The following is a 56,520-nucleotide window of genomic DNA, read 5'->3' on the forward strand; positions in this document are numbered from 1 at the left end:
AGAGAAGGCCACAAACAAGGCGTGGTCACGCAGACGCTCGCGCAGGGCTTCGGAGTCGTACTCGGCATCCTGGGCAATACCCACCACCTGTGCGGTACCGGTTTTACCCGCAATCGGGTGTTCCAGTTTGCGCAGCAGCGCACGGGCGGTGCCGTGGGTGCCTTCGACAACGTTTTGCATGGCGTTGAACATACGATCCCAGTTTTTCTCGTTGTTCAGCACCACATCTGGCGGGGTTGTGCTTTCGTCGATGGTAGTATCGCCACTGTGGCTTAGCATCAGGCGCGGGGCGACCCACTTGCCACGGTTTGCCATCACGGCAGTGGCGGTGGCCAGCTGTAGTGGTGTGGCCTGCATATAGCCCTGACCGATGCCGAGGTTGACGGTGTCTCCGGCGTACCAGTGCGAACGACGAGTTGCCTGTTTCCACTCTCGTCCCGGCAGCAGGCCTGAATAGGTGTTGTCGACATCGAGCGCGGTACGTTGGCCAAAGCCGAAACCTTGCAGGAACGGATGAATCCGGTCGATGCCCATCTTCACGGCCATGTCGTAGAAATAGACGTCGCAGGATTCAACGATGGCGCGCTTCAGATCTACCTTGCCATGGCCTTGACGCTTCCAGTCCCGGTACACTCGTTCGCTATTAGGCAGCTGGAAGGAGCCGTAGTCGTTGATGGTCTGGCTCCAGCTGGCAACGCCCATGTCGACAACGCCGAGGCCGAGGAATGGCTTGAGCGTGGAGGCTGGTGGGTATCGGCCCCGAATCGAGCGGTCGAATAGCGGTAGGTCGGGGTTGTCGCGCAGGGCGTTGTAATCCTTGTGCGATATGCCGGTGACAAACAGGTTGGGATCAAAGCCGGGGTTGCTGTACATGGTCAGAATACCGCCGGTTTTCACTTCAATGGCCACCACAGCACCACGGCGCCCCTCCATCAACTGACTGGCCAGACGCTGCATGCGGGCGTCCAGGTGCAGGGTGATGTCCTCTCCCGGGGTGGGATCAACCTGCTCCAGTACGCGGGTGATGCGGCCACGGGCATTGGTTTCGACTTTCTGATAGCCGGGTTCACCGTGGAGGTCGCTTTCGTAGTGCTTCTCGACACCCAGCTTGCCAATATAACGGCTGGCGCTGTAGCGGCGTTCGGTATCCGGGTCTGCATCCAGCTGGTTTTGTTCGCGCTGGTTGATACGGCCAACATAACCCAGCACATGGGCGAAGGTTTCCCCTTGCGGGTAGTGACGCACCAGCTGTGCTTCAACGTCGACGCCTGGCAGGTAGTTGCGGTTAACCATGACCTTGGCGATTTCGTCCTCGGTCAGCTTGTGGCGCACCACCACCGGGTCGTAAGGGCGTCGGCGCAATTCACGGCGCCGCTCAAATTGCTCGCGGTCGCGCTCGCTGACACCAATCAGGTCATCAAGGAAGTTCAGCGTTTCTTCGATGTCGGGGACTTTCTCCGGCACCAGTGTGACGCTGTAGGTTGGCACATTTTCGGCCAACAGTTCGCCGTTGCGGTCGTAAATCAGGCCTCGTTTGGGTGCCAGAGGCTGAATTTTGATGCGATTGTTTTCCGACAGGTTCTGATACTTGTCGTAGAGGGTGATCTGCAGATGCGCCATTCGCCATCCCAGACCCGCCAGCATCAGGGTGATAACGATTGCGAGAATGATGGCGCGGGAGCGAAACAGCCTGATTTCAGCCGATTTGTCGCGAAAGGATTGCTCCCACATGCTTGCCTCATTTGTGGTACGGATGACCCTGTAGCAGGGTCCATGCACGATATATCTGTTCTGCTACAACCACCCGCACCAGTGGGTGCGGCAACGTCAGGCTGGATAGCGACCAACGTTTGCGTGCCATTTGCAGCAGTTCCGGGTGAATGCCGTCTGGTCCGCCGACGATCAGGGCGACGTCGTGACCGTCCATTCGCCATTGTTTCAGTTCATCGGCGAGCTGTTCGGTAGACCAGGGCTTTCCTTTAACATCAAGCGCCAGCAGAAGTTCCTGCGGTCTCAAGGCTTTACGCAGGGCGTCAGCCTCTTGCTGCATGGCTTTTTCCTTGCTGCTGCTCTTGCTGCGGTGGCCTGGTGCAATTTCCACCAGTTCCAACGCGCAGTCTGCCGGTAACCGCTTGGCGTATTCCTGATAGCCTTCGGTTACCCAGGAGGGCATCTTCTGGCCTACCGCCAGCAGGCGGATTTTCATTCCTGAGCGGTTCCCTTGCCGGCGTCGGCAGGTTCACCCCAGAGGCGTTCCAGGTCGTAGAACTGACGAGCCTGATCGGTCATGACGTGGACCACCACGTCGATCAGGTCGATCAGTACCCAATCGGAAGAGGAGCGGCCTTCGGTGCCGTTTGGACGCAGGCCGGCATCCTTGGTTTTTTCTTCAACGTTACCGGCAACGGCGCTGACGTGGCGGCTGGAAGTACCCGTGGCGATCACCATCCAGTCGGTCACGGAGGTACGACCGCGTACGTCCAGAACGGTGATATCTTTGGCCTTCATATCATCCAGCGCGTCAATAACCAGATCTTTGATTTGTTCGGTTTGCATTCGTTGTTTATCGATAAAGTTGTTGTTGAGTAAGGTACTCCAGCACGGAGTCTGGAGTGAGGAACCGAACATTGTCGCCTTTTGACAGGGCTTTTCGCAAGCCTGTGGCAGAAATGTCGAGTCCCGGCAGTGTTTGTTGGCAAATGGAGCCGTGGTCGGAGGCTAATAATTCCTCCAGAGTGGCACGGCGTTTATGCCATTGCTGGGATTGCCATGGCGCCAGCGGCTGGCTGTCGCCAGGGCGGCTGATGACCAGCAGGTTGGCCATCTTGAGAATGTCGTCGCAACGGTGCCAGCGGTCGAAGCTGAACCAGGCGTCGGTGCCCATCGCCCAGGTAAAAGAGACTCCCGGATGTTCCTGACGCAGCACTTCCAGCGTAATGGCGCTGTAGCTGCATTCGGGGCGTTGCAGTTCGATATCGCTGACGTCGATGCCATCGAGTCCGGCGGTGGCCAACTGCAACATGGCCAGCCGCTGTTCGCTGCTGGCTTGCGGGCTTGGACGGTGCGGCGGAATGCGGTTGGGCATCAGCAACACCTTGTCGAAACCGGCGTCACGCAGTTGCAGGGCAATACGCAGGTGACCAACGTGCACCGGGTCGAAAGTGCCGCCGAGAATGGCCCAATGGGCCGACGGCGCGCTTGCAGCCGTCATTATTTGCGCACTTCCCCGTTGCCGAAGACCACGTATTTTTGTGAGGTCAGGCCATCCAGACCCACCGGGCCCCGGGCGTGGATCTTGTCGGTGGAAATGCCAATTTCAGCGCCCAGACCGTATTCAAAGCCGTCGGCAAAGCGAGTCGAGGCGTTGATCATGACGGAAGCGGAATCGACTTCGGTCAGGAAACGACGGGTCAGGCTGTAGTTTTCGGTGATGATGGCGTCGGTGTGGTGGGAGCCATGACGGTTGATATGACGAATGGCTTCGTCGATATCGGCCACCACTTTTACCGCCAGAATCGGCGCCAGGTATTCGGTGTCCCAGTCTTCGTCGGTGGCAACCTTCATGCTGGAAACGATGGCGCGGGATTGTTCGCACCCGCGCAGTTCCACACCCAGGCCACTGTAGGCATCGGCCAGTTCCGGCAGGATGTCGGCCGCCACTTGCTGGTGCACCAGCAGGGTTTCCATGGTGTTGCAGGTACCGTAGCGATGGGTCTTGGCATTAATAGCGATGTTCATCGCCTTGGCCTTGTCGGCGGCGGCGTCGATAAACACGTGGCAAATGCCATCCAGATGCTTGATGACCGGCACGCGGGCATCGTTGCTGATGCGCTCAATCAGGCCTTTGCCGCCACGGGGTACGATTACGTCGACGTAGTCCGGCATGGTGATCAGCTCACCAACGGCAGCGCGGTCGGTGGTTGCAACCACCTGTACGGTGGTTTCCGGCAAACCGGCGGCTTTCAGACCGGCGCTGATGCAACCCGCCAGGAAGCGGTTGCTGGCGATGGACTCGGAGCCGCCACGCAAAATGGTGGCATTGCCGGACTTCAGACACAGGCTGGCGGCTTCGATGGTGACGTTGGGGCGGCTTTCATAAATGATGCCGATAACGCCCAGTGGCACGCGCATTTTGCCGACCTGAATGCCGCTTGGGCGGTATTTCAGGTCGGTGATTTCGCCAATCGGGTCGGGCAGGGATGCGACCTGTTCCAGACCTTCGATCATGGTGTCGATGCGCGGGTCGGTCAGTTCCAGACGGTCCAGCAAAGCGGCGTCGAGCCCTTTCTGGCGGCCGTTTTCGAGGTCTTCAACATTGGCCTGACGCAAGGCTTCGCGTTGTTCACGAATGTTGTTGGCAATGGCCAGCAGTGCCTTGTTCTTGTTGCTGGTGGAAGCACGGGCAATCTTGGTGGCGGCTTCGCGAGCCTGTTGGCCCAGCTCCAGCATGTATTGGCTTACATCCATTATTACACCTGATCGGTCAAAATCGCGTTGAGTCGCGGATACAAAAGTGGACTAGTATACATGAGGGGCGGCGACAGGTAACGCGCAGTGCACGTGCAAATCCGCGGCGGATTTCAGGCCACCCCGAAGGTGGAATTCAACATCAGATCCGGCCGTTGTCTGTTAATAGAACGGGCGATCAAACGGGTAACCAAGGACAGCGAGCGTATGCTCACAGGCAAGCATAATCCCTATTTTCTCAGGCATCAGTCGATCCGGCTGGTGGCAACCTACTGTTTATTAATGGCCGCAGCGCTGTCGGTGCTGGCGCTGGTCGACTATCTGCAAACCAGCACGCTGGACTCCATCAGTCTTGGTGGGCTGGCAGCGTTGCTGGCCGCCTATGGCGGTTTTCTTTTATGGCGCGACCGCCCGTTCGACAGCAGTTGGCCGGAATGGCTGGTGGTGATTGCGCTGGCGGGTTGGACCATATCTGGCGTTATGGAAGACCTGTTAGGGGTTCATGCTGCCTATTGGCTGCCTTTCTATTTGGTGTTTGCTGTGCGCTGGGCGCATGCGGCGATGGCCATTGCGGTGTTTTCGGCGCTGTTTTCGGTGTTGGTGCTGATGGGGGATCTGGGCGCTCGAGGTCAGATTCTGACGACTTATCTGGTCAGTGCTGCAACTGCGCTGTGTTTTGGCTGGCTCAACGACCGGGGCGAAGCACACATGCTGGCGCAACTGGGTCAGGACCCGCAAACCGGGGCTTACACCGAGCGTCAGTTGATTGAGGATCTGGCCAAGGAAATTCCTCGTGCCGACCGTCAAACCAGCCGTCTGCTGCTGGCGGTGGTGGTGATTCCGCAGCCGTGGAAAACCCAGGGGCGGGAAGTATTGGAGCAGCACCTTTGTGATATTGCTGATGCCCTGCGTCAGTACGCGCTGCCGTTTCACAAGGTCTACAAGCTGGATTCCGAAGATTTTGTGGTGCTGATGCCTCATGGCAAAAGCCTCGATATGCAAATGATCGAAACCCGCATGGCGCCGGTACTGGGCAATCCGGACGAGCTGCCGATGGTGGCCTTGCATTACCAGCCGGATGACGATCAGGAATCACTGTTGGCTCGGATTGAGGAGGCGGTGAATGATTTCAGTCGCTGAACGACACCGCCAGCAGCCGTTGCTGCGTTGCAGTGTGTTGGTATTCATGGTGCTGGTGTACAGCTGGAACACCTTCGAGGACTTTATGCTGGGTCGCTACGACAAGGTGTTGTGGCAAATGGTGTTGATACCGGTGCTGTTGCTGGCGGCGCTGCTGCTGTGGTGGCGTAAGCATAAATCCCACAACGATTCCGTGGTGCTGCCTGCGTTGGTGATCTGTGCCGCCGGTGCCTTGTGCTTGTTGCCACAGTATCCGCAGTTGGTGTGGCACCAGATTCTGATGCCGCCGTTGGTGGGGTATTTTTGCTTGCGAGAAAAAGTCGCCCATGTGTTTGCGGCCGGTTTGTGCGCTCTGGTCTTGCTGATAGGGCTGCTGTCGGTTGACCCTTTGCTGGCATTACAAGGCACCGCTCAGTACGCCATGATTACCGGTTCGGTGGCGTGTTATGCAGTGATGGTGCGAATGCGGGATGCGTCTCTCAATGCGCTGGCGTTGAAGGATTGGGAATCGCTGGCTTATACCGAGCGGCAGTTGGAACCGATGGTACAGCAGGAGCTCTTGCGCAGCGGTTACAACGGCAAGCAGCTGTCGCTGATTGGCTTTCAGGTTGACGATTACGAGCAGCTCAAGAGTCAGACCAATGTGCGGCTGTTCTCGCGGTTGTGGCCCGCGTTTGTCAGAGCTTTGCAAGATGATGTGCGTGCCGGTGACGAAGTATTTCGCCAGCGAGACGACCTGTTTGTGCTGATGTTGCCGGATTGTCCCGAAGACGGCGCGATTGTGCTGATGGAGCGGATTCGGCGTCATCTGGGCGAAACTGAATGGCCAGGCATTGGCGAGTTGTCGTTGATGACCGCGACAGTGACCAGCAATCCGGGCGAAAAGTCGGCCGATCTGGCGCGCCGACTGATCACCCGAATGGCCAAGCAAAAACGGGCGTCGTTGCAATCGGCGGCATTCTGATCAGTTGTCGTTTTGGGCGTTACCGTCCAGACGACTTTGCAGGTAGCGGTTGGTTTTGTTGGCTTCGTTCAGTTGCCAGGTGAGGTCAGCTACCTGTTGTTGCAACTCCTTGCTTTGCTGTTGCTCGGCTTTGTGTTGCTCGGCGATTTCTTTCAGGCTTTGTTCGGCCGCTGCCACTTGTTGTTTCCATTTCTGACTCAGCCAGAAGCTCACCAACGCGCCTCCCAGCAGAAAACCGGCCAACAGTGCGGCAATACTGACGATCATATCTTGCTCCAGAAAATCCTCTTGGGGCGGCCATGGTAACCCGCAGCCCGGCCGGTTGAAATGCACGGTGCAGTCAGTGGCTATCGCATCTGCTACACTGCGCCGCTTTCCATTCAGGGTTTGACGAGGCTTTCTGTGACCATTTCAGAACTGGTTCGCCAGCGTGGCGCCAACTTGTGTATTTTCGATATGGGTCGTCGTATCCAGTCATTGGATGCGGGACTGTTCGACGATATCGAGCAGCAAAAGCGCCCGTACCCGTCGCCTTATTTGAAGCACGCATGGTTGGGCTTGCTGAGCTGGCACCCGAACGAACCGGGCCAACACGCCATCTGGTTTTTGAAACTGCCTCTTGATGAGCAAGGCTTGCTGGACGCTCAGGCCCGTGATGGCTTTGTTCGCTACATTGCCCAGCGTATGGCCAGCCCGGAAGCCGACAAGGGCGAAGGTGAGGCACCGTTTAGCTTCAAACCGGATGGCAACCGGATGGCGTTTTTCCACGCTTTGGCCGGGCGCCAATTGGGTGCTGAGAGCAGCCGCTTCTACGACACCACACGGGCTTACCTGGCGGGTGATATAGGCTGGGAAAACTGGCAGCAGCTGGGCCTGCAAGGTCTGGCTGAAGTGGTTGCTAATCACGACAAGGACAACAACGAAGCATTGCTTGCCCGTGCCATTCCATACCTGCCGACCGTGCCATTAAACGTGGTGCTGGGCTTTATGGAGAACATTGCTGCGGCTCAGGATGTGACGACGGCGGTGAATGATCGTTTGGCGGCGGTGATCAAGGCCGGAGCTACGGCCAATGACCTGGCGGCCTTCGCGCGGGCGCTGTCGCACAGCCAGAATCTGGAGCAACGGCATTTGTTGCTGGCGGCAATCTTGCGCCATCCGCAAGCGGTGCAGGTGGAAGTGCTGGCGGCGATTTCCAGCCGTTGTTGGGCTGATTTGAGCGGTGATCTGTTGCTCGACTTTCTCGAAGTGCTGGCTTCCAACGCCGGTGGCGACGACGTATTCAACGCGCTGGTGGCCGACATGATGAGCCTGCCTGGCATGCGTGACCGCATGATGTCGGTGTTCACGTCAGGCAAGCAGAGTTCAAAACTGGATCAGGCGGTGACCCGATTGCTGGGTGCTGTGCGCGGGCAAATGCAATGACAGTGTTGTGTCCTTGCGGTAGCCAACAAGGCTACGCGGCTTGCTGTCAGCGGTTACACAATGGTACGCCGGCGGAATCGCCAGAGGCTTTGATGCGTTCACGCTTCAGTGCATTCGCGCTGGGGCTGGATGACTACATTCAGCAGAGCTGGCACCCGGATACCTGTCCGCAAGGCCCGTTCACCGAAGCGGGCACGCGCTGGACTCAATTGCAGGTTCAGCAGGCATCGGAGTCTGGTGATGAAGGCCAGGTGACCTTCGCGGCGACTTTTCAGGCGGAAGATGGCTGGCACCAGCTGATTGAGCAGTCTCGGTTTGTGAAGCAAGCGGACGGCTGGAAGTACCTGGATGGCCAGCCGCAGTGGCTCAGGCTGCAACCCGGGCGCAACGATGTCTGTCCGTGCGGTTCTGGCGCCAAGTTCAAAAAGTGCTGTGCCTGAGTGGCTCTGCTGGGAATAGTCTAGAGTGCAAAAGCTCAGTGAGTGTCCTGGGAACGGGTCATCCCTTTCAGAACCATTCCCCAGATCATGGCAAATGTTCCCACTGTGGCCACCAGCATCGACAGGTTAATCAACAGAGTGTGGCGGCTGTAATAGCTGGTTAGTTGTATGTCGCCAGATTCACACTGGCCGCTGGCGGGGGAATAGGTTAGCCCCATTTGCTCGCAGTCGGTGATGTGATTAAGGTCGATACTGTAAACAATCAGTAGCAGCACGACTGGCAAGGTAAACGCGATGGTGCCAATACGCAGTAACATGGGATCAATCTTTCCTCTTTTATGACGTCTTGTATCCGGATGGCTCCACTGGGGCTGGTTACTTCGTGGGCCATGTTGTTGTGGGTCATGTTTTTGTGGGGTGTGCTGCTGGCCATGATAGCACCTCTGTTGCATGCCGCGGACGAGCATGCCGGTTCGGCCGTGTCGAACGTTGTGGTTGTCTCAGAGGCGGCCTTTGCGTCGGAAACAGAGAGCGAAAGCAGTGAAGATAAAGTGCCCCGTCAAGAGCTGGCTCCCGAGCTGACCGCTGCTCTGGCGGCGATTCGCCAGCGTTTAAGTGCGCCTGAACTATCTGATACGGATCGTAGCCGACTGTTGTACGCCATGCAGGAGGTCCGCCAGCGTTGGCCTGAAGACTGGAGCATACTGCCGCTGGCGTATCAGTGGGCAGGGCGTTCCATGGCTGCTGCCGAACAGGCGTTTGATGCCGGTCAGCAACGTCAGGTGCAGCAGATTCTGGATCAGGTATGGCAAATGACACCATTGCAGCCCGGCCTTGCGGAGCTTCAACGACGGGTGGATCAGCGGACGCAGTGGGCCGACTATGCAGGCGCAGCCGAGCCTGCTGTAACGACAAGTCTGGCGCTTGGCGCAGGTTTGCCTGAACGTCGTGCGACTGAGAGTGCGATGTTGGCTGAAGACGGTTTGCCGATGCCCGCTGTTATTTCTCCTCTGATCTCCCCTCCGATCTCTTCTCAAGCGTCTGAAGCACTCGTCGACAGGCAAGAGAGTGCCGATACGTTTGCGCCTGATCTGGAACTGGTCGATCTGGCCCTGCTGGACGATGGCATTCATCGCCAGTTTCGCAACCGCAAGCAGGATAATTCACCGGCTTTTGCGCGTTTTACCTTGCCTCAGGATGCCATTGGCGAGCGTCGGGCTACTATCCAAACCGAACTACAGCCAGTGTGTGAAGCCGTGGTTGAAAACGGCGCGTCGGTCATTATTCATGCCGCTAATCAGGATGACTACCGTTGGCTGACGGTGCGGTTGACGCTTTGTATTCGGCGCGTTGATCCGGATTTTCGGTTGCGCCAAAGCTTCCGCCAGACGGCGGCTACCTCTTATATTTCCTTGCATCCGGGCCGCAGTTTCTCACTGCGACCACCCGATGTTTTGGATTGATCTGATCCTCTAATAATCTCTCTGCCATAAAAAACGCCAGCGCGGTATGACCGGGCTGGCGCGAAGTGCCAATTGGAGCCCTTTCTGTGAGGGCTTTGTTCTATCAGTTCTCTGGTGCTTCAGCGGTGATGGCGTAACGCATCAGGTGGTAAATCCAGTGTTGCTCCATGGTGCCACCTAGCAGGTGTGCGAATGGGCCAACGGCATACACGGCAACGTCTTCACCGCCATGGGTTTCAGACTCCAGCGGCACTAACGCCTGTTGCAGGTAATCTTTCGACAGGGCTTCCTGCTCGGTGATGTCCGGCCGCGGCACACTGACAGCACCTGGGCCGTTGCGGTAGTTCATCGAGGTGTAGGTCTGGCCATCTTCCAGTCGGCTCGGCTCTGACAGTGGTTGACCGTGTTCGTTGTTGGTTTTCACCACCCCGTTAATGGGGTTGCCCCGGGTCGGGTAACCCGCCAACGTGAGGGTATGGCTGTGATCCGCGGTGACCAGTAGCAGGGTGTTGCTGAGGTCCAGGTTGTTGATCAGCCAGTCGACCGTCTGGTGCAGCTCTTCGGTTTCTTTCAGGGCGCGATAACCATTGCCAGCGTGGTGGGCGTGGTCAATACGGCCTGCCTCGATCACCAGGCTGAACCCTTGCGGGTTGTTCGAAAGACGCTTTACCGCGGCCTTGGTCATGTCGGTCAGGCTCGGCACGCTATCGTCCCGTTCTTCAACGTAGGGCAGGTGCGATTCGGCAAACAGCCCGAGCCATTCGCCGTCACTCAGGTCGGCCTCCAGAAGTTGTTGGCGGGTGCTTACGTAATGATGGTCCGCCTGCTGTTGCCACTCGTTGGCAAGGTGGCGACCGTCGGCGCGAACGCCGCCATCGGCTTCCGGCACAAACATGCCAAGGCCGCCACCCAGCGCGATGTCGAGGTCGCTGCTGATCAGCTGCGCGGCAATGTCCCGACAGCCATTGGCGATGGCGTCTTCCGGTAGCAGGCTATCGGCTTCCCAGTTGCGTTCCGGGCTGTGCGCATAAGTGACCGCCGGGGTGGCATGGGTCAGGCGGGTAGTGGTGACCACGCCGGTGGCTTTGCCTGCCTGTCGGGCGTCGTTGAACAGGGTGTGCAGCTCGGTGCCGCGGCTACTGACGCAGTTGCTGCGCTCGGCGTCGGCATTGATCGCGATGACGCCGGCGCGGGTTTTGGTGCCAGTCATAATGGCGGTCATGGTGCCGGCGGAATCCGGGGTTTGCAGGTCGGTGTTGTAGGTTTTGACCAACGCCGAGTAAGGCAGGCTTTCAAAGCTCAGGTGGTATTCCTCGCCATCCAGTCCGAGCTGTTGGCCGCTGTAGATTCGACCTGACGTCAGAGATGTGATCCCCATGCCGTCGCCGATCACCAGTACAACATTTTTGGCCATGCCTGTGTTGGCGGCCTGCTGCTGGCGACGGTCGGCCTGTTGCTGGCCATTGTGATACCACTCTCCGGTGCTGGTTGGGCTGGCAACCTGGGTGAGCCCGGACATTAATGGCGTGTTGTCAGTGCGCTGCGCTGAGCCTTGATCCGGTCCTGTGGAGGCACAGCCGCTTAGCAGGGCAACGGTGCAGGCCATCAGTGCCGCCGTCAGGGTGCTGTTTCTCTGACCCTGAGGGCGACGCAATGAGTGGGGGAATAAATACGTCATGTTACAGGTTCTCCCCGGACTGGGCCGCTACCGGCATTTGAGTGGTCAGGTTCAGCGCGCGGCTGGTCAGATGAAAAATGGTGTTTTGTTCCAGCAGGCCACGGAACCATTGGCTGCCTGGCCCTTTGGCGTGCAGGGCAACATCGTCGCTGCCGTGGGTTTCGCTGCTGCGTTGACCCAGTGCTGCCTGGTAGAAGTTTGGATGGCTGCAGTTAATGTCGTTGTGCCAGGGGATTCTTCCCAGCTGGCGCGGCGTATCTGTGGTGGTTTGTTGTGGCGGCAAGGTGCTGGCCCCCATGCCGTTGGCGTAACCCAGGGTGGTGTAAGGGGCGCCGTCGTCGGCTTTGGTGCTGACGCCCTTGTACTTCGCTAACCCGAGAATGTTGTTGCCACGGTCGGGGTAGCCCGCAAACGACAAGGTATGGCTGTGGTCGGCGGTCACCACAATCAGTGTGTCAGCGTCGTTGGTCATGCGGTCGGCAAAGTCGACCGCCCTGGCCATTTCAATGGCGTCGGTCAGGGCACGATAGGCATTGCCGGCGTGGTGGGCGTGGTCAATCCGTGCGCCTTCAATAATCAGCACATAGCCCTGATCACTGCCGCGAGTCTGTTGCTGTAATACCTGCAACGCTGCAAAGGTCATTTCCTGCAGCGACGGCTGGCTGTCATCACGGTCGTTCTCATAAGCCATGTGGCTGTCGGCGAACAGGCCCAGAATCGGGGTTCGGGCGGACATATGGAACAGGTCATTTCGGCTCGCCAGATATTGGCCATCGGGATACTGCCGGGTGAATTGGCTGGTTAAATCCTGATCGGTGCGCACGCCACCAGTGGCCTCCAGCACAAAATTACGGCGACCACCACCGAGGGCGAGGTCGAGGCCGTGGGCGAAACCACGGCTGATCAGCTGGCTGGCAATGTCTTCACAACCATTGGCCAGGGCTTCTTCTGAGAGGTCGCTGTTGGCTTCCCAGTCGCGTTCTGAGGTGTGGGCATAGGTGGCCGCAGGCGTGGCGTGGGTCAGTCGGGCACTGGTAACTACCCCGGTGGCCATGCCCTGTTGGCTGGCGTATTCCAATAGGGTGGTCAGCTCGTGGGCTTGTTGGCCATCGCAGCTGGCGCGCAGTTGTTCGGGGCCTATGCTGAGCATGCCCGCGCGGGTTTTAACGCCGGTGACGATGGCGCTCATGGTGCCAGCGGAGTCGGGCGTTTGCTGGTTGGTGTTGTAGGTTTTGACCAGTGCTGAATAAGGGAAACGCTCAAACGACAGAAAGTTTTCTTCGCCGGACATGCCTTGCTGTTGGCCTTCAAGAATCCGCGCTGCCGTCAGTGTGGTGACGCTCATGCCGTCGCCAAGAAACAGAATCAGGTTGCGGGCGCGGGTAGCCGGGGCTGGCATGGCGAGTCGATTGGCCAGCCAGGCTTCACCTTGCTGATAATCCGGGGTGGCGTAGCCGCCAACGGCATGGGCAGGCAGAGTAATCAGACTACCTGCTGCCAATGAGCCTGCGATCAGCCGGCGAAGGTTACGGATGACAAATCGTTGCATGGAACTTCCGGTCCTATTTGGGTTCAGGTTCAAGGTTGTAATTGGGGCGAGTCTAGGTTGAGCAATCAGCCGTATCCCGTGACAGTTGTGTGACTGCGGGTCTTTCTGGCTCACGAGTCATCTGTCGGTGGTGCTGGCTTGCTGGCCGTTACGAGCTCTCAATTACCAATATTACGGTTGCGTGACCATTCTGTTACAGCGGCGACATGCATTTTGTCATTCGTGGCGGCTCGATCGTTATGAATTATGCCGATGGCGCAGCAGAGCGGCCGCTGCAATATTCCACAGCCGGTGCTACAATGCCCGGCTTTCATTCAACCGGTAACATGTTCAAAGCGATGCGTTTATTTGCCAGTTTGATTTTGATGTTTGGTGCTGCCTGTTCTTCGGCAGCTGTGATTGTGCCAAGTGCTCCTGATCTGGATGCCAAGGCCTATATTCTGATGGACGCTCAGAGTGGCGATATTCTGGTCGAGCATAATGCCGACGAGAAGCTGCCGCCAGCCAGTCTGACCAAGATGCTGACCAGTTACATTGCGGCTCACGAGTTGGAGCAGGGCAATGTCACAGACGACACGCTGGTGCCAATCAGTGTCAAGGCGTGGCGTAAGGGCGGTTCCAAGATGTTCGTGCGCGAGGGCACCGAAGTGCCGCTGATCGATTTGCTGCGCGGCATTATCATTCAGTCCGGCAACGATGCGTCGGTAGCCGTAGCGGAATACTTCGCTGGCTCGGAAGACGCCTTCGCCGAATGGATGAACCAGTACGCCCAGCAAATGGGCATGACCAACAGTCATTTTGTTAACGCCACTGGTTGGCCTGCGGATGATCACTACTCCACGGCCCATGATATTGCCACGCTGGCGTTGCACATCATTAACGATCACCCGGATTACTACGGCCTGTATTCCGAGAAGTACTTTGAATACAACGACATTCGTCAGCCAAACCGCAACAAGCTGCTGTGGCGTGACCCGTCGGTAGATGGTCTGAAAACCGGCCATACCGATGCTGCCGGTTTCTGTCTGGCGGCGTCCGCTGTGCGTGACGACATGCGCCTGATTGCGGTAGTGATGGGTACCCGTAGCGACGCTGCGCGAGCGCAGGAAACCCAAAAGCTGCTGGCGTACGGTTTCCGTTATTACCAGACCCACAAGCTCTACAGCGCCAGCGATGTGCTGGAGCAGCGCAAGGTTTGGTTGGGTGAGCAGGATCAGGTTCAGTTGGGCTTGCAGGAAGATTTGTTCCTGACAATCCCGCGCGGCACGGTCGGTGACCTGAGTGTCGAGCTGCAAACCAATGAATATCTGGAAGCCCCGATTGCTGCTGGCGAAACCATTGGCACTCTGGCCGTCAAGAAAGACGGCGAACTGATTGCCGAGCGTCCTCTGATTGCTGTGAATGCAGTTGAGGAAGCCGGTTTCTTTGGCCGTCTGATGGGCCAGATTCAACTATTCTTCGCGCGTTTGCTGGGGTAACAAAATGGCACTGATTGGCGCAGACGGGAAGCAAGTAGCGGAGCAGGAAGCACCAAAAATTGAATTTCCTTGTGAAAACTACCCGGTCAAGGTGGTTGGCAAGGGTGCGGACGATTTCAAGGACCTGATGCTGGAGATCTTTGAAGTGCATGCACCGGGTTTTGATTATGCCAAGGTGATGGTTCGGGACAGCTCAAAAGGCAATTTCCGCTCGATGACGGTATACATCACTGCGACCGGTGAAGCGCAGCTGAAGGCGCTGCATGAGCAGCTGAAGGGCCATCAACTGGTGCATATGGTTCTGTAAATGGCAACCGCTCGAATTCGTCGCCTTGGGCTGGTGGAATATCAGTCCACTTACGATCAGATGGTCGACTACACCGAAAACCGTGATGAGACATCCCCTGACGAACTGTGGGTATTGCAGCATCCCAAGGTGTTTACCCAGGGGCAAGCTGGCAAGGCCGAGCATGTGCTGATGCCGGGTGATATTCCGGTGGTGCAGACCAATCGCGGTGGTCAGGTGACTTATCATGGTCCCGGCCAGCTTGTGGTGTATCTGTTGCTGGACATCAAACGGCTGGGCATAGGCCCGCGTCAGCTGGTGACTGTAATGGAAGATTCCATCATTGAAGCGCTCAAGCATTTTGGCATTGAGTCTGCCGCCAAACCGGACGCGCCGGGCGTTTACGTTGACGGTCGCAAGATTGCCTCGCTGGGGCTGCGTATCCGCAATGGCAAAACCTTCCACGGACTGGCACTCAACATAGATATGGATCTGGAGCCTTTTCTGCGCATCAACCCATGCGGTTATGCCGGGCTACAGATGACTCAGGTAAAAAATGAGTCGACAGACCCAGAGGCGGCCAGTTGGCAAGCCGTTGCTGAGCAGTTGGAAAAGCAGCTGATCAAGCAATTGGGTTTCGAAACAGCGGAGGTTTGCGCATAATCCGCGCAATTCCGTCCGGAGCTACCGCTCCGTTCTCAAAGTATCCGAATTAGTGTTCGAGCCACAGTGATCCTGAGGTTCGTCAGGCAGGGGTAACCGATGACAGAAAGAAAGCAAAAAACCATTCAGGGTCAAAAGCTCCGTGGTGCCGACAAGGTAGCGCGTATTCCGATCAAGGTAATTCCAACCGAGGAAATGCCGCGTAAACCGGACTGGATTCGGGTCCGTATCCCTGCTACCCCGAAGATTGCTGAAATCAAGGAAAAGCTGCGCAAGCACAAGCTGCACACCGTGTGTGAAGAAGCCAGCTGCCCGAACCTGGGTGAGTGTTTTGGTGGCGGTACCGCAACCTTCATGATCATGGGTGACATCTGTACTCGCCGTTGTCCTTTCTGTGACGTTGGTCATGGTCGTCCGAACCCGCTGGATCTGGATGAGCCGAAGAACCTGGCAATTGCCATTGCCGACATGGGCTTGCGTTACGTGGTGATTACCTCAGTTGATCGTGATGACCTGCGTGATGGCGGTGCCCAGCACTTTGCCAACTGCATCACCGAAACCCGCGAGCGTAGCCCGAACATCCAGATTGAAGTACTGGTGCCGGACTTCCGTGGTCGTATGGAAGTGGCGCTGGATATTCTTGAACAGACTCCGCCAGACGTGTTCAACCACAACCTGGAAACTGTTCCAAGCCTGTACAAGAAGAGCCGTCCGGGCTCTGACTACCAGTGGTCTCTGACGCTGCTGAAAGAGTACAAGGCGCGTCGTCCGGATGTAGTGACCAAATCCGGTCTGATGCTGGGCCTGGGTGAAACCAACGAAGAAGTGATTGAAGTGATGAAGGACATGCGTGCCCATAACATCGATCACATCACGCTGGGTCAGTACTTGCAGCCAAGCCGTGATCATCTGGGGGTGGATCGCTTTGTTACCCCGGAAGAGTTCAAGGAGCTGGGTGATATCGCTAAGCAAATGGGCTTTAGCCGTGTGACTTCTGGCCCAATGGTTCGCTCTTCCTACCATGCGGACGCTCAGGCGGCTGGTGAGGAAGTGACGGGTGTTTGGGAAGGTCACAACAAGAAGAAAGCGGAAAACGCCAATCTGATCGCTACTTCTGGCTGATTGTCAGTTCATGCTGGATTGGACGGTTAGAAAACGGGACTGATGTCCCGTTTTTTATTGGCTGCTACTGGTGAGTGGTGCTGGTCGCTGAAGCGCTCAGGCGGTTGTGGCGGCCTTGCTGAGCATGGCGTACAGCTCATCTTTCAGGGCCACTCGATTTAGCTTCAGTTGTTCCAGTGTCGCGTTTGAGGCTGCCTCTTTTTGCTCCTCGATACGATGCACTTCCTTGTCGATCGCCGTGTATTCGTCAAACAGTTTGGCGAAGTGACGGTTACTGACTTTCAACTCGCTGATTTGCTCGTTGAATTCCGGAAAGTCGTGGTGCAGATCATGTGGTTCAATGCTCATTGAAGCCTCCTGTTCGATTTGCTTTCAGACTATCTTGGACATCTGTTCGACAGCTTGATTCAGGTCACGGCTGCTGATCTTGTCATAAAGCGTCAGGCTTTTTGTAAGGCGGTTGCAATCCACTGTTTCAGCTGAGGTGCGGGCAAGGCGCCGGCCAGCCGGTCTACTTCTTTGCCACCCTTGAACAGAATCAACGTCGGGATGCTGCGAATGGCGTAGCGCTGGCTGACCAGTTGGGCCTTCTCGGTATCGACTTTGGCAAACCTCAGTTGGTGCTGCATATCACCACAAACTTCCTTGAAGATGGGTGCCATCATCTTGCATGGACCGCACCATTCAGCCCAGAAGTCCACCAGTACCGGCAGTTCGTTTTTGTCGATAAAACGCTGGAAGTCGGCGTCGTTCAGTTCGCTCGGTTGGCTGTTGAAGAGTGCCTGTTTGCACTTGCCGCATTGGCCTTGCTGGTTTTGTTTGTCTGCAGGAATGCGATTGATGGCGGCGCAGGATGGACAGGTGTACAGCATGGGATGCTCCATAAATACGATGTATGGAGCTTAAAGTTGGGGTGGGGCGACCCGCTTTCAAGCCACAGCAGGGTTTTGTCAGAGTGGGTCTGGATGGGAATCAAAGCCGCTCAGGGTTGGCTGAGCGGGCTTATGTGTTGCAGGAATTCTGCTTTATTGGCTTCTCCTGCCAGTCGTAATGACGCAAGTTCGGCACCGTTTTCGTAGAACAGAATGGTCGGAGGTCCGAATACTGCCACGCTTTGCAGGAAGGCAATCTGTTCGTCGGTGTTGTCGGTGACATCCAGTTGCACCCAGCGCACGTGCGAAAGCCGCTGTTGCACGTCGGGCTGGGAAAAAATCTCGTCTTCCATCACTTTACAGCTGATACACCAGTCGGCGTATAGATCTAGCATCACTGGCTGCTGGCTGTTGTCGATCAGGCGCTTAACATCCTCGACTGAGTCGGTTTTGAAAAACAGTGACTGCCCGCTGTTTTGTGGGGTATTCCCATATGACTCAAAAGCGGCGTTGCTTCCGGTATAGCTTATGGTATTGCCCAGCGGCTTGAGCGGGTCATGGTTGCCTTGCAGGGCCCCCCATGTAGCCGCTATGCCATAAACCAGTAGCAATACGGCAGCGCCCTTGATGACGCGTTGTTTGCCGCTGGCAGGCTCCAGAGCGCCCAGTGCCACGCCGTAGACGACTGTCAGAACACCCCACAGCAACAGGACGATTGGCCCCGGCAAAATGCGGCTCAGTAGCCAGATGGCGACGCCGAGCAGCAGGATGCCAAAGAACACCTTGATCTGTTCCATCCAGCCGCCAGCTTTTGGCAATATCGAGCCACCCGTCGTACCAAGAACGATCAGCGGCACGCCCATGCCAAGGCCCAGAGCCAGTAAGGCAGCGCCGCCCAACAGAACATCGCCGGTGGTGCTGAGATAGACCAGTGCACCGGCCAGAGGGGCGGATACGCACGGAGAAACCACCAGCGCGGATAGCACACCAATCAGGAAAACGCTGGCGATATGGCCGCCGGATTGTTTTTGGCTGGCGTTGTTCAGGCGGTTGCGAAGGGCGCTGGGCAATTGCAGTTCATAGATGCCGAACATGGCCAGTGACAGCAGTACGAACAAGGCTGCGAACAGTATCAGTACCCACGGGGTTTGCATCCAGGCCTGAATGTTTGCCCCAGCGCCCAGCAGGCCCATAACAACGCCAGCAGCGGCATAGGTAATGGCCATGCCGAGCACATAGGTGGTCGATAACACAAAGCCTCGGCGGGCGGATATCTGCTGGTTTTGCCCCATCACGACGGAGGTCATGATGGGAATCATGGGCAGTACACATGGCGTAAACGTCAGGCCGATGCCAAGCAAAAAGAACAGTCCGATGGTGGTCCATATGGAACCTTCAAACCATGAATTTCGCGGGCTGGAATCCACGCTGTTCTGGGGGCTGCGGCTCTGATCGCTGGTGTTTGAGGTGGTTTTACTGGCTGGGTCGGCCTGGCTATTGGTTTGTGCTTTTGCTGTGCTGGCCTTGGCAGCGGCATTGGCTTTGGCGGCTGCAATGTCAGCAGACTGAAGGTCGACGACGACTTTTTGAGGTGGGTAGCACAAGCCTGCATCGGCACAGCCTTGGTAATTGAGGGTCACTGGTCCGGCTTTCAGATTGTCGAGCGGAAACAGCACTTCCAGTGGGCCGTAGTAGGCAATGATGTCGCCAAAAGCCTCATCGAACTTGGGTTTGCCCTCAAGGGAGAAGTAGCTTGGCAGGTACTTCTGGCCGTCTTGCTGCAGGAATATGCGGTGCTGGTACAGGTAATACTCGGGGGCTGTATTCCAGTTGGCGACCAGCAGGCCGCCGTCGGTTTGGACGTCCAGAGGGAAGGCCTGATCGACTGGCAGGAATTCAGGCTCCTGATCAAACAGACCGGCATGTGTCTGTGATGCAAACAGCAGGCATAGTAGCGTTGCCAGGGTGGCTAGAACACTATTGATGGTTGGGCTCGCGCTGAGCGGCCAAAAGGCATGTGCAGAAACCGTTTCAAGGGTTCTCTGACGCATGGTGTACTCCAATCTCGTTATGCGCCGACAACCCGGCGAATCAGTTGGTACGGCTGACCGCAATGCGTGCCAGGGCGCGCAAGGCTTCTTTGGCCTCAGAATCGGGCAAAAGTTCCAGTTGCTGTTCGGCCCGGTGGACGCAGTTATAGGCCTGTTGGCGGGTGTATTCCATCGAACCGGTCGCATTTACCACGGCCATGACCTCGTCCATGATGTCCAGACCACCTTTGCGAATCGCCTGACGAACCAGTTTTCGACCGGCTTCGTCAGCGTGCGCCATGGCGTGAATCAGTGGCAGGGTGGGTTTGCCTTCGGCGAGGTCGTCGCCGACGTTTTTACCCAGTTCGGCGGCATCGCCTTCGTAATCCAGAACGTCATCGATCAGCTGGAACGCCAGTCCCAGTTCTTTACCGTACTGGCGCAGGGCTTCCTGAATCTCTTCCGGTGCTTCCAGTAGTGCCGCGGCACCGTGAGTGGAAGCTTCAAACAACTGTGCGGTTTTGCCCTGAATCACAGTGTAATACTGTTCTTCGGTGATGTTGGGGTTCTTGACGTTGGTCAGTTGCATCACTTCGCCTTCGGCAATGATGCAGGTGGTGCCAGACAGAATGTGCATCACCTTGAGATTGCCCAGTTCAACCAGCATCTGGAACGAGCGGCTGTACAGGAAGTCGCCGACCAGTACCGATGGCGCATTGCCCCACTTGGCGTTGGACGTTGGCTTGCCGCGGCGCATGTCGGAGGTGTCGACCACGTCGTCGTGCAGCAGGGTAGCGGTGTGCAGGAATTCGATAATGGCAGCCAGTTTTACCGCGCCTTCGTCGCATTTGCCCAGCGCCTGGGAAGCCAGCAATACCATTAATGGACGCACGCGTTTGCCGCCGCTGTTGACGATGTAGTCGGCGATCTTTTCAACCAGCGGTACGCGGGATTCCAGTTGTTCGTTGATCAGGCTGTCGACGGCAGAAAAATCGCGTTGTACCAGTTCCAGTACGTCATTGAGTGACATAGCGGGTGTCATGTCGGCAGGCAAATCAAGTGAAGCAGGCATGGTGTTGTGGTCCCTGAAAAATTGCCGCAAATCCTATGGAGCGGGGCCGTTACTGTCAAGAAACAGCTTATTTCATTGGCTTGCAACGGTTAGCGTGCTGGGGTATAGTCTCGCGCCCCGAATTTGTGCTCCCTGCCATATGGTAACCAGAGCGTTCCCAGTAGAAGCAGGTTCGTCATGATCGTTGCCATCGGCAAGCCAGATCATACGCCAAGTAGCCGAATCGGACAGTCATCAGGGTTGAATTCGTCCCCTGGTATTTCGAAAAAGCGGAGAACATTATGTACGCTGTAGTAGCAACTGGCGGTAAGCAATACCGTGTAGAAGAAGGTCAGACCCTGAAAGTTGAGAAACTGGAAGTGGCTACTGGCGAAGCCGTTGAACTGGACAAGGTTCTGCTGATTGGTAACGGCGATGACGTTAAGATTGGCGCTCCTGTTGTTGAAGGCGCTAAAGTGACTGCTGAAGTCGTTACTCACGGTCGTCACAAGAAAGTGAAGATCATGAAGTTCAAGCGTCGTAAGCACCACATGAAGCAAGCTGGTCACCGTCAGTGGTTCACCGAGCTGAAGATCACCAGCATCGCTGGCTAATCCGAATTCTTTAAAGATTAACTACAAGGGATCTGGTTTTTGAAACGCCCCGGGGCGGCCAGAACCCTTTGCAGAGGAGCTATTCCATGGCACATAAAAAAGCGGTAGGTTCTACTCGTAACGGTCGCGATTCCGAAAGCAAACGCCTTGGCGTCAAGCTGTACGGCGGCCAGGTTGCCAAAGCAGGCGCCATCATCATTCGTCAGCGTGGTACTGCTACTCACGCTGGTGACAACGTTCGCGTTGGTCGTGACCACACTCTGTTCGCTACCGTTGAAGGTGTAGTGAAGTTCGAGGTTAAAGGTCCTAACAACCGTAAGACCGTTAGCGTTGTTCCTGCGTAAGCTGACTTTTATCAGTCAGTAGACGCCGTTATTTAAAAAAATAACGACAAAGCGCCCTGGCTGTTCGCAGTTGGGGCGTTTTTGTTTGTTTTCAGGGGTTGTAAATGAAGTTCGTTGACGAAGCGCGAATCTCTGTTGAAGCGGGAAAAGGCGGCAATGGCTGTTGTAGCTTTCGTCGCGAGAAATTTATCCCGAAGGGTGGTCCCGACGGTGGTGATGGTGGTGACGGTGGTTCCGTCTACCTCGAAGCCGACGAGAACATCAACACATTGATCGATTTCCGCTATACCCGCCGTTACCGTGCGCAAAACGGTGAGGCTGGTTCCAGCCGTAACTGTACGGGTGCCAAGGGTTCAGACGTTGTTCTGAAAGTGCCGGTTGGCACTACTGCGATTGATGAAGATACCGGTGAAACGCTGGGCGATCTGACCGAAATTGGTCAGCGCCTGATGGTGGCTCATGGCGGTTACCATGGTTTGGGTAACACTCGTTATAAGTCGAGTGTGAACCAGGCGCCACGCCAGACCAAACCTGGCCAGCCGGGCGAGTCCCGTAACCTGAAGCTGGAGCTGAAGGTGTTGGCGGATGTTGGCTTGTTGGGTTTGCCAAATGCCGGTAAGTCAACCTTTATCCGTGCGGTATCGGCGGCCAAGCCAAAAGTGGCGGATTACCCGTTCACAACGCTGGTGCCAAATCTGGGTGTGGTATCCATCGAACAGCATCGCTCGTTTGTGGTGGCTGATATTCCGGGATTGATTCCAGGCGCATCTGAAGGTGCTGGTCTTGGGGTTCGCTTCCTCAAGCACCTGGTGCGTACCCATCTGATGCTGCACATTGTTGATATGGCACCGCTGGATGATGCCGATCCGGCAGACTGTGTCACTGCGATTGCTGATGAGCTGGAGCACTTCTCTCCGGCTCTGGGTCAGCGTGACCGCTGGCTGGTGCTGAACAAGCTGGATATGTTGCCAGAAGACGAGCGCGAAGAAGCCTGTCAGAAAATCATCGACAAGCTGGGCTGGGAAGGTCCGGTGTACCGGATTTCTGCACTCAACCGTGAAGGCACCTTCCAGTTGAGCTGCGACATTCAGGAATACATCGAAGAGCGCCGTGAGCGTGCGCTGGAAGATGAAGAGTTTGCCCAGCAGTTGCTGGACGAGCGCGAGCAGGTGGAAGTTGAAGCCCGTGAGCGTATTGAAGAGCTGGAAGAAATTCGCCGTGCCGAGCGCGCTGCGCGTCGCGCCACGTCGGAAGACGATGACGACGACTACGATGTCGAAGTAGTATACGTTCGCGATTGATTTCAGCAGTTTTGTGCATCAGCCCCGCATCGCGGGGCTGATTGCTTTTGGCTAAACTGCCGGTATTTACCGGTCCGCTAATCGGCCTGACATGACAGGCTTTCCCGCAATCAGGGTTTTGGGAACTCACCATTCAATGACATCCGCAGTCGATCAGTACCGACAAAACAGACAGCGCCTTGCCAGAAAGAAGCGCTGGGTGATCAAAATTGGCAGTGCCTTGCTGACCAATGATGGCCAGGGATTGAATATCGAAGGTATGCAATCCTGGGTCGATCAGATGGCACAGTTGCAGCAGCAGGGGCATGAAATCGTCCTGGTTTCATCCGGCTCCATTGCCGCTGGTATGACCAAATTGGGATGGCCCGAACGACCGGATGAGGTGCATCAGTTACAGGCCGCTGCGGCGGTTGGTCAGATGGGTTTGGTGCAGGCCTACGAAACCGCGTTTGGCAAGCATCAGCGAGCCACTGCACAAGTGCTGCTTACTCATGATGACCTTAGCAACCGTACCCGTTACCTGAATGCCCGTGGCACGCTGCGTACCTTGATGCGTTACGGTGTGGTGCCAATCGTCAACGAAAACGACACCGTGGTGACGGACGAAATCTGCTTTGGTGACAACGACACTCTGGGTGCTCTGGTAGCCAATCTGATTGAGGCGGATGTTTTGGTGATTCTGACTGATCAGGATGGCCTGTTTACCGCTGATCCGCGCTCCAATCCTGACGCTGAGTTAGTACTGGAGGGGCGGGCTTCTGATCCGCAATATGCCGATATGGCCGGTGGCGGTGGCCGTTTGGGGCGTGGTGGTATGACGACCAAGATTCGTGCGGCGACGTTGGCAGCGCGTTCCGGAGCGGATACCGTGATTGTTGGTGGTCGCATTGATGATGTGCTTACCCGACTGCGCAATGGCGAGCTGATTGGCACCTTGATGCTGGCGGACCAGCACCCGGTGGCGGCGCGCAAGCAGTGGATTGCCGGTCACTTGCAGGTGCGTGGTGAGCTGATTCTGGATGATGGCGCAGTGCGAGCGTTGAAAGATGGCCACAAGAGTCTGTTGCCGATTGGTGTGACGGCGGTGAATGGTCGTTTTGAGCGTGGTGAAGTGGTTGCCTGTCGTGATGCCCATGGCAAGCTGATTGCCAAGGGGTTGGTGAACTATTCCCGCTCTGAGGCCGTCAAAATCCTCCGCACACCGAGCTCTGGTCTGGAAGCCGCATTGGGTGTGGTGTCTGAGCCTGAAATGATCCATCGCGACAATCTGGTGATGATGTAGGCTAGGGACCCTCTGAATAACTCAGTGCCCGCTCTGGATGACAGGGCGACGCTGAATCACGAAGCTGATTTGCAGGCCTGGCGGGTCAAGTCAAAAATCAGCGACGCAGAGTCAGCAGTGCCCTGCCATCCCCGTAGGGCGCGGCCTGCAGCCCGCCAGAACGGTGTTGGCGAATTTGGAAGGACTCGTCATTCCGCTGCATTCGCCGCGGGGTTGTTGTAGAGAGCCAATGACAACCTGTAGGACTCGCGCACGACTGCATGGATGCAGGAGGTAGGGCGAAGCAGGAAGCCAGAGCCGAGAGCTGTGCAGAGTTTGAGCCACTGCTGGAATAACTTATACTCCGACAGCCTGTTGGGTGTTCAATGCATCTGATGGGCTGTTTTTATTTTTGGAATCTCTGAGGACGACGATGATTGAATCCGTAAAGGTTGGTGAACTGGACGTCAGCAACAACAAGCCGTTCACTCTGTTTGGCGGTATGAACGTGCTGGAAAGCCGTGATCTGGCGATGAAAATTTGTGAAACCTACGTTGAAGTGACCAGCAAGCTGGGCATTCCGTACGTGTTCAAGGCATCGTTCGACAAGGCCAATCGTTCTTCCGTAACGTCCTACCGCGGCCCGGGCATGGAAGAAGGTTTGAAGATCTTTGAAGAGATCAAATCGACCTTCAATGTGCCAATCATCACCGACGTTCATGAACCTTACCAGGCCGCTCCGGTTGCCGAGGTGGTTGACGTGATTCAGCTGCCTGCCTTCCTGGCCCGTCAGACCGATCTGGTGGTTGCGATGGCTGAAACCGGCGCTGCAATCAACGTCAAAAAGCCACAGTTCCTGGCACCGCACGAGATGCGGCATATCATCAAGAAGTTTGCCGAAGCTGGTAACGAGCGCGTGATGCTGTGCGAGCGTGGTTCTTCTTTCGGCTACAACAACCTGGTGGTTGATATGTTGGGTATGGACGACATGAAAGTGATGGCGCCGGTGGTCTTTGATGCTACTCACGCCTTGCAGCGTCCGGGCGGTCGTACCGATTCTGCCGGTGGTCGTCGTCAGCAGGCCTTTGAACTGGCGCGCTCCGGTATGGCGTTGGGCTTGGGTGGTCTGTTTATTGAGGCGCATCCAAACCCGAATGAAGCCAAGTGTGACGGCCCATGTGCACTGCCGCTGGACAAGCTGGAGCCGTACCTGGCCCAGATGAAAGCCGTGGATGAGCTGGTCAAGTCATTCGATAAGGTTGTGATCGACTGATCGATTGGCTGTCGACGCCGGACGCCGATTTGATTGGTGCTAGTGCTTGACAGTTGATGAATGGGTCGGGATAATCTCGGCCCTATTTCTCAGGTGGCCTGCATTTTGTCTGGCGCCTTTATCAAAACGAACCCAATTTTGAGGAGCCGACTGTGGCAAATTCTGCTGGTTCTCGTAAACGCGCCCGTCAGGCTATCAAGCGTCGTGCTCGTACCGTAGCTCTGCGTTCCATGGTGCGCACTTACATCAAGAAAGTACACGCTGCTGTAGCCACTGGTGAATACGATCAGGCACAAGCTGCTCTGGTTAAAGCACAGCCTTACATCGACAAGATGGTTAACAAGGGTATCCTGCACAAGAACACTGCTGCACGTACCAAGAGCCGTCTGAACTCCAAGGTTGTATCTCTGAAAGGTTAATTCTTTCCGGGACGCCAAAAAAAGCCCGCCCTGTTCGCAGTGCGGGTTTTTTTGTGTCTGCCTGAAACAGGCCGTGTACCATTCCATAGACCTGAAGGGCCAAAGCACTTAAAGGTCAAGACAGCTAAGGGCCAGGACAGCTGAAAGGGCTAACGAAAAGCGAACGAGAGCAAACAATGACGACAGGGAAACCGGATAACGCCGGGGAATCCGCCAACACGGAAACAGAGCAGGCGACAGACAATACAACGAACAAGGCGGCAAAAGCCCCGTCATCGGGCGGCAGCCTGCTGAAGTCATCGTCCATTGTCAGTGTACTGACCTTGTTGAGCCGGGTGTTGGGCTTGGTGCGTGATGTGGTGGTGGCGCAGTACTTTGGTACTCGCATCGATCCGTTCTTGGTTGCGTTTAAGATTCCGAATTTTTTCCGCCGGTTGTTTGCGGAAGGAGCGTTTTCCGTCGCCTTTGTGCCGGTGCTGAGTGAATACCGCACCCAGCGCACATTGGCAGATGTGCAAATGCTGGTGTCGCGGGTATCCGGGGCGCTGGGATTGTCGATCCTTGGTCTGACGGTTGTGGCCTTGTTGTTTGCCGATTATTTGCCCTGGTTGTTTGCGCCAGGTTTTGCCCAGGACCCGGCCAAGTTCGCCCTTACCGGCGACCTGTTGCGCATTACCTTTCCTTATTTGTTGTTTATTGCCCTGACGGCCTTTGCTGCCGGCGTGTTGAACAGTTACGGCCGTTTCGCTGTGCCGGCGTTTACGCCGGTATTGCTGAACGTCACGCTGATCAGCGTCACCTTGTTTGCTACCGACTGGTTTGATGAACCTCTGTTTGCGCTGGCCTGGGGTGTGTTCTTTGCTGGTTTGATTCAGCTGTTGTTCCAACTGCCGTTTTTGTTGCGCTTGCGCTTGCTGGTGATGCCGGTGTACGACCGCAAGGACGAAGGCGTTCAGCGGATTGTAAAACTGATGATTCCGGCCTTGTTCGGGGTGTCAGTCAGTCAGATCAACCTGCTGTTGGATACCGTGCTGGCGTCTTTTCTGGAAAGTGGCAGTGTCAGCTGGCTGTACTACGCCGATCGCCTGAACAACCTGCCGCTGGGGATCTTTGCCATTGCGATCGGGGTGGTGATTTTGCCGTCGTTGTCCAGCAAGCATGCTGCCAATGATACCGGCAGCTTTGCCAAAACCCTTGATTGGGCCCTGCGGATGGTGCTGTTGCTGGCGGTGCCAGCAGCGCTGGCGCTGATGGTATTGGCAAAACCGCTGATGGCGACCATTTTCTATCACGGCGAAATGACGGCCTATGACGTGGAGCAGATGAGTGTGGCCCTGCAAGCCTATGCGTCCGGGTTGTTGGCCTTTATGTTGATCAAGGTGTTGGCGCCGGGTTTCTATGCCCGCCAGGACACCAAAACCCCGGTCAAAATTGGCATTCAGGCAATGGTTGTGAACATGGTTTTCAACCTGTTGCTGGTGTTCTCGTTTGCCCATGTTGGCCTGGCGATGGCGACGGCGATTTCCTCATATTTCAATGCCGTGATGCTGTACTGGGTATTGCGCCGCGAGGGCGTGCTGTCGCATCAGGCCGGCTGGTTTGGCTTTGGCTGTAAGTTGTTACTGGCCAATGGCGTCATGGTTGGCTTGAGCTATTGGCTGATGGGTGACGCCGCGGGCTGGCTGGATATGACGTCAAGCCAGCGCATTGTGCATATGGCGATACTGGTGATTGCCGGAGCCGGGGCCTACGCCGTCACGCTGATTGCGGCGGGCTTGCGGCCGCGTCACTTGAAAGGCTCACTTTTCAACTGAGCCACGACACCCAGGTGCGGTATGGGCCTGATGCATCAGTGTGTTTGCGCCGGAATTCGCAAGAAACCCGCGACCAAACGCTGCTTTGGCTGTTACCTGAGCAGCGGCTTGGCTATAATCTCGCCCCTTGGTTTGAGCTTGCTCCTGATTTCCGATTAAAAAGGACCCATCGTTCCCATGCGTTTGTTACGCGGTTTGCACAATATTCCCGCTGAGTTCTCCGGTTGTACTGCAACCATCGGGAATTTTGATGGCCTGCATCTGGGGCATCAGGCGATCCTGCAGGCGCTGCACCGGGTGGCTGACTCTCACAAGCTGCCGACGCTGGTGATGATCTTTGAGCCTCAACCGAAGGAGTTTTTTGCCCTCAACAAGGCCCCAGCGCGGCTGGCCAATTTGCGCGAAAAACTGATGGACCTGGACGCTGACCATGTCGATTACGTGCTGTGCCTGCCGTTTAACCAGGCGCTGCGCTCCATGTCGGCAAATGAGTTTATTAACCAGGTACTGGTCGATGCCTTGGGTGTGCGTCACCTGATTGTCGGCGACGATTTCCGCTTTGGTTGCGACCGCAAAGGTGATTATCAGGCGCTGGCACAAGCGGGCAAACAGCACGGCTTCGACGTCGAAGATTCTTCTACCTATTTGATGGCCGGCGAGCGTGTGTCCAGCACCCGGGTGCGTCAGGAGCTGGAAAACAACCGTCTGACGGAAGTCGAAAAGCTGCTGGGTCGACCGTATTCGATGTCGGGCCGGGTGGCTCATGGCCGTCAGTTGGGACGCACGATTAATACTCCCACCGCCAATATTTTGCTGAAGCGTCATCGTTTGCCCATTCAAGGGGTGTTTGCGGTACAGGCCTTCGACGAAGACAGCGGTGAAGAATTTCTGGGTGTCGCCAACGTCGGCAACAAGCCCAGTATTACAGACATCCCGGAACCGTCACTGGAAGTGCACTTGTTCGGCTACAGCGGTGACCTTTATGGCCACCATCTGACGGTGTCGTTCTGGCACAAGATCCGTGACGAGAAAAAATTCAACAGCCTCGATGAACTGAAACAGGCCATCGAGGACGATAAGGTAGCGGCCAAACGGTACTTTGCTTCCTTACCTCATTCCTTTCGTGCCATCGGACGCCGCACTCACAGTGTGATGACGTCGGCACGACCAACCGAATAAACGAACATCAGAAGCGACGAGCTGATATGAACGATAAAGTGGAAAGCCAATACAAAGCGACCCTGAACCTGCCTGACACCGAATTTCCGATGCGTGGCAACCTGGCCAAGCGCGAGCCCGATATGCTGGCGCGCTGGGAAGAAATGGGTCTGTACCAGAAAATTCGTGAAGCTCGCGCTGGTCGTAACAAGTTTATCCTGCACGATGGCCCTCCGTACGCCAACGGCAACATTCACATCGGCCACGCGGTGAACAAGATCCTCAAGGACGTGATCATCAAGTCCCGTACCATGAGTGGTTTTGATGCCCCGTACATCCCGGGCTGGGACTGTCACGGTCTGCCGATCGAACTGAAAGTGGAAGAACAGGTCGGCAAGGCCGGCGTGAACGTCAGCGCCAGCGAATTCCGTAACCATTGCCGCGAGTACGCCGCCAAGCAGGTGGACGGTCAGCGTGCCGACTTCAAACGTCTGATGGTGTTCGGTGACTGGGAAAACCCGTACCTGACCATGGACTTCAAAACCGAAGCCGACATCGTTCGCACGCTGGGCAAAATCATCGACAAGGGCCACCTGCACAAGGGCTTCAAGCCAGTGAACTGGTGTCCTGACTGTGGTTCTGCGTTGGCGGAAGCCGAAGTGGAATATCAGGACAAGAAATCCATCGCCATCGATGTGAAATTCAACTTTGTTGATAGCGCCGCGATTCTGGCCGTATTTGGTGCTGATGCTGCGCTGGCCGACAAGCCAGTTAGTCTGGTGATCTGGACCACCACGCCATGGACCCTGCCTGCCAACGAAGCGGTATCCGTTCATCCAACGCTGGAATACTCACTGGTACTGTTGAAAGAACAGAACGAAATGCTGATTCTGGCCGCCGATCTGGTGGCTGATGCCATGGGTCGTTACGGCATCGATGCGGAAGGCTATGAGATTCTGGCCACCGCCAAGGGCGCAGACTTCGGCTGGACTGCAGAACAAAAAGCGGCAGGCGAAGCGGCTCCGTTTGCTTTGAAACACCCGTTCATGCCAGCGTCTGACGGTTCTGCCAAACAAGTACCTGTGATCACGGGCGACCACGTCACCGCAGACGCCGGTACCGGTTCTGTTCACACCGCGCCAATGCACGGTGCCGACGACTATAACGTGTGTCAGACCTTCGGCATCACCTCCGAGCAGATGCTGGTTGATGGCGCTGGTAACTTCATCAGCAACCCGGCGCTGGAAGCTCTGGAACTGACAGGCCTGAGCACTGCCGACAAGGGCAGCTTCCGCGCGCTGGGCATTCTGGCCGAGAAAGGCGCTCTGCTGAAGAAAGCCAACATCAAGCACAGCTACCCGCACTGCTGGCGTCACAAGACCCCAATCATCTTCCGTGCGACGCCACAGTGGTTTATCTCCATGAACCAGGCGGGTCTGCTGGATCAGGCCATGCACGAAGTGAAAAACACCGTTGAATGGCGTCCGGGCTGGGGTCAGGCGCGTATTGAAAGCATGATGACGGATCGCCCTGACTGGTGTATCTCCCGTCAGCGCACCTGGGGTGTGCCAATCGCCTTGTTTGTTCACAAGGACAGCAGCGAACTGCACCCACGTTCTGCTGAGTTGATCGAGCAAGTTGCGCTGAAAATTGAAGAATCTGGTATTGATGCCTGGTTCGAGCTGGACGCTACCGAACTGCTGGGCGACGACGCTGCCGATTACGTCAAGGTGACCGATACCCTCGACGTCTGGTTCGACTCCGGTGTGACCCACACTGCGGTGTGCAAGGCGCGCGAAGAACTGACTTTCCCGGCGGATATGTACCTGGAAGGCTCTGACCAGCACCGCGGCTGGTTCCAGTCCTCGCTGCTGACGTCTACCGCAGCCTACGGCCAGGCGCCGTACAAAACCGTACTGACCCACGGTTTTACCGTGGATGGTGAAGGCCGCAAGATGTCAAAGTCATTGGGCAACACCGTTGAGCCTCAGAAAGTTCTCAACAGCCTGGGTGGTGACATCCTGCGTTGGTGGGTAGCCGACACCGACTACAGCGGTGAGATGACTGTATCCGACGAGATTCTGAAGCGTAATGCCGATGCTTACCGTCGTGTGCGCAACACCTGTCGCTTCCTGTTGGCCAACATTGCAGGCTTTAATCCATCCACCGATCTGGTGAAGGGCGAAGAACTGCTGCCACTGGATGCCTGGATGGTGGACTGCACCCGCCAGCTGCAGGAAAAAGTGATCGCCTACTATAACGATTACGACTTCAAGGGCCTGACCAAGACGCTGATGAACTTCTGTGTCTCCGAGCTGGGTGGCTTCTACCTGGACGTGATCAAGGACCGTCAGTACACCTGTAAGTCCGACGGCCTGCCACGTCGTAGTGCCCAGACGGCCTTGTTCCACGTGTTGGAAGCCATGGCACGCTGGATTGCGCCGGTACTGAGCTTCACTGCTGAGGAAATCTGGGACAACCTGCCGGGTGACCGCAGCGAGTCTGTATTCCTGGCGGAATGGTACAGCGACTTCCCGGTACTGGCCGAGACCGGCTTCAGCAACGACTACTGGCTGACCGTGATGTCTGTTAAAGAAGCCGTGAATGGTCAGCTGGAAAAAGCCCGTGGTGAAAAAGCCATTGGCGCCAGCCTGAGTGCCAACGTGGTGCTGTACGCCAACGACGAGCTGAAAGCCAAACTGGACCAGCTGGGCAACGAGCTGCGCTTCGTGCTGCTGACGTCTGCGGCTACCGTTGAAGCCTTTGACGCCGACGCCGGTAACGCCACTGAGCTGGATGGTCTGCGGGTGGCCGTTGTTGCTTCCGAAGAAGAGAAGTGTGAACGCTGCTGGCACCACAGCGAGACTGTGGGAACCAATGCCCAGCATCCGACTCTGTGTCAGCGCTGTGTAGACAACGTAGAAGGAGAGGGCGAAGTTCGCCTGTACGCCTGATGTTCAATTTCAAAACAACCTCGCTGGGTTGGATCTGGATTACGGTCGCAGTATTCGTGGTGGATATTGCGACCAAACAAATCGCCGAAGCCATGCTGAATTACGGCGATCCGGTATTTCTGCTGCCGGTGCTGGACTTCACCCTGCTGTATAACCGCGGGGCTGCGTTCAGCATGTTGGCAGACCAGCCAGGTTGGCAACGCTGGTTCTTCACCCTGATTTCTGCAGCGGTGAGTGTGGTGTTGTTTGTGTGGATGAGCCGGTTGCCCAAGCGTCCGGCGTGGCTTGGTATTGCCCTTGCTTTGATTCTGGGCGGCGCACTGGGTAACCTGTTTGATCGGGTGGCGTTTGGTCATGTGATCGATTTTATTTCGGTGCATTGGGACAACGCCTACTTCCCGGCCTTCAACATCGCCGACTCCGCCATTACCATAGGTGCCATCATGATGGCCGTGGATGTGGTGCGAGACAGCTTTGCGGCCGGTAAGTCCGATGACAGTTCCGGCAGCAAATCCGGTAATGGCGCCAGCTAACCACACAGAATCAAAACAAGAGGTGACTTATGTCCTTGGGCGTAATCGCAAGCGGTAGCAAAGTTTCTTTCCACTTTTCCCTGAAGCTGGATGACGATCAGGTGGTGGATTCCACCTTTGACGGTCAGCCGGCCACCATGGTGGTCGGAGATGGCAATTTGCCGGAAGGCTTTGAAGAGCTGCTGTACGGTCTGGTGACTGGCGATCGCAAGACCTTCACTGTGGCGCCGGAAAAGGCCTTTGGCCAGCACAACCCGAACAACGTCCAGCGCATGAAGCGGTCCGATTTTGCAGCGGACATGCCGATTGCGCCGGGCCTGGTGGTGTCCTTCGCCGATGCCTCCAATAACGAATTACCTGGCGTCATTGCCAGTGTTGAAGGTGACTGGGTAGAAGTCGACTTCAATCACCCGCTGGCAGGCAAGCCTCTGGTGTTTGATGTGCAGATTCTGGAAGTCGCCAGCGATACCGAAACCGAGAGCTGAAATGCAGATTAAACTCGCCAACCCCCGAGGCTTCTGTGCCGGGGTCGACAGAGCCATTGATATCGTTAACCGCGCCCTGGACCTGTTCGAGCCGCCAATTTATGTGCGCCACGAAGTGGTTCACAACAAATTTGTGGTCGACGGTCTGCGTGATCGCGGCGCCATCTTTGTGGATGAGCTGCACGAAGTCCCTGACGATTCGATCGTGATTTTCTCTGCCCATGGCGTGTCCCAGGCGGTGCGTAAAAACGCCGCCAACCGCGGTTTGAAAGTGTTCGACGCAACCTGTCCTCTGGTGACCAAGGTGCATCTGGAAGTGGCTCGCTACAGTGCGGATGGCAGTGAGTGCATCCTGATTGGCCATAAAGGCCACCCTGAGGTGGAAGGCACCATGGGCCAGTACGATCACAGCAAGGGCGGTGATATGTATCTGGTGGAAAATGAGGAAGATGTGCAAGCCTTGCAAGTGCGCGATCCTTCTCGTTTGTCTTATGTTACCCAGACGACCCTGTCGATGGACGATACCGCCAAGGTCATCGATGCCTTGCGGGTTAAATTCCCGATGATTCAGGGGCCGCGCAAGGACGACATCTGTTATGCCACCCAGAACCGTCAGGACGCCGTGAAACAGCTGGCTGCCGAATGCGATTTACTGCTGGTGGTCGGCTCCCCGAACAGCTCCAACTCCAATCGTTTGCGCGAACTGGGCGAGCGTATGGGAGCAAAAGCGTTTTTGGTGGACAATGCTTCAGAGTTGGAAGAAAGCTGGTTTGAAGGTGCGACTGCTGTTGGTATTACCGCCGGGGCTTCTGCACCTGAGGTACTGGTGCAGGAAGTGATTAGCCGCTTGCAGAGCTTTGGTGGCAAAACGGCAGAAGAAATCGATGGTGTACAGGAGAACGTGGTGTTCTCGTTGCCAAAAGAGCTGCGGATGAAAGAAGTCTGATTCTTTCTGAGCCCCACAAAAAAGCCCCGAATTGTTCGGGGCTTTTTTTGTATCTGCCGGGGCCTGATTAACGGAATTTAAAGCTTGTTACCATTCCAGTCGTAGCTATCACTGCCTACTGCACGGGTCCGATTGCCAATTGAATCGGCCACCAGCTTGCCATCACCGGCTTGTACGTTGGCAGGGGTGGCTGTCAGTTGCACACATTGGCTGATGGTGCCACTGCTGCAGGTACTGGCGGTGATGGTGTAACGGGTGGTACCGCCATCTACAATGGTTGTGGTGGCTGCGCTGTAACCCAGATCGGAAAGGTCCGTTGTGTAACTCAATTGATCGCTGTAATAGCGCTCCTGAGCCTGCAGAATACTCATCATTTCCTGCTGAGCGTCCGAGCGGATGCTACGGATGATGTAGTTCTGATACTGGGGAATGGCAATAAACGCCAGAATGCCAATGATGGCGACCACCACCATCAGCTCAATCAAGGTGAAACCCTGGTTTTTACGAACAGAGCGCTGCGCGCAAAAACGTGAGATAGCCATGATTACAAACTCCCTGATAGCGGACGGTTAGGTAAGAAAATGGTGGTTTCCAGAATTTGCCGTGGCACACGGTCATCGAACACCAGAGGGTCAGCATCCAACAAAACGTAGCTTCTGTCACCTGTTACCTGGGCAGCATCACTGAAAGCCCGGGCCAGAATAGCAATGCGTACGGCCGTAACATCGGGCAAGTATTCAATATCACTGTTGGTCGGAGCGGTTTCACCCGATTGCGCCGTTGTAACGCTTGCCGGGGCCAGAGTATCGGCGCCTACATATTGGGTAGCACTATTGCCGGCACCGGGGGCGGTATAGAGTACTTGCATTGACTCAATACCAGAGGCAATCGTTTGAACGGTGCCAATGATGGTGCCGGTCGATTCACGGTAGGTCGCACACCGGAGCCAGTCGTCGTAGTCATCGCCAATGTTGAGGTTGCCGTCTGCGTCCGCATCTGCTTCCACCCAAAATACGTCTACAAGGTACTCCTCGTCGATGCCTGCGGGGATTGCCGCACCTGAACAGCTCTGCTGGGACCAGTCAGTGCCGCCGTTATCGACGTAGAAACGACGGATAGCAATACGGTCACCGCTGCGTGTGCCGGCCAGATCTTCGTATACACAGTCTGCATTGGATGCCGGTGGTACAAAGTTCTCGGTACAGCGTTCGGCAATGCCCGGTGCGGTTTCGAAGAAAATATCGCCGACGTAACCGGCGTGACGGATCTGGTCTGTCAGCCAGGACATGCTGAAACGGGCGTTTTCCTGCGCCTGTGAGAGACCGTCCAGGCGGTTACTGGCCCGGTTAGAGCCAATCATCAATTGCATCACGACGAGGCCAACGATGATCGAGATCACCCCGGCGATCATCAGTTCAACCAGTGTCATACCTCGTTGTTTTTGCAGGCCGGTACTGTACATAAGGCGCCTTGTATTAATCACTGATGATGTTGAATTCGGAGACAATGGTGAGTCGGCGCTCGACGATGTCGTCGTCGTTGTTGTAGACCGACTGCCCCTGACTGTTGGTACCGCCAGTTCTGGCATCCCAGCTCAGGGTGATTTGAACGTTATCCAGGTTAGTGCCCGCTGAGCCGATATCCTGATCGACATCGACACGTAGCAATGGGTTGGCCAGGTAGTCGGCACTGCCTGAGCGCGTAAAGTCGGCGTCGGTATCATTGGCGCCTGACGGACAGGCTACGTCCCACAGGTCGAAGGTCGCCATTTCGGTTGCGCTGCATTGCTGTGCGTCGACGCTGTTGCTGCCTGTGTGGTAATTGGCGCATCGCCGGGTAGGAGCTGCTGAGCAATCGACGTTGCCGCCGTTGGTGTGGTAGTTGGGCAGGCCGTCGGTGTTGGCTCTGATTCGATTGGTGATATCGCTGACCATTTGTACGGCAATGGCCCGACCTGAGGAGTCTTGTACTGAACGATCCGACTCCAGCATCAGGGCCATCAGTCCCACCAGACCAATGGTGGTGATGGCAACGGTGACCATGATTTCAATCAGGCTGAAACCGCCTTGCGGATTTCCGGATGGAGCTGTCATGGTAATTAACTCTCTGAGCGGACGATTTGTCCGACCATGCTGATGGTGTAGGTGTAATCACGGGTGCCGGAGCTGTTGTCCTGCGAGGTGGTCAGTGAACCGGTGGCGGTCGCTCTGCCTAATGAATCAAACCCGAAGGTGTTGGGCGTGCCCGACTGCGAGTCGAAATTGACACTGACGTTGGCTTCATCTGACAGCCGGTATTGTCTCAAGTTGACGGTTTGGCCTGATTCATAGACCCGCCAGCCGTTATCCCAGGAAGTATTACCGGCGATAAACACGGTGACAGAGTTAGAGATGGCGTGGTTGCGGGCGAACTGCAAGTCTGACATTAACTGTCGCCCGATCGCTTCGGCCTGGCGATTGTTGTAGTAATTACTCATGGCTGGAGCGCCCACCGCCGCCAGGATACCCAGCACGGCAATCGTGACCATGAGTTCAATCAGGGTAAACCCGCGCTGGTGCGCGGGTTGTCTTGTTGCAGTTACAGCGTCCATTTATTGCAGTTCTCGCCAAAATGTCCTGGTGACCTTTTCACCGCTATCCGGTGCTTCTACGGTTTCAAGGCCGAAGGTGATGATCTCTGAAATATCCGTATAGGTAGAGCCGTTCTGGTCGTTGTCAGACTCTTCCTCGTCATCGCCGTTACCACCGCTATCTGAATCAGATTCTGTGGAGTCCTCAGCGTAATCGGCATCGTAACATGCTCCTGTCACGCTATCGCAAGTCACTTCCTGACGAATCACAACCGGCGTATCCACGATGCCTGGCATGCCCGAAGCAATGATGTCGATTTCGGGCTCCAGAACCCCGGCATTATAAACCAGACGGAAACGGTAGACGGTGCTCTCGCCAATGTCCGGCTCACAACCAGAACGCGCGGATGTAGCTTCCGGCTTGTAGCTGGTGACGTAGCTATAGCCGTCCATGGTGATGGCATCTGACAACACTTTTTCGCCACTTTCGGTCAGCTTGTAGTAGGCGCCAGCCCGTTGTTGAGCCAGCGTGCTGGAGCCGGTGTTGGTCAGGTCCGCCAAATCGCTTTTCTGCAGATTTGGATAGCTGTCAGGCACCGTGGTGGTGTCAAAGTCGTTGATAAAGTAGATGTTATCGACCGTGGTGGTGTTCAACGGGTGGGCTCGATAACCGGAGCCGATCACCAGCTGATAACGTCCTGGGAAAACTCAATGGTCTGGCCATTGGATTCGGTCTCGAAGGTGCCTTCATCAATGTAGGACACATCCAGCGAGCTGAAGAAGCGGACATTGCTGATTTCCGTATTGTCAGAGCCCAGATTAGCAACGACACCGCCTTTTGCGAAAGTGGAAGGCGATGAGGAATCGTCATCGGTTTGAGCCAGATCAAAGCGCCAGATTCGGCCACCGAGATCGGCTGCGTAGAGGATGTCGATATCACGGTCACCATCATAGTCCACTGGCACAATGTCATTGGCAAAGCCGCTGGTCATCTCGCTGAGGTTCAGGTCAGCGCCGGTTTTGGATGCTTTCCAGAGTAACTCACCGGTGATGGGGTCAACCATATAGATGGCATTGCCCATAGCGTGGTCTGTCCGCTGGTTGTATTCGTCTTCAGCTTCATCGTAGCCTCCGCCAAACACCAGTACGTCTTTTTCCTGGCCATTCCAGAGGATCGTGATAGGCGTCATTTCTGACCAGCTCTGACCCAGTTCTTCAAAGTTGTCGTCGCCACCGGAAATCTGCCAGGCGAGTTTGGGTTCGTCGCGATCGGAAACATCCAGTGCATAGTAATTGCGGCCACCTCGACGCATACCGACATAAAGCAATGCAACCTCGCTTGAATCGATGATGTCATTGTTGTTTTCGTCAATGTGGTAGTGAGAAATACGTCCATCCAGACCGTAGGTTTTACTGGTGTCTTTCTGGTAATACGCCAGAGCACTGGACATCAGGTCTTTGGGCAGAAACGCGAAACGCTCTTTGGGGTCATCCTCATTGGTATCAAAGGCATGCAAATAGCCAGAGTTGGTACCGACAAACATGGTGGTATCCGGCAGCGTATCGCCCGCATTGGTGGTCATGGAGCCATAAGTCAGCAACAGTGGACGGCTGTGCAGAGGGTCTTCAATCTCTGTACGTGCAGAAGCGTTATTGGCTGAGTCTGTGTCGTAACCGGACAACCAGTAGAGGGCTTCGGTCCGCTCTTCTGTGGCAAGATCTTCAAACGCGGTCAGCGTCAGCAGGGATGTATTGGTTGGTGTTATACGGTTCCCTGAATCGGTCAGGTTTCTGCTAACAATATTACTGACAATTTGACGTTCATCCGGGTCCGTCAGACGGCGTGCAGCACCGCCGAGCGTCACGTTTTCTCCATCCGGTGCATCTTCATCGAGAGTCCAGTAGCTACGGGCGTTGTCTGCGAAGTAACCGGTGGTTTCATCGACCGCCAGGTCATTATTCATGTCGCGGATTTCGGTCGATACATCCAGACGGTAGCGTTTGATATTACCTGTCCAGCCGCCGGTTGCTGATGGGCTGAACACGGAGTAGTACAGCTGATCCAGGTGCTCGAGGTTGTTGAAGGCGTTTACCGTTACCGCAGGTGCCGCAAAGGTACCGGAGCTTTCGGTGATATTTTCAAATACCGATGTCAACGCACTGCGAAGGGTTTCGGCATCAGAACCTGAGCCGGATACACCGCCACCGTATGTGGCCATGTCGCTCAGGCGTTCCTCATAGGTGCCGCCGATAAAGCCACCAATGGTATGTACATATACCGGTTGGTCACCATCGTATTCATCCGACGCATCGCCGTGGTACAGGGCATAGGCGAGTTCCTCGGCACAGCCGCCATGGCCTGAGCAATTGGCACTGAAATCGCTGTCGTTGGGGAAGTCTTCGCTTGGCAGTTCATCCAGCATGGCGCGAATTTGTTGGTTGGCGCTGTTGTCGCCATTTGGCTCACCGTCGGTGAACACCACAATGTGGTTTGACTGGCACTCGTCTTCGATTGGGGATACGTACTGGCCGTTACTGAATACATCGTCCAGATTCAGGTATTCGGTACAGACAAGCTCGGTCTCGACTTCTTCATCATCGTCACCACCGCTGCCAGTATCGATGGGGTCCAGAGTGGTTGTTGTATAGGCTTCATACTGGGTTTCACCAATGCCGTAGTTGTACCAGAGAGCCACTTTGGTCCAGTAGTACAGGTCGTCGTAGTCAACATAGGAGTCGGTGCTGAAATTAAACAGCGTGGTCCAGTAGGACGAGTCCAGCAGGGTCATGAACCAAGGGACATCACCTTGGCCGTATTCTGCCTCGCTGATGTTGTTTACGGCGAGGTAATAGTAGGCATTGCTGTCGGTGACGGTTTGAGTGTTGCCGCGACCACGACCGCGACCACGGCGCTGTTCGGATACGATGGTAAGGTCGTCGTAATCTTTCCAGTCATCATCTTCGATGTAGTAGTAGTCCATGACGGATGAATAACCGTTCTCGATCATGACATACCACCAGACACTGCTATTCACTGCTGTGGTGGTACCACCGCTGCCAGAACCACTGCTATCGTCATCGTCAGACTCAATTTCCTGTTCTTCCCAGACCATGCACAAGTCATCGTATTCTGTGGTGGTGCTGCCGAACTTGCGGTCTACACCGCGATAGTAGGAACCCATTTCGTACAGGGCTTCCGTCAGGGGAGTACCACCGCTGGCGCTGTAGTCATAGAGAATTTCCCGCACCATATCCCGTACACCGGTATTCTCAATGGGCAACAATGGGCTGCTCAGTCGGCCACCTTCCGAGTTTTCGTTGAACCGGCCAATGGCGATATTAATACCACTGGTGTTGGCGATTACGTCTGACGCAACCTCTTGAACAACCTTGAGGCGTGTCGTCCACTCACCGGCTTCATCGTCCCAGGTGCTTGAACCCATACTGCCGGAGGTATCCATCAGGAAGATAACGTTTGGTGTTGTGTCGCTGTTGTTCGATACATAAATCTCAGTATCGTCGGCCATCACGAGGGCATTATGAAAAAGACCGAGCGCGGTCAGTAGCAGCCAGTAAATACGCATCCCGGTTCTCCTTAGTATTCGTCGCTGGCGTAGCCGCCAAAATTGATGTAATCAATGCTGTTATCTTCACGATCAACACCGATGAAAATCAGTTCCTGGTTGCGCCGAAGGTACAGCTCGGTGGCCCGGCTCAGGTCGATATTGGACTGACGTTCCTGAAACAGGGTGTCCGCATCGACTGAAAACCGTTCAGTCGCACAGTCGTCGCACAGACGTGCAGTCAGGGCCGAGCGAGAAAACGTCACCAGATCGGTTCCTGGAATGTAATAGGCAATGTGGCGGTTGAGCGTTTCGGCCTGAAGCGGTGAAAAGCCAATCAACATGGCGGCAGTCACTAGCAGTTGTTTCATGGTTATTCCTCAGTTCTGGGCCGCGCCTTCAATCAGTACACCCAGCTGCACTGATGAAGCGATATTGCCTGAATTATCTACGGCGGTACTGGTCATGTAGAACGGATTCAGAGATGACGTGGAGGCTGAATTGCCTTTGTTGCATCGCAAGCAAGCACTTTTGGTATTGCCCTGGGTGGCATCGGATACCTGATCATTGGCATACGCAATGGTCACGGTGACGCCACCAACGGATTTGAGTTTGCCGATGGATGGGCGGTCCCAGTTTGGGTACTGATCAAAGGCATTGATGTGTGCTGACTCATCGCCGGATTGCATCAGCGCCGATACTGGTCGGGTTTCGCTACGCTGCAGGGAATTGAATGCGGTTTCCAGATAGCTGTCGGCGGCAACATAGGTTTCCTGCTTGACCTTCATATTGGTCACCATGCGTACTTGCAGGGTGCTTTGCTGCATTGCCACAGTCGCGGCAACGGTGATGGCGGTCAGTGCACCGAGGCTGACGATCAGGGCCGAACCGCGTTGGCGGTTGGGCCGAGCGTCTGAGCGATTCGGGTTGCGTAGCAAACGTCTCATAATGGAATCCGGGGAATTGGTACCTGATAGCCAGAATACCCTTGTGCAGGCAAGGCACCACCGGATTAAGACCAGTGGTTCCTGAGCGGGGATAAGCGGCCGGCCAGGTGTTATTTTTTAGAAGCAGGTCACATCCTGGTTATTTGGTAGCTCTGGTAGGCCTGATTCGTCTGTGTCCCTGCCCTCTCTTACACGGCCCTGACGGGACACGATCAGTACCTTGCCGTGCTGGCGGCCACGGCTGTCGGTGTAGCAGTATTGAAAGCTGCCATTGAATCCTCCGGCAAAGCCCCTCGGGTCAAAGGAGAAAGCGGTGCGGGGGTAGTTTCTGAAAACGTTGGCTTTGGCGGCCGGAATTGTTCGGAGCACGGATTCCCCCGAGTCCAAACGGCGGTTGCGGTTGAAATCCAGAAACAGGGTCAGCGGGTTACGCCATTGGGTTTTGCAGCGGTTACTGGTGTCCAGTGGGCACAGGGTATGCGGAATGCGGGTATGGATGGATTGATGGCGTGCGTCGTTAATGGCACTGGTCAGTGCGCGTATTTCGGCTCTGGCTTCGGCGTTCTGAATCATGCCGTTCATGCCCGGCACCGCCCAAAACGACAATATGCCAAGCACGGCCATGACAACCATTAACTCCAGCAGGGTAAAGCCCGCTAGTGTTCCAGGCCCAATATTCCGCGGGCACGACGTTGCATTCCTTCGCATAAACGTCCTCCTTGACGTATCGAAAGTACTACTTGTCTGTCGCCGCAATCCGTTGCGGCTTTCTTGTGGGCGCGCTCCCCAATGAGAGGAGGTTCAGTGCCCTTGCTTGGTCCCTAGGTTACCGATCTTTTGCATTGTGCACATGACCCGCGAGTATGAGTTTTGAAAATAAAAACTCATACTCCAGAGTGAGTTTTGCGTGCGGGTGGCGAGAGCAAAGGGGGCTGCCGTGTTAAACAGGGGAAGCTAGGGACCCTCTGAAAAACTCTGCACAGCTCTCGGCTCTGGCTTCCTGCTTCGCCCTACCTCCTGCATCCATGCAGTCGTGCGCGTGTCCTGCAGGTTGTCAGAACAAGGCGACGAATGCAGCGAAATGACGGGCCCTTTTCAAATTCGCCAACACCGTTCTGGCGGGCTGCAGGCCGCACCCTACGGGGATGGCAGGGCATTGCTGACTCTGTGTCGCTGATTTTTGACTTGACCCGTCAGGCCTGCAAATCAGCTTCGTGACTCAGCTTCGCCCTGTCATCCAGAGCGGGCACCGAGCTTTTCAGAGGGACCCTAGGTGAAAAGTGAGCGCGTTACTCGATATCCAGTTTCTTGCAGCGGTATCTGAGTGCCCGGAAACTGATGCCGAGCTTTTCGGCGGCGGCGGTTTTATTCCAACGAGTGGCGTCCAGTGCCTGGGTGATGGCGCGGCGCTCAATGTTCTCGAGGTAGCCTTCGAGGTTGTTGGTTTCAATGCGTTCGTCTTCCGGCGGGTACAGTGCGTCAGAATCGGTTCGGTCGTCACCGGGTTGGCTGATGGCTTGCTTGAGGTCCAGGTCGGCCAGTTCAATCTGGTCGGATTCCGCCATGGTGACCGCGCGCTGAAGAATGTTCTCCAGTTCCCTTACGTTGCCCGGGTAGCCATAGGCCAGCAGGGCCTGCATGGCGCTGTCGCTGACGGACGTGGCGGGCATGCCCCATTCCTCGCTGTATTTACGGATGAAGTGTTTAACGAGAGTGGGAATGTCGTCCGGGCGCTGGCTTAAGCGCGGCACATCAATTTGAATCACGTTCAGGCGGAAGAACAAATCCTGGCGGAAGGTTTCAGCTTCTACCATCTCCTCCAGATTTTTGTGGCTGGCACTGAGAATACGAATGTTGATGTTTTCTTCATGCTCAGAGCCAACCGCCCGGATGGCCTTTTCCTGAATGGCCCGCAGTAACTTGGCCTGCATATCCAGCGGCAGTTCGGCCACTTCGTCGAGAAACAGGGTGCCACCCTCGGCGGCCTTGAAGAAACCATCCTTGTCAGCCCCAGCGCCGGTGAAAGCCCCTTTTTTATGGCCGAAGAACTCACTTTCCATCAGGTCTTTGGGGATGGCACCACAGTTGACCGCAATAAATGGTTCTTCAGCGCGGGAGCTTTGATGGTGAATCAGGCGGGCAACCAGCTCCTTACCGGTACCGGACTCGCCAAAAATAAACACCGGTGCCTGGGTACGGGCGACTTTTTGGATCTTTTCCTTCAGCTCCATCATCGAGGCGGAACGGCCCAGCAGGGCGTCGCTGGAAGGCAGGGATTCCAGGTGCAGCGGCACCTTGGTCAGCTTCAGTGCCTGTTGCGACAGTTCGCGCAGACGGCTGATGTCCAGCGGTTTGGCAACCACGTCGAACGCACCGGCCTTGAGAGCGTTCACTGCCATGTCCATGGAGCCGTAAGCGGTGATCATGGCAACCGGCATGTCCGGGTAGCGGGCGTGGCAAAGCTGGATGATCTCCATGCCGTTGCCGTCTGGCAGCTTCATGTCGGTCAAACAGAAATGATAAGCCCGCTCTGGCAGCAGGCGCAGGGCTTCACTGACATTACCGGCCTGATAGCACTCCATGTCCATACGGCTGAGCGTCATGCAGATCAGCTGACGAATGTCTGGCTCGTCGTCAATAACCAGGACCGAGTACTTTTTCATGCAACAATTTCCGTTTTCAGTGTCAGGCGAAAGCAGGAGCCGGTGGCTGTGCGCTGATATTGGATGCTGGCCTGATTGGCTTCGCATAATTCACGGCACAAATACAGGCCTAATCCGGTGCCATTATGTTCGGTTGTGTAGAAGGGCTCAAACAAGTGTTTGGATTCTTCCGGGTCAATCCCAGGGCCATTGTCCATTACGTCCAACTGTACCCGCTCGAGGCTATCTCGTTGCACTGCCAGTACCAGTCGTGCGCCATTGGGATGGCGCTTGAGGGCATAGCGCAGGCCGTTGCTACAGAGATTGTGCAGAATCTGCTGCAAGTGGTCCGGGTCGAACGACACCAGAGTGTCGGTTTCGCAATGAATCAATAGCTGGAAAGCGTGGTCGTGGTTGAGGCCGCTGAATTGCTCGCGAAAGTGCTCCAGCCAGGGCTTCAGACGGATCTGCTCAATGGTAGGCGTGCGTTTGCGGCTCAGTTGCAGAATGTCTTCTACCGTGCGGTTGATCCGCAGGCAGTGCTGCTCGATCACCTGGCTCAGATACAGCTCGTCTTCTTTCAGGTAATCCGTTTCGGCCAGCAGCTGGCTGGCTTGTCGTAAGGCGGAAAGCGGGTTGCGGATTTCGTGGGCAATGCTGGCGGTGAGTCGACCTAATGAGGCCAGTTTTAATTGCTGAGCCTGAGTGGCAATGCGGCTTTGATCTTCCAGAAACACCAGATAATCGCCAGGTTCAGATTGCGGCAGCGCAGCGCGGCGGGCGCGCAGTGTAATGCCGTTAACTTCGACCACCGAACGATCGTCTCGCTCCAGTTGACGAAGTGGCTCGGGCAATGGATTCATCTGGCCTCGCACCAGCCCCAGCCATTGTTGCGCGCGTTGGTTGTAGAAAATGATCTGGTCCGAAGCGTCACAGGCGATGATGCCGTTGGGCATTTCAGCCAGCGCTTGCCAGCTGATGTCTCGCAGACGTTTGAGGTGCATGTTTTGCGATGTCGCAAGCTCCAGCGCGCTGTTCAGTTTATAAGACAGTGCCTGGGTAAGGGCGGCCAACAAAAAGCAGATAAAGCCGTACACGCCGGAGTTCACCAGCTCCGAGGCGTCGTAACGGTCCGGCCAAAAGTGCTGAATGATCAGGATGGCCAGGGTGGTCCAGGCCGCCACCGCATAGCCGAGCAGCCCCGGTGCAATCAGGTTAGCGACCACCACGCTGACCAGAATCAGGCTGGCAAAGCCGGTATCAAGACCGCCGGAGGCGAACATCAACACCGACAGAATGGCGGTTTCCAGAAAGAAGTAGCTGGTGGCCATTTGTACATCAGGCCCAAGCGAGGCGACGGCTACGAAACTGGCGGCAATGACAACGTAGAGAATGGTCGCCACCAGACTGGCGCTCATGGCATCCCGGCCAATCAGGCTGGCTTCCGGTGCCACCACGTGCAGCGCCATGATGATGAGGGCAATGCCAAGGGAGAAATAGCTGTAGAGCTTGAGCAACCGGTTGCCGTTGACGATCAGGTCGCTCATGGTGTTGTTCATGTCATTTCATCCTGAAAATTTTATCTGCAAAGGTTTGCCTGCCAGCAAGAATTTCCAGACAATATCGCCGAAAAATACGAGAAGGTAACCCGAGAGCATGTCAGAGTCACTCCAGATTGCGATGGCGCAATGCAATTTCCACGTTGGCGATATTGAGGGAAATTGCGAATTGATGATCGCCGAGACCGAAAAAGCCCGGTCTGCTGGCGCTAACGTCATTGTCTTTTCCGAACTGGCTCTGACCGGCTACCCGCCAGAAGATCTGCTGTTGCGTCCAAGCCTGCAATTGCGCGTTAGCACGGCGCTGGGTCAGCTGGCCAAACACAGCCAGAACATTGCCATTGTGACGGGCTTTCCCTGGAAAGACGCTGGTCAGTTGTACAACTGTGCCGGGGTTTGGCTCGATGGCGAATGCGTTGGTCGTTACGCCAAGCAGTGCCTGCCAAACTATCAGGTGTTTGACGAAAAGCGCTACTTTGCCACCGGTCGGGATTCCCTTGTGGTCGAATTATTTGGCCACAAAGTGGGCCTGACGGTGTGCGAGGACGTCTGGCATCCAGCGCCGGTTCAGCACTGTGTCGAAGCCGGTGCTGAAGTAATTCTGAACCTCAACGCATCGCCGTACCACATTGGTAAACAGGACGAACGCACGCAGCTGGTGTCTGGCCACTGTATTCAACACAAGATTCCACTGCTGTACGTCAACCAGGTGGGCGGTCAGGACGAACTGGTGTTCGACGGTGCTTCGTTTGCCATGAACCAACGCGGTGAAGTGGTTCAACAGTTGCCTGAATACCATAGCCAGATTGGCATGGTGTGCTGGGACGGCGAAACGCTGACAGCCGCTTCCGATGCAGCGCTGGTGGCCCATGAAGACGAATTGGCCAGCCTTTACGGCGCGCTGGTAACGGGTGTTCGGGATTATGTGAACAAGAATCGTTTCAAGGGTGTGGTACTGGGCTTGTCGGGCGGGATCGATTCGGCGCTGACGCTGGCCATTGCGGTAGACGCGCTGGGGCCTGAGCGAGTTCGAGCGGTGATGATGCCGTTCCAGTACACTTCGGATATGAGTAAACAGGATGCCGCACTGCAAGCAGAACGTATGGGTGTGCAGTACGAGTCGATTTCCATTGAACCCATGTACAACGCCTTTATGTCCGCGTTGGCACCGGGGTTTGAAGGTTTGGCGGTGGATACCACCGAAGAAAACCTGCAATCCCGTTGTCGCGGTGTGCTGCTGATGGCAATGTCCAACAAAACCGGTTACATGGTGCTGACCACTGGTAACAAGAGCGAAATGGCCGTGGGTTACGCCACGCTGTATGGCGATATGGCCGGCGGCTACGGCGCTCTGAAAGACGTCTATAAAACTCGTGTGTTCGATCTGGCGCGCTACCGCAATACCCTGGCCGATGGCGAAGTGATTCCGGAGCGTGTGATCACCCGTCCGCCATCAGCGGAGCTGGCGCCGGATCAGGTCGACGAAGACAGCTTGCCTGCCTATCCGGTACTGGATGCCATTCTGGAAGCCTACATCGAGTTTGATAAAAGCGCTGACACCATCATTGCCGAAGGTTTTGAGCGTGAAGACGTGATGCGGGTAGTGCGGCTGGTGGATGTGAATGAATACAAGCGTCGTCAGGCGCCAGTTGGCGTGCGGGTGACCCGTCGCGGCTTTGGTCGTGATCGTCGCTACCCAATTACCAATGGCTGGAAAGCGGGGATCTGATCCGCTTTCACATTTCGTCTGTCTGTAAAAATGATGAACACTAAAAAAGCGTCCTTGGGCGCTTTTTTAGTGTCTGATTGTCTGGCTTAAGTGTTCGGGCCAGACCGACGCGAGCAGATCAGTCCTGATCGTCAGACTCTTCATAGAGGCCAAAGCTCAGTACTTCCAGCAGGGTGCCGCGGTCGGTGTCGGCCAGACGGCTGGATTCAAACTCGCCATCTTTCAACTGCTGGTGGTTGGGGAAGTTCTTTTTCAGCAGCGCCAGACTCGTGGCTTCTTCGTCTTGCAGTTTCAGTTCGTGATACGCCTCGACCATCAGCGCCAGCGCATCGGCGACGGCTTTGGTACGAGGGTATTGGGTAACGATCTGGTTGGCGCGGTTGGCAGCAGCCACAAACGCGTGACGTTTCATGTAGTAGCGCGCAACACCCAGCTCATGGCTGGCCAGACGCTCACGCAGGAACACCATGCGAGCGCGGGCATCGGCAACGTACTGGCTGTCCGGGAAACGCATCATCAGTTCCGAGAAGTAACGGAACGAGTTACGCAGTGGCAGTGGGTCGCGCTTGGCAACGTCGTCTGACAGTCGACGCTCGATCATCGAAAAGCCCATTTCGTAAGTCACCAGCGCACGCAGGTAATAGGCGTAGTCCACCTGCGGGTGCAGCGGGTGCAAACGAATAAAACGCTCGGCCGATGTCAGCGCTTCTTCGTAGTTGCCGCTGTTAAAGTAGGCGTAAATCAATTCCAGCTGAGCTTGCTCGGCGTACTGGCCAAACGGGTAACGGCTTTCCAGGTTTTTCAGCTTTTCGATGGCAATGTTGTTGGAGTCACGATCAAGGGCATCGCGGGCTTCGGTGTAGAGTTCTTGCTCCGATTGTTCACTCATCTTGCTTTGGGGGCCGGAACAGGCAGCCAACAGTAGGGCAATAGGAAGGATGAGCCAGCGACGTGTCATGGAGTGAATTCCTGATTCTGGATATAATGCTAACAATAAAGCGCGGTATTAAAGCACAGACCTTTCTGTGACCCCAACAACCCGCCAGATCCGCTGTGTGACCACAGTTGCCTTCGAATGTTAGCCAGAGTCTTTATGTCCAACGAGATTTCCCAACAAATAGAGGTTCCCTTTGAATTAGGGAACAAACGCCTCGACCAGGTGGCAGCCCAGCTGTTTCCCGATTTTTCGCGCTCCCGCCTGCAACAGTGGATCAAGGACGGACAGCTGACAGTAAATGGTCAGCCGATGCGTGGCCGCGACAAGCTGACCGGCGGTGAAACCCTGATATTGCAAGCCGAGCTGGAAGCCGAAGGCGAATGGCTGCCAGAGTCGATGGATCTGGATATCGTCTACGAAGACGACCACATTCTGGTACTGAACAAGCCATCCAATCTGGTGGTGCACCCGGCTGCGGGCAATCATACCGGCACGTTGTTGAACGGTTTGCTGCATCATTGTCCGGACCTGATCAAGATTCCGCGTGCCGGTATTGTTCACCGCCTGGATAAAGACACCACCGGCTTGATGGTGGTTGCCAAGAGCCTGCAAGCGCAAGCGGGTCTGGTGGCCCAGTTGCAGGACCGCACCATGGGGCGTGAGTACGAAGCGGTGGTACAGGGTTATATGACCGGTGGTGGCAAGGTGGATGAGCCGATCGGTCGTCACGGCACCCAGCGTACCAAAATGGCCGTCAACCCAATGGGAAAAGACGCGGTGACTCACTATCGGGTTGTGAAAAAGTACCCGACCCACACTCATATTCGTTGCAAGCTGGAAACCGGCCGTACCCACCAGATTCGTGTGCACATGACGCACATTGGCCATCCACTGGTAGGCGATGCGACCTATGCCGCTCGCAGTCGTCTGACCAAAGGCATTGGTCCGCAACTGCGCAACATGCTGCAATCCTTCCCGCGTCAGGCGCTGCATGCCAAAGCGCTGGCTCTGTTGCACCCGGTTGAACAGGAATGGATGGAATGGGAAGTGGATTTGCCGGAAGACTTCAAGGAATTGCTGGCTACACTGGATGCAGATGCTGCAATAAAGTAGTGCCCAAAAACAGCACCTCCAGATACCGGACGGTTTTATGATTGAACTGCTGCAACCATCCTGGCCGACTCCAACAGGAGTCTCCATTGCCTTTACGACGCGTCGTCAGACAGGGTTAACAGCGAACGCTGCCGGCTCTGCGACACAATCCGACTATGGCGACGCCAATCTGGGGTTGCACGTAGGGGATCATCCGGCAAGCGTGGTGGCCAATCGGTTGCAGTTGTTGAATCAACTCAGAGGCGCTCAGTCGATTCAATGGTTGAACCAAACCCACGGCACCGACTGTCTGTTGGCATCCGCTCCGACGGTACTGGACGCCGATGCCTGCTACACCGCGGAACCGGGGATGGCCTGCGCAGTGATGACGGCGGATTGTTTGCCGGTGCTGTTTGCTTGTCAGAGCGGTGCAGGTGTTTCGAATAATGACCATGCGAAAGTTGCGGCGGCCCATGCGGGCTGGCGTGGTTTAGCGAATGGCGTGCTGGAAAATACCCTGTCACGATTTGTCGATCCGGCCAACGTGGTGGCTTATCTTGGGCCTGCGATTGGGCCGCAGCAATTTGAAGTTGGCCCGGACGTGCGGGCGGCGTTCGCCGCTGCGCCAGACGATCTGTTTACCCCGGGGCAGGGGGACCGTTTGTACGCCAATATCTATGGTCTGGCCCGCTGGGTGCTGGCGCAACAAGGTGTTGAGCAAGTGTACGCCTACGACGGTTGTACTGTATCTGAGCCAGACACTTTCTATTCCTATCGCCGTAATTCTCAAACTGGTCGTCAGGCCAGTGTTATCTGGTTTAACGACAGTTCTCGTTGATCATGCGTTCGGCCTTGCGTTGTTCGGCGGCGTATTCTGCGGCCGTCATGGCGCGAGGTTGTTGCTCGCCCGGCATGCGGAAGTTCTGATTGGGGCCGGCGGCCAGTAGCTGTTGGTAATCTTTGCCTTGCTGGCAGGTGGCGTCCCGCTGCTGTTGCTTTTGCTGTGCGGCTTGTTGCTCAAGGCGCTTGGCTTTCAGCTCCGGATTGGCGATTTCTTCAAGTGAGTCACGCTCAATCCGATCACCTTCGTAATTCATGTTGAGCTTGTATTTCTGCGGCGTGCGGTCGTGGGGAATCTGACTGCTGAAATGCACCTGGCCAGCGTCATCGACCCAACGATAGACCTCGGCAGAGGCGTTCAGGGCGGCAAGTAATGTCAGGCTGCCAGTCAGTACTACAAAAACAGAAGGCATGGATAAACCCGTAAAGCCGATCGGTGTTTGCAAGACACTATTCCATTCCCGTAACAAGTCAAGGCGATAAGGGACACTCTGCATAACTCGGTGCCCGCTCTGGATGACAGGGCGACGCTGAGTCACGAAGCTGATTTGCAGGCCTGATAGGTCAAGTCAAAAATCAGCGACACGGAATCAGCAATGCCCTGCCATCCCCTTCGGGCGCGGCCTGCAGCCCGCCAGAACGGCGTTGGCGAATTTGGCAAGGGCCAGCCATTCCGCTACATTCGCCGCCTTGTTCTTACGACCTGCAGGACACGCGCAGGGCTGTGCAGAGTTATTCAGAGTGTCCCTGCTATTCATCGCTGAAGGCCCCATGTTCTCTGGACAAACACGGCCGCAATGCTAGAATTGCCGGGCCTTTGTCAATTGTCGGATTCGACACCATGAGTCCATGTTGACAAAGTTTCCTGGAGAACGGTTATCCTCCGATCCAGTTCCGATACTCCCCGAACGTCCGAACGACGTCGGGATTCTGATGAGCAACTACAAGTTATTCATCCTCAAACAGGGGATTACGCTGGTATCGCCAGTTTTACTGGTGTGGTCCTGCAAGTAATGGTTTTCACTCATGCTCTGAGAAGAGCCTGTGCAAGAGGATAAGTACGGTGGAATTACTTTCCGGCGGAGACATGCTGGTTCGTGCGTTGCACGAAGCAGGCGTTGAATACATCTACGGCTATCCGGGTGGCTCGCTGCTACACGTCTACGATGCCGTATACAAGCAAAGTGCCGTGAAACACGTACTGGTCCGTCACGAGCAGGCCGCTGCCCATATGGCCGATGGTTATGCCCGTGCGACCGGCAAACCAGGTGTGGTCATGGTGACTTCAGGTCCGGGCGCAACCAATACCGTTACCGGTATTGCGACTGCCTTTACCGATTCTATTCCTATGGTTGTCATCTCCGGTCAGGTGATGAGCCATCTGGTGGGCGACGATGCCTTCCAGGAAACCGATATGCTGGGCGTATCCCGTCCAATCGTTAAGCACAGCTTCAGCGTGCGTCGTCCGGAAGAGATTCCTGAACTGGTGGCCAAGGCGTTCTACATTGCCAGCACCGGCCGTCCGGGCCCGGTTGTGATTGATATTCCAAAAGACATGACCATGCCGAACGAGCGCTACGAGTACTCGTATCCGAAAAAGGTCAAACTGCGTTCCTACACGCCGCCTCAGCGTGGCCACTCCGGTCAGATCAAAAAGGCCGTTGAGTTGCTGCTGAAGGCCAAGCGTCCGGTCATTTACGCCGGTGGTGGTGTGATCATCGATGGCAGCTCCGACAAGCTGCGCGCGCTGGTGGATCGTCTGGATTTCCCATGCACCCAAACCCTGATGGGCCTGGGCTGTTACCCGGGTACCGGTGATCGTTCACTGGGTATGTTGGGCATGCACGGCACCTACGAAGCCAACATGGCTATGCACAACGCCGATGTAATTCTGGCGGTGGGTGCTCGTTTCGACGACCGCGTAACCAACGCGACCAACAAGTTCTGCCCGGATGCCAAGATCGTTCATATCGATATTGATCCGTCTTCGATTTCCAAGACCATCATGGTCGACGTTCCGATCGTTGGTCCGGTGGGCAACGTGCTGGAAGAAATGATGGCGTTGCTGGACGAAGCCGGTGAAACCCCGGATGCCGATGCCATTGCCTCCTGGTGGAAGCAGATCAACGAATGGCGTCCACGCCACGCCATGCGTTACGAGAAAAACGATAACGGCCTGATGAAGCCTCAGGAAGTGATCGAAGCCATGTGGAAAGCCACCAATGGCGACGCGTTCGTAACGTCTGACGTAGGTCAGCACCAGATGTTCGCGGCTCAGTACTACAAGTTCGACAAGCCGAACCGCTGGATCAACTCCGGTGGTCTGGGCACCATGGGCTTCGGCTTCCCGGCCGCCATGGGTGTGAAAATGAACTTCCCGGACCACGACGTTGTGTGTGTAACCGGTGAAGGCTCCATCCAGATGAACATTCAGGAAATGTCCACCTGCTTGCAGTACGGCATTCCCGTGAAAATCCTGTGTCTGAACAACGGCTCACTGGGTATGGTGCGTCAGTGGCAGGACATGAACTACGAAGGTCGTCACTCCAACTCCTACATGGAGTCGCTGCCGGACTTTGTGGCGCTGGCTGAAGCTTATGGCCACGTGGGTATTCAGGTTAAGAGCCGCGACGAGCTGCCACAGGCACTCGAAGATGCGCTGGTGAAATACAAGGACCGTCTGGTATTCCTGGACGTTGCTGTTGACCCTGAAGAACACGTATACCCAATGCAGGTGCCAATGGGCTCCATGCGCGACATGTGGCTGAGCAAGACGGAGCGTACCTGATCATGCGTCATATCATTTCTATCCTGTTGGAAAACGAACCAGGCGCCTTGTCCCGCGTAGTGGGCCTGTTTGCCCAGCGTGGTTACAACATCGAAACCCTGACGGTGGCACCAACCGAAGACGAGACCCTGTCGCGTCTGACCATGACCACCCACGGTGACGATCGCAAGATCGAGCAAATCACCAAGCAGCTGAACAAGCTGATTGAAGTGGTCAAGCTGGTCGACCTGTCTGAAGGTCAGCACATCGAACGTGAGCTGATGCTGATCAAGGTGAAAGCGGTGGGTGCCCAGCGTGCCGAGATCAAGCGTACTGCGGATATCTTCCGTGGTCAGATCGTTGACGTATCGCCTAGCGTTTACACCATCCAGCTGACCGGTGCGACCGACAAGCTGGAAGCCTTTATTGAGGCGATTGGTACCGCTCAGGTACTGGAAACCGTACGTACCGGTGTCTCCGGTATTTCCCGCGGCGAGAAAGTACTAAGCATCTGATCAGAGCACTGCTCTGGCTCAGCAAAAACCGCGCTTCGGGAGACCGAAGCGCGGTTTTTTTATGGGCGAGATTTCTGAATGTCAGGACTCTTCCTGGGTATCGCGCTCCAGAAAGGCAAAGGTCAGGAAAATACAGAAGAATCCGAACATAAAGACGGCGGCGTTGTTGTCCATCCCCAACATCAGCAGGCCAGCGATGATCCAGCCGGTTTTCACCTGTTCCAACCGGCGTTTATGGGTTTCAGTGCGAATCCATTGCAGGTCTGGGGTATCCGGCAGGTTAAATACCTGGCGCAACCATTGAACAGGGTTGGGTAATCTCATAACAGCCTCCGACAACAACTGTTATAAAAATAAGCCAGTCTTGTCGGTGCTGCCGGGGAAAGTCGTATTTTATCTAAACGCTGTGCGCTCTATAGCCAAAGGCTCTGACAAGCCTGACACCGTGCACCGCATCAGAGCAGATGCGGTGATGGAAGTGGCAGAGGGGGGGATACTTTAGACGCGGTAAACCGACTTGGTCATTACCTTGGAAATGCCGGTCATGGCCAGCTTCACCGGGAATGGGAACTTGTGACCACCGGCGTCCAGTGCGGCGCTGGCGTGTTTGGATTCGTCTTCCAGCATTTGCAGCAGCACGGCTTTGCTCTTGTCGTCTTGGACTGGCAGTTCGCTCAGGTGACGAGTCAGGTGGTTGCACACTTGTTCTTCGGTAGCGGCCACAAAACCGAGGCTGACCCGGTCGCTGATTTTGCCAGCAGCAGCACCAATACCCAGTGATAAACCGTAAAACATCGGATTCAGCAGGCTGGTACGGCCGCCCAGCTCCTTGATACGGTCTTCACACCACACCAGGTGGTCGATCTCTTCTTCGGCGGCTTCTTCCATCGCATCGCGCACATTGGGCAGTCTGGCGGTCAGAGCTTGTCCCTGGTACAAGGCCTGGGCACACACTTCGCCAGTGTGGTTAATGCGCATCAGTCCTGCGGCGTGTTTCTTTTCGGCATCGGTCATTTCAGCGGCGTCACGCTCGCGTGCCGGAGTAGCACGGCTGGCGGTTGCTGCACCGGGCACCAAAGTACGCAGAGCCTGGTCACCACTGGTGATCAGACGGTCAAACAGGGAATAACGACGACGTTGCTTCATAAACACTACCTCACACGCGGGCAATCAAAACACCTGCCCTTAAAACCAGTTGGTACAGTTTACGGCTTTCTGAGCCGACTTGCATGATTCCCGTCAGACTCAGATGCTAGGATGCTGGCTGTTGTGGATCGAAAAGAAGGGAACGCATGCAAGACGTACATGATCTTTCGTTGATGCTGGAGCGCAAAACTCCGTTGCTGGTGATTGAAACCTGGGAAGAGCCCAGGGCGCTGGACCTGCTGACCCGGCTGGCGATCAAGCGTGGCAAGGCGATTCAGCAGTGGACACTGACCGACGGCCTGCGGCGGTTGGGTTTTGGTGAAGAGAATGGTGTCGAGCAAAGTGAAGACCCGGTGCGTGCGTTGCTGAGTATCAAGCAGCACAGTCAGGATGGCATTTGGGTGTTCTGCGATCTCCACCCTTTCATTGATGAACCCCAGATTACCCGGTTGCTGAAAGACATTGCCTTGCAGGCCGAAAGCAGCGGTAAAACCCTGGTGTTGATCAGCCATCAGTTGAAGTTACCCGCCGAGCTTCAGCGCCTGGCGGCGCGTTTTCAGCTGCAAATGCCAAACGAAGAACAGTTGATCTCTCTGGTGCAGGAAGAAGCCCGTCATTATTCGGCTCATTCTGGCAAGCGGGTGAAAACGGATGAGCAAACCCTCAACAAGCTGGTAGCTAACCTCAAGGGCCTGACCTTTTCGGATGCCAGACGGCTGATTCGTGGGGCGATTGTCGACGACGGTGCCATTACCCGCGACGACGTGCCGGAAATCAGCAAGGCCAAACTGGAGCTGATGGACATGGCCGGGGTAATGTCGTTTGAGTACGACACTGCCCGGTTCTCGGACGTGGCCGGTTTGTCGGCCATGAAGCAATGGCTGCACAGCCGCCAGCAAGGCTTTTTGACGGCGGACAACGACCTGCGTCCCAAGGGCATGATGCTGTTTGGTATTCAGGGTGGCGGCAAGTCGTTGGCGGCCAAGGCAGTGGCTGGCAGCTGGGGCGTGCCGTTACTGCGTCTTGATATGGGCGCGTTGTACAACAAGTTCTTTGGGGAAACCGAGCGTAATTTGCGTCAGTCGTTGCAACTGGCCGAGCTGATGTCGCCGTGTGTGGTGTGGATTGATGAAATCGAGAAAGCCATGTCCGGTGACAGCAACGACAGCGGCGTTAGCCAACGGGTGTTGGGCGCTTTGCTGACCTGGCTGGCAGAGCATCGGTCGCGGGTGTTTGTGGTGGCTACGGCCAACAACATTCATGTACTGCCGCCCGAGCTGATGCGTAAGGGCCGTTTGGACGAACTCTTCTTTGTGGATTTACCATCGACGGATGTTCGAGGCGAAATTTTTGCCATTCACCTCAAGCGCCGCGGCCAGGACCCGGATGCCTTCGATATGCCGCTGTTGGCGATTGCCAGTGAAGGGTTCTCGGGTGCGGAAATCGAGCAGGCGGTGGTATCGGCCTGGTACGAGCGCAGTGTGCAAAAGGGCTCAGAAGGGGCGGATGGTGCATTAACTCTGGATACCGATTCGTTGTTGGCGGCCATTCGCAACACCGTGCCTCTGTCGGTCACCATGGCGGAACAGCTGGATGCCTTGCGCCGCTGGGCCGATGGCCGAGCGGTGCTGGCGGACCAATAGGCTGGGCCCAGTTAGAAAGGATGCTAGTCCGACAGGCTCGATGGCCGGTCGGGCCGGTATTTCAATTCAAGTAACGCACGTTTCAGGCGCTCGCCGCTGGCGGGCTTGCCGAGCAAGTGATAAATCCCCACCGCATGGGCGCTCTCCCGTACCGAGCTGATGCTGAGGCCGGTCAGCATCAGCACACTAGGCTTGGGTGAGATATGGTCGTCATCGTTCATGCGCTGCATCAGCTCCAGTCCGTTCATGCCGGGCATGTCCTGATCGACGATGGCGGTATCATAAGGCTGGCCGGACTCGGCCATATTACGCATCATCGCCAGTGCTTCCTTACCGCTGTGGGTGCTGTCCACCCGGATGCCCCAGCGGCGGATCTGCTTGTCGATTACTTTGCGCAGCGAGGCATTGTCGTCGACGATCAGGACGCTCAGGCCAATCAGGCTGTCTTCACTGCCGCTGGCTGGCATGTTCTCGGGTTTCTCGGCCGCCATTGGCACATACAAGGTCATGGCCGCATCCTGATTGCCGATGCTTTCCAGCTCAATGCCGGCTTTCATATAGCGTAGCAAGCGCTGGGTCACGCTCAGATTCCAGCTTTGACCCTCGGCGGGTTTATCGTTATGGGCCAGTTGGTCAACCATCACCCGCAGGTCATCTCTATTGGTGAACGAGCCGTGCAGGTGAATCTGGATCGAGACACTTTCCATCACACCGGACTTGCCGCTTTGAGGGCTGACATGGGTGCGCACTTCGCCGCGCTCGGTATGAGACAGTAAGTGCGAGTAGAGGTTATGCAGCAGGGTTTGCAGACGATTGCGGTCTCCCAGCACCCGAACGGGCA

General features: G+C 55.9%; 56 protein-coding genes (2 of these 56 only partly in view). 27 read left to right on the forward strand and 29 right to left on the reverse strand.

Annotated elements, in window-relative coordinates; all coding sequences use genetic code 11:
- The 5 genes in view from mrdA to ACXADJ_RS01975 are tightly spaced (at most 7 nt apart) and all read right to left on the reverse strand, a layout consistent with a single transcriptional unit that may run on beyond the window.
- Positions 1-1,731, reverse strand: the 5' portion of a protein-coding gene (mrdA, locus tag ACXADJ_RS01955) for a penicillin-binding protein 2 (protein ID WP_475062483.1). 126 nt of this gene lie to the left of the window's left edge; 1,731 of the gene's 1,857 nt are visible here — the first part of the coding sequence; its start codon is at positions 1,729-1,731; the stop codon falls past the left edge of the window.
- 7 nt (positions 1,732-1,738) lie between these two features.
- Positions 1,739-2,206, reverse strand: coding sequence for a 23S rRNA (pseudouridine(1915)-N(3))-methyltransferase RlmH (gene rlmH / locus ACXADJ_RS01960; RefSeq protein ID WP_475062485.1), 468 nt, complete (start codon positions 2,204-2,206; stop codon positions 1,739-1,741).
- Positions 2,203-2,556, reverse strand: a complete 354-nt coding sequence (gene rsfS, locus ACXADJ_RS01965; protein ID WP_028293389.1) for a ribosome silencing factor — start codon at positions 2,554-2,556, stop codon at positions 2,203-2,205. Before rsfS ends, rlmH begins: the two co-directional genes overlap by 4 nt.
- Positions 2,557-2,563: 7 nt before the next feature.
- A complete protein-coding gene (nadD, locus tag ACXADJ_RS01970) occupies positions 2,564-3,211 on the reverse strand; it encodes a nicotinate-nucleotide adenylyltransferase (protein WP_475062488.1) in 648 nt (215 codons plus the stop codon).
- Positions 3,211-4,467, reverse strand: a complete 1,257-nt coding sequence (locus ACXADJ_RS01975) for a glutamate-5-semialdehyde dehydrogenase (protein WP_475062490.1) — start codon at positions 4,465-4,467, stop codon at positions 3,211-3,213. Before ACXADJ_RS01975 ends, nadD begins: the two co-directional genes overlap by 1 nt.
- Positions 4,468-4,554: 87 nt before the next feature.
- Here ACXADJ_RS01975 and ACXADJ_RS01980 point away from each other — a divergent pair, with 87 nt between their 5' ends.
- Together ACXADJ_RS01980 and ACXADJ_RS01985 are read left to right on the forward strand one after the other, a co-directional pair.
- Positions 4,555-5,607: a GGDEF domain-containing protein gene (locus ACXADJ_RS01980; protein ID WP_475062492.1), complete on the forward strand. Its 1,053-nt coding sequence runs from the start codon at positions 4,555-4,557 to the stop codon at positions 5,605-5,607.
- Positions 5,591-6,571, forward strand: coding sequence for a GGDEF domain-containing protein (locus tag ACXADJ_RS01985; RefSeq protein WP_475062495.1), 981 nt, complete (start codon positions 5,591-5,593; stop codon positions 6,569-6,571). The genes ACXADJ_RS01980 and ACXADJ_RS01985 overlap by 17 nt, the downstream gene beginning before the upstream one ends.
- Here the strand turns inward: ACXADJ_RS01985 and ACXADJ_RS01990 are convergent, their stop codons facing one another.
- Positions 6,572-6,838: a hypothetical protein gene (locus ACXADJ_RS01990; RefSeq protein ID WP_028293394.1), complete on the reverse strand. Its 267-nt coding sequence runs from the start codon at positions 6,836-6,838 to the stop codon at positions 6,572-6,574.
- A gap of 135 nt (positions 6,839-6,973) precedes the next feature.
- Between ACXADJ_RS01990 and ACXADJ_RS01995 the strand changes: the two genes are divergently transcribed.
- Both ACXADJ_RS01995 and ACXADJ_RS02000 read left to right on the forward strand, forming a co-directional pair.
- Complete coding sequence (locus ACXADJ_RS01995) at positions 6,974-7,996, forward strand: DUF3549 family protein (RefSeq protein WP_475062497.1); 1,023 nt, start codon at positions 6,974-6,976, stop codon at positions 7,994-7,996.
- A complete protein-coding gene (locus tag ACXADJ_RS02000; protein ID WP_475062500.1) occupies positions 7,993-8,436 on the forward strand; it encodes a YchJ family protein in 444 nt (147 codons plus the stop codon). The genes ACXADJ_RS01995 and ACXADJ_RS02000 overlap by 4 nt, the downstream gene beginning before the upstream one ends.
- 35 nt (positions 8,437-8,471) lie before the next feature.
- Here ACXADJ_RS02000 and ACXADJ_RS02005 read toward each other — a convergent pair whose 3' ends face one another.
- Positions 8,472-8,753 carry a hypothetical protein gene (locus tag ACXADJ_RS02005; protein ID WP_475062503.1) on the reverse strand — a complete coding sequence of 94 codons (282 nt, stop codon included), beginning with the start codon at positions 8,751-8,753 and terminating at the stop codon, positions 8,472-8,474.
- A 21-nt stretch (positions 8,754-8,774) separates the two neighbouring features.
- On the opposite strand from ACXADJ_RS02005, the gene ACXADJ_RS02010 reads away from it, so the two are divergent.
- Positions 8,775-9,899, forward strand: a complete 1,125-nt coding sequence (locus ACXADJ_RS02010) for a hypothetical protein (RefSeq protein WP_475062506.1) — start codon at positions 8,775-8,777, stop codon at positions 9,897-9,899.
- Between the two features lie 103 nt (positions 9,900-10,002).
- On the opposite strand, the gene ACXADJ_RS02015 is transcribed toward ACXADJ_RS02010, so the two are convergent.
- A complete protein-coding gene (locus ACXADJ_RS02015) occupies positions 10,003-11,577 on the reverse strand; it encodes an alkaline phosphatase (RefSeq protein ID WP_475062508.1) in 1,575 nt (524 codons plus the stop codon).
- A gap of 1 nt (position 11,578) precedes the next feature.
- Positions 11,579-13,126 (reverse strand): alkaline phosphatase, encoded by a 1,548-nt coding sequence (locus tag ACXADJ_RS02020; RefSeq protein WP_475062510.1) that lies wholly within the window; start codon positions 13,124-13,126, stop codon positions 11,579-11,581.
- Positions 13,127-13,464: 338 nt separating this feature from the next.
- On the opposite strand from ACXADJ_RS02020, the gene ACXADJ_RS02025 reads away from it, so the two are divergent.
- The 4 genes from ACXADJ_RS02025 to lipA all read left to right on the forward strand — a co-directional run bounded on the left by ACXADJ_RS02025 (position 13,465) and on the right by lipA (position 16,675).
- Positions 13,465-14,604 (forward strand): D-alanyl-D-alanine carboxypeptidase family protein, encoded by a 1,140-nt coding sequence (locus tag ACXADJ_RS02025; RefSeq protein WP_475068096.1) that lies wholly within the window; start codon positions 13,465-13,467, stop codon positions 14,602-14,604.
- Positions 14,605-14,608: 4 nt separating this feature from the next.
- Positions 14,609-14,911: a YbeD family protein gene (locus tag ACXADJ_RS02030; RefSeq protein WP_475062512.1), complete on the forward strand. Its 303-nt coding sequence runs from the start codon at positions 14,609-14,611 to the stop codon at positions 14,909-14,911.
- Positions 14,912-15,553 carry a lipoyl(octanoyl) transferase LipB gene (lipB, locus tag ACXADJ_RS02035; RefSeq protein WP_028293401.1) on the forward strand — a complete coding sequence of 214 codons (642 nt, stop codon included), beginning with the start codon at positions 14,912-14,914 and terminating at the stop codon, positions 15,551-15,553.
- Between the two features lie 99 nt (positions 15,554-15,652).
- A complete protein-coding gene (gene lipA / locus ACXADJ_RS02040; protein ID WP_475062515.1) occupies positions 15,653-16,675 on the forward strand; it encodes a lipoyl synthase in 1,023 nt (340 codons plus the stop codon).
- 96 nt (positions 16,676-16,771) lie between these two features.
- Here lipA and ACXADJ_RS02045 read toward each other — a convergent pair whose 3' ends face one another.
- The 4 genes from ACXADJ_RS02045 to ACXADJ_RS02060 all read right to left on the reverse strand — a co-directional run bounded on the left by ACXADJ_RS02045 (position 16,772) and on the right by ACXADJ_RS02060 (position 20,607).
- Positions 16,772-17,023, reverse strand: a complete 252-nt coding sequence (locus tag ACXADJ_RS02045; RefSeq protein ID WP_475062517.1) for an HP1242/YdcH family protein — start codon at positions 17,021-17,023, stop codon at positions 16,772-16,774.
- A 92-nt stretch (positions 17,024-17,115) separates the two neighbouring features.
- A complete protein-coding gene (gene trxC / locus ACXADJ_RS02050; RefSeq protein WP_475062519.1) occupies positions 17,116-17,547 on the reverse strand; it encodes a thioredoxin TrxC in 432 nt (143 codons plus the stop codon).
- Positions 17,548-17,657: 110 nt separating this feature from the next.
- Complete coding sequence (gene dsbD / locus ACXADJ_RS02055) at positions 17,658-19,598, reverse strand: protein-disulfide reductase DsbD (RefSeq protein ID WP_475062522.1); 1,941 nt, start codon at positions 19,596-19,598, stop codon at positions 17,658-17,660.
- 40 nt (positions 19,599-19,638) lie between these two features.
- A complete protein-coding gene (locus ACXADJ_RS02060; RefSeq protein WP_475068098.1) occupies positions 19,639-20,607 on the reverse strand; it encodes a polyprenyl synthetase family protein in 969 nt (322 codons plus the stop codon).
- Positions 20,608-20,930: 323 nt separating this feature from the next.
- Here ACXADJ_RS02060 and rplU point away from each other — a divergent pair, with 323 nt between their 5' ends.
- From rplU to ispH, 12 genes are all read left to right on the forward strand, one after another.
- The gene (gene rplU, locus ACXADJ_RS02065; RefSeq protein WP_028293405.1) at positions 20,931-21,242 is read left to right on the forward strand and encodes a 50S ribosomal protein L21; all 312 of its coding nucleotides are present in this window, start codon (positions 20,931-20,933) and stop codon (positions 21,240-21,242) included.
- A gap of 86 nt (positions 21,243-21,328) precedes the next feature.
- Positions 21,329-21,586 (forward strand): 50S ribosomal protein L27, encoded by a 258-nt coding sequence (rpmA, locus tag ACXADJ_RS02070; protein WP_028293406.1) that lies wholly within the window; start codon positions 21,329-21,331, stop codon positions 21,584-21,586.
- Positions 21,587-21,690: 104 nt separating this feature from the next.
- Positions 21,691-22,887: an Obg family GTPase CgtA gene (gene cgtA / locus ACXADJ_RS02075; protein WP_475062525.1), complete on the forward strand. Its 1,197-nt coding sequence runs from the start codon at positions 21,691-21,693 to the stop codon at positions 22,885-22,887.
- A 136-nt stretch (positions 22,888-23,023) separates the two neighbouring features.
- Positions 23,024-24,169, forward strand: a complete 1,146-nt coding sequence (proB, locus tag ACXADJ_RS02080) for a glutamate 5-kinase (protein ID WP_475062527.1) — start codon at positions 23,024-23,026, stop codon at positions 24,167-24,169.
- 412 nt (positions 24,170-24,581) lie between these two features.
- Positions 24,582-25,421 (forward strand): 3-deoxy-8-phosphooctulonate synthase, encoded by an 840-nt coding sequence (kdsA, locus tag ACXADJ_RS02085; protein ID WP_475062529.1) that lies wholly within the window; start codon positions 24,582-24,584, stop codon positions 25,419-25,421.
- Between the two features lie 152 nt (positions 25,422-25,573).
- On the forward strand, positions 25,574-25,840 hold the full coding sequence (gene rpsT, locus ACXADJ_RS02090) for a 30S ribosomal protein S20 (RefSeq protein ID WP_028293410.1): 267 nt from the start codon (positions 25,574-25,576) through the stop codon (positions 25,838-25,840).
- A gap of 176 nt (positions 25,841-26,016) precedes the next feature.
- A complete protein-coding gene (gene murJ / locus ACXADJ_RS02095) occupies positions 26,017-27,654 on the forward strand; it encodes a murein biosynthesis integral membrane protein MurJ (RefSeq protein ID WP_475062532.1) in 1,638 nt (545 codons plus the stop codon).
- Positions 27,655-27,831: 177 nt separating this feature from the next.
- On the forward strand, positions 27,832-28,833 hold the full coding sequence (gene ribF / locus ACXADJ_RS02100; protein ID WP_475062534.1) for a bifunctional riboflavin kinase/FAD synthetase: 1,002 nt from the start codon (positions 27,832-27,834) through the stop codon (positions 28,831-28,833).
- A gap of 26 nt (positions 28,834-28,859) precedes the next feature.
- On the forward strand, positions 28,860-31,766 hold the full coding sequence (ileS, locus tag ACXADJ_RS02105) for an isoleucine--tRNA ligase (RefSeq protein WP_475062536.1): 2,907 nt from the start codon (positions 28,860-28,862) through the stop codon (positions 31,764-31,766).
- A complete protein-coding gene (gene lspA, locus ACXADJ_RS02110) occupies positions 31,766-32,299 on the forward strand; it encodes a signal peptidase II (protein ID WP_475062538.1) in 534 nt (177 codons plus the stop codon). Before ileS ends, lspA begins: the two co-directional genes overlap by 1 nt.
- Before the next feature lie 29 nt (positions 32,300-32,328).
- Positions 32,329-32,784 carry an FKBP-type peptidyl-prolyl cis-trans isomerase gene (fkpB, locus tag ACXADJ_RS02115; RefSeq protein ID WP_028293413.1) on the forward strand — a complete coding sequence of 152 codons (456 nt, stop codon included), beginning with the start codon at positions 32,329-32,331 and terminating at the stop codon, positions 32,782-32,784.
- Position 32,785: 1 nt separating this feature from the next.
- Positions 32,786-33,730, forward strand: a complete 945-nt coding sequence (gene ispH / locus ACXADJ_RS02120) for a 4-hydroxy-3-methylbut-2-enyl diphosphate reductase (protein WP_475062540.1) — start codon at positions 32,786-32,788, stop codon at positions 33,728-33,730.
- A 77-nt stretch (positions 33,731-33,807) separates the two neighbouring features.
- On the opposite strand, the gene ACXADJ_RS02125 is transcribed toward ispH, so the two are convergent.
- The 11 genes from ACXADJ_RS02125 to ACXADJ_RS02175 all read right to left on the reverse strand — a co-directional run bounded on the left by ACXADJ_RS02125 (position 33,808) and on the right by ACXADJ_RS02175 (position 45,010).
- Positions 33,808-34,272, reverse strand: coding sequence for a type IV pilin protein (locus ACXADJ_RS02125; protein ID WP_475062543.1), 465 nt, complete (start codon positions 34,270-34,272; stop codon positions 33,808-33,810).
- A gap of 2 nt (positions 34,273-34,274) precedes the next feature.
- A complete protein-coding gene (locus tag ACXADJ_RS02130; RefSeq protein WP_475062545.1) occupies positions 34,275-35,159 on the reverse strand; it encodes a PilW family protein in 885 nt (294 codons plus the stop codon).
- A gap of 46 nt (positions 35,160-35,205) precedes the next feature.
- Positions 35,206-35,823, reverse strand: coding sequence for a type IV pilus modification protein PilV (gene pilV, locus ACXADJ_RS02135; protein ID WP_475062547.1), 618 nt, complete (start codon positions 35,821-35,823; stop codon positions 35,206-35,208).
- Between the two features lie 5 nt (positions 35,824-35,828).
- A complete protein-coding gene (locus tag ACXADJ_RS02140) occupies positions 35,829-36,320 on the reverse strand; it encodes a GspH/FimT family pseudopilin (protein WP_475062549.1) in 492 nt (163 codons plus the stop codon).
- Positions 36,321-36,983, reverse strand: a complete 663-nt coding sequence (locus tag ACXADJ_RS02145; protein WP_475062551.1) for a hypothetical protein — start codon at positions 36,981-36,983, stop codon at positions 36,321-36,323.
- A complete protein-coding gene (locus ACXADJ_RS02150) occupies positions 36,980-39,883 on the reverse strand; it encodes a pilus assembly protein (RefSeq protein ID WP_475062553.1) in 2,904 nt (967 codons plus the stop codon). Before ACXADJ_RS02150 ends, ACXADJ_RS02145 begins: the two co-directional genes overlap by 4 nt.
- Positions 39,884-39,894: 11 nt before the next feature.
- Positions 39,895-40,233, reverse strand: a complete 339-nt coding sequence (locus tag ACXADJ_RS02155) for a hypothetical protein (RefSeq protein WP_028293418.1) — start codon at positions 40,231-40,233, stop codon at positions 39,895-39,897.
- Positions 40,234-40,242: 9 nt separating this feature from the next.
- Positions 40,243-40,809, reverse strand: a complete 567-nt coding sequence (locus tag ACXADJ_RS02160; protein ID WP_475062555.1) for a pilus assembly PilX family protein — start codon at positions 40,807-40,809, stop codon at positions 40,243-40,245.
- A gap of 117 nt (positions 40,810-40,926) precedes the next feature.
- Positions 40,927-41,517: a GspH/FimT family pseudopilin gene (locus tag ACXADJ_RS02165; RefSeq protein WP_475062557.1), complete on the reverse strand. Its 591-nt coding sequence runs from the start codon at positions 41,515-41,517 to the stop codon at positions 40,927-40,929.
- 581 nt (positions 41,518-42,098) lie between these two features.
- Positions 42,099-43,472 (reverse strand): sigma-54-dependent transcriptional regulator, encoded by a 1,374-nt coding sequence (locus tag ACXADJ_RS02170; RefSeq protein ID WP_475062561.1) that lies wholly within the window; start codon positions 43,470-43,472, stop codon positions 42,099-42,101.
- On the reverse strand, positions 43,469-45,010 hold the full coding sequence (locus ACXADJ_RS02175) for a sensor histidine kinase (protein WP_475062563.1): 1,542 nt from the start codon (positions 45,008-45,010) through the stop codon (positions 43,469-43,471). Before ACXADJ_RS02175 ends, ACXADJ_RS02170 begins: the two co-directional genes overlap by 4 nt.
- Positions 45,011-45,107: 97 nt before the next feature.
- On the opposite strand from ACXADJ_RS02175, the gene ACXADJ_RS02180 reads away from it, so the two are divergent.
- Positions 45,108-46,739: an NAD+ synthase gene (locus ACXADJ_RS02180; RefSeq protein ID WP_475062565.1), complete on the forward strand. Its 1,632-nt coding sequence runs from the start codon at positions 45,108-45,110 to the stop codon at positions 46,737-46,739.
- 118 nt (positions 46,740-46,857) lie between these two features.
- On the opposite strand, the gene ACXADJ_RS02185 is transcribed toward ACXADJ_RS02180, so the two are convergent.
- Complete coding sequence (locus tag ACXADJ_RS02185) at positions 46,858-47,697, reverse strand: outer membrane protein assembly factor BamD (RefSeq protein WP_475062567.1); 840 nt, start codon at positions 47,695-47,697, stop codon at positions 46,858-46,860.
- A 135-nt stretch (positions 47,698-47,832) separates the two neighbouring features.
- Between ACXADJ_RS02185 and rluD the strand changes: the two genes are divergently transcribed.
- Both rluD and pgeF read left to right on the forward strand, forming a co-directional pair.
- A complete protein-coding gene (gene rluD, locus ACXADJ_RS02190) occupies positions 47,833-48,789 on the forward strand; it encodes a 23S rRNA pseudouridine(1911/1915/1917) synthase RluD (RefSeq protein ID WP_475062571.1) in 957 nt (318 codons plus the stop codon).
- Between the two features lie 37 nt (positions 48,790-48,826).
- The gene (pgeF, locus tag ACXADJ_RS02195) at positions 48,827-49,606 is read left to right on the forward strand and encodes a peptidoglycan editing factor PgeF (protein WP_475062573.1); all 780 of its coding nucleotides are present in this window, start codon (positions 48,827-48,829) and stop codon (positions 49,604-49,606) included.
- Here pgeF and ACXADJ_RS02200 read toward each other — a convergent pair.
- Positions 49,587-50,021, reverse strand: a complete 435-nt coding sequence (locus tag ACXADJ_RS02200; RefSeq protein WP_475062575.1) for a DUF4124 domain-containing protein — start codon at positions 50,019-50,021, stop codon at positions 49,587-49,589. The two genes, pgeF and ACXADJ_RS02200, sit on opposite strands and share 20 nt — an antisense overlap.
- Before the next feature lie 650 nt (positions 50,022-50,671).
- On the opposite strand from ACXADJ_RS02200, the gene ACXADJ_RS02205 reads away from it, so the two are divergent.
- Together ACXADJ_RS02205 and ilvN are read left to right on the forward strand one after the other, a co-directional pair.
- Positions 50,672-52,396, forward strand: a complete 1,725-nt coding sequence (locus tag ACXADJ_RS02205) for an acetolactate synthase 3 large subunit (protein ID WP_028293427.1) — start codon at positions 50,672-50,674, stop codon at positions 52,394-52,396.
- A gap of 2 nt (positions 52,397-52,398) precedes the next feature.
- On the forward strand, positions 52,399-52,890 hold the full coding sequence (ilvN, locus tag ACXADJ_RS02210; RefSeq protein WP_028293428.1) for an acetolactate synthase small subunit: 492 nt from the start codon (positions 52,399-52,401) through the stop codon (positions 52,888-52,890).
- Between the two features lie 81 nt (positions 52,891-52,971).
- Here the strand turns inward: ilvN and ACXADJ_RS02215 are convergent, their stop codons facing one another.
- Entirely contained in the window at positions 52,972-53,214 is a 243-nt protein-coding gene (locus ACXADJ_RS02215) for a hypothetical protein (protein WP_028293429.1), read from the reverse strand.
- A gap of 174 nt (positions 53,215-53,388) precedes the next feature.
- Positions 53,389-54,036, reverse strand: a complete 648-nt coding sequence (gene coq7 / locus ACXADJ_RS02220) for a 2-polyprenyl-3-methyl-6-methoxy-1,4-benzoquinone monooxygenase (protein WP_475062580.1) — start codon at positions 54,034-54,036, stop codon at positions 53,389-53,391.
- A 146-nt stretch (positions 54,037-54,182) separates the two neighbouring features.
- Between coq7 and ACXADJ_RS02225 the strand changes: the two genes are divergently transcribed.
- Positions 54,183-55,679 carry an AAA family ATPase gene (locus ACXADJ_RS02225; RefSeq protein WP_475062582.1) on the forward strand — a complete coding sequence of 499 codons (1,497 nt, stop codon included), beginning with the start codon at positions 54,183-54,185 and terminating at the stop codon, positions 55,677-55,679.
- 23 nt (positions 55,680-55,702) lie between these two features.
- On the opposite strand, the gene ACXADJ_RS02230 is transcribed toward ACXADJ_RS02225, so the two are convergent.
- Positions 55,703-56,520, reverse strand: partial view of a response regulator gene (locus ACXADJ_RS02230; RefSeq protein WP_475062585.1) — the end only. It continues 1,600 nt past the right edge of the window; only the last 818 of its 2,418 coding nucleotides appear in the window; its start codon lies off the right edge, out of view; its stop codon occupies positions 55,703-55,705.

This window comes from Oceanobacter sp. ABM4_470, from assembly GCF_056158645.1.

Bases quoted from the DNA above. Each gene is read 5' to 3' on its own strand.
- rlmH (WP_475062485.1), bottom strand. From the start codon at position 2,206: ATGAAAATCCGCCTGCTGGCGGTAGGCCAGAAGATGCCCTCCTGGGTA.
- rsfS (WP_028293389.1), bottom strand. From the start codon at position 2,556: ATGCAAACCGAACAAATCAAAGATCTGGTTATTGACGCGCTGGATGAT.
- nadD (WP_475062488.1), bottom strand. From the start codon at position 3,211: ATGACGGCTGCAAGCGCGCCGTCGGCCCATTGGGCCATTCTCGGCGGC.
- ACXADJ_RS01975 (WP_475062490.1), bottom strand. From the start codon at position 4,467: ATGGATGTAAGCCAATACATGCTGGAGCTGGGCCAACAGGCTCGCGAA.
- ACXADJ_RS01985 (WP_475062495.1), top strand. From the start codon at position 5,591: ATGATTTCAGTCGCTGAACGACACCGCCAGCAGCCGTTGCTGCGTTGC.
- ACXADJ_RS01990 (WP_028293394.1), bottom strand. From the start codon at position 6,838: ATGATCGTCAGTATTGCCGCACTGTTGGCCGGTTTTCTGCTGGGAGGC.
- ACXADJ_RS02000 (WP_475062500.1), top strand. From the start codon at position 7,993: ATGACAGTGTTGTGTCCTTGCGGTAGCCAACAAGGCTACGCGGCTTGC.
- ACXADJ_RS02005 (WP_475062503.1), bottom strand. From the start codon at position 8,753: ATGTTACTGCGTATTGGCACCATCGCGTTTACCTTGCCAGTCGTGCTG.
- ACXADJ_RS02010 (WP_475062506.1), top strand. From the start codon at position 8,775: ATGACGTCTTGTATCCGGATGGCTCCACTGGGGCTGGTTACTTCGTGG.
- ACXADJ_RS02015 (WP_475062508.1), bottom strand. From the start codon at position 11,577: ATGACGTATTTATTCCCCCACTCATTGCGTCGCCCTCAGGGTCAGAGA.
- ACXADJ_RS02020 (WP_475062510.1), bottom strand. From the start codon at position 13,126: ATGCAACGATTTGTCATCCGTAACCTTCGCCGGCTGATCGCAGGCTCA.
- ACXADJ_RS02025 (WP_475068096.1), top strand. From the start codon at position 13,465: ATGCGTTTATTTGCCAGTTTGATTTTGATGTTTGGTGCTGCCTGTTCT.
- ACXADJ_RS02030 (WP_475062512.1), top strand. From the start codon at position 14,609: ATGGCACTGATTGGCGCAGACGGGAAGCAAGTAGCGGAGCAGGAAGCA.
- lipB (WP_028293401.1), top strand. From the start codon at position 14,912: ATGGCAACCGCTCGAATTCGTCGCCTTGGGCTGGTGGAATATCAGTCC.
- lipA (WP_475062515.1), top strand. From the start codon at position 15,653: ATGACAGAAAGAAAGCAAAAAACCATTCAGGGTCAAAAGCTCCGTGGT.
- ACXADJ_RS02045 (WP_475062517.1), bottom strand. From the start codon at position 17,023: ATGAGCATTGAACCACATGATCTGCACCACGACTTTCCGGAATTCAAC.
- trxC (WP_475062519.1), bottom strand. From the start codon at position 17,547: ATGCTGTACACCTGTCCATCCTGCGCCGCCATCAATCGCATTCCTGCA.
- dsbD (WP_475062522.1), bottom strand. From the start codon at position 19,598: ATGCGTCAGAGAACCCTTGAAACGGTTTCTGCACATGCCTTTTGGCCG.
- ACXADJ_RS02060 (WP_475068098.1), bottom strand. From the start codon at position 20,607: ATGTCACTCAATGACGTACTGGAACTGGTACAACGCGATTTTTCTGCC.
- rplU (WP_028293405.1), top strand. From the start codon at position 20,931: ATGTACGCTGTAGTAGCAACTGGCGGTAAGCAATACCGTGTAGAAGAA.
- rpmA (WP_028293406.1), top strand. From the start codon at position 21,329: ATGGCACATAAAAAAGCGGTAGGTTCTACTCGTAACGGTCGCGATTCC.
- cgtA (WP_475062525.1), top strand. From the start codon at position 21,691: ATGAAGTTCGTTGACGAAGCGCGAATCTCTGTTGAAGCGGGAAAAGGC.
- proB (WP_475062527.1), top strand. From the start codon at position 23,024: ATGACATCCGCAGTCGATCAGTACCGACAAAACAGACAGCGCCTTGCC.
- kdsA (WP_475062529.1), top strand. From the start codon at position 24,582: ATGATTGAATCCGTAAAGGTTGGTGAACTGGACGTCAGCAACAACAAG.
- murJ (WP_475062532.1), top strand. From the start codon at position 26,017: ATGACGACAGGGAAACCGGATAACGCCGGGGAATCCGCCAACACGGAA.
- ribF (WP_475062534.1), top strand. From the start codon at position 27,832: ATGCGTTTGTTACGCGGTTTGCACAATATTCCCGCTGAGTTCTCCGGT.
- ileS (WP_475062536.1), top strand. From the start codon at position 28,860: ATGAACGATAAAGTGGAAAGCCAATACAAAGCGACCCTGAACCTGCCT.
- lspA (WP_475062538.1), top strand. From the start codon at position 31,766: ATGTTCAATTTCAAAACAACCTCGCTGGGTTGGATCTGGATTACGGTC.
- fkpB (WP_028293413.1), top strand. From the start codon at position 32,329: ATGTCCTTGGGCGTAATCGCAAGCGGTAGCAAAGTTTCTTTCCACTTT.
- ispH (WP_475062540.1), top strand. From the start codon at position 32,786: ATGCAGATTAAACTCGCCAACCCCCGAGGCTTCTGTGCCGGGGTCGAC.
- ACXADJ_RS02125 (WP_475062543.1), bottom strand. From the start codon at position 34,272: ATGGCTATCTCACGTTTTTGCGCGCAGCGCTCTGTTCGTAAAAACCAG.
- ACXADJ_RS02130 (WP_475062545.1), bottom strand. From the start codon at position 35,159: ATGACACTGGTTGAACTGATGATCGCCGGGGTGATCTCGATCATCGTT.
- pilV (WP_475062547.1), bottom strand. From the start codon at position 35,823: ATGACAGCTCCATCCGGAAATCCGCAAGGCGGTTTCAGCCTGATTGAA.
- ACXADJ_RS02140 (WP_475062549.1), bottom strand. From the start codon at position 36,320: ATGGACGCTGTAACTGCAACAAGACAACCCGCGCACCAGCGCGGGTTT.
- ACXADJ_RS02150 (WP_475062553.1), bottom strand. From the start codon at position 39,883: ATGCGTATTTACTGGCTGCTACTGACCGCGCTCGGTCTTTTTCATAAT.
- ACXADJ_RS02155 (WP_028293418.1), bottom strand. From the start codon at position 40,233: ATGAAACAACTGCTAGTGACTGCCGCCATGTTGATTGGCTTTTCACCG.
- ACXADJ_RS02160 (WP_475062555.1), bottom strand. From the start codon at position 40,809: ATGAGACGTTTGCTACGCAACCCGAATCGCTCAGACGCTCGGCCCAAC.
- ACXADJ_RS02165 (WP_475062557.1), bottom strand. From the start codon at position 41,517: ATGCGAAGGAATGCAACGTCGTGCCCGCGGAATATTGGGCCTGGAACA.
- ACXADJ_RS02170 (WP_475062561.1), bottom strand. From the start codon at position 43,472: ATGAAAAAGTACTCGGTCCTGGTTATTGACGACGAGCCAGACATTCGT.
- ACXADJ_RS02175 (WP_475062563.1), bottom strand. From the start codon at position 45,010: ATGAACAACACCATGAGCGACCTGATCGTCAACGGCAACCGGTTGCTC.
- ACXADJ_RS02180 (WP_475062565.1), top strand. From the start codon at position 45,108: ATGTCAGAGTCACTCCAGATTGCGATGGCGCAATGCAATTTCCACGTT.
- ACXADJ_RS02185 (WP_475062567.1), bottom strand. From the start codon at position 47,697: ATGACACGTCGCTGGCTCATCCTTCCTATTGCCCTACTGTTGGCTGCC.
- rluD (WP_475062571.1), top strand. From the start codon at position 47,833: ATGTCCAACGAGATTTCCCAACAAATAGAGGTTCCCTTTGAATTAGGG.
- pgeF (WP_475062573.1), top strand. From the start codon at position 48,827: ATGATTGAACTGCTGCAACCATCCTGGCCGACTCCAACAGGAGTCTCC.
- ACXADJ_RS02200 (WP_475062575.1), bottom strand. From the start codon at position 50,021: ATGCCTTCTGTTTTTGTAGTACTGACTGGCAGCCTGACATTACTTGCC.
- ilvN (WP_028293428.1), top strand. From the start codon at position 52,399: ATGCGTCATATCATTTCTATCCTGTTGGAAAACGAACCAGGCGCCTTG.
- ACXADJ_RS02215 (WP_028293429.1), bottom strand. From the start codon at position 53,214: ATGAGATTACCCAACCCTGTTCAATGGTTGCGCCAGGTATTTAACCTG.
- coq7 (WP_475062580.1), bottom strand. From the start codon at position 54,036: ATGAAGCAACGTCGTCGTTATTCCCTGTTTGACCGTCTGATCACCAGT.
- ACXADJ_RS02225 (WP_475062582.1), top strand. From the start codon at position 54,183: ATGCAAGACGTACATGATCTTTCGTTGATGCTGGAGCGCAAAACTCCG.